The 56,840-nt window shown below is 62.9% G+C and carries 54 protein-coding genes, 1 tRNA gene and 3 pseudogenes (1 of these 58 running past the window's edge); 28 read left to right on the forward strand and 30 right to left on the reverse strand.

What is annotated here, in order from left to right; translation table 11 throughout:
- Positions 1-50: 50 nt before the first annotated feature.
- The 6 genes and pseudogenes from ASG67_RS19890 to ASG67_RS14165 form a co-directional block, all read left to right on the forward strand.
- Positions 51-546 (forward strand): recombinase family protein (locus ASG67_RS19890; protein WP_414887676.1); only part of this gene is annotated, 496 nt, incomplete at its 3' end.
- A 1,113-nt stretch (positions 547-1,659) separates the two neighbouring features.
- Positions 1,660-2,565, forward strand: coding sequence for a tyrosine-type recombinase/integrase (locus ASG67_RS14145; RefSeq protein WP_056531480.1), 906 nt, complete (start codon positions 1,660-1,662; stop codon positions 2,563-2,565).
- A gap of 7 nt (positions 2,566-2,572) precedes the next feature.
- Positions 2,573-3,766, forward strand: a complete 1,194-nt coding sequence (locus ASG67_RS14150) for an IS91 family transposase (protein ID WP_056531482.1) — start codon at positions 2,573-2,575, stop codon at positions 3,764-3,766.
- An 882-nt stretch (positions 3,767-4,648) separates the two neighbouring features.
- On the forward strand, positions 4,649-5,215 hold the full coding sequence (locus tag ASG67_RS19590; RefSeq protein ID WP_235535228.1) for a thermonuclease family protein: 567 nt from the start codon (positions 4,649-4,651) through the stop codon (positions 5,213-5,215).
- 65 nt (positions 5,216-5,280) lie between these two features.
- Positions 5,281-5,973: pseudogene (locus ASG67_RS14160) on the forward strand (IS3 family transposase); the annotation flags it as partial.
- Positions 5,974-6,105: 132 nt separating this feature from the next.
- A pseudogene (locus ASG67_RS14165) lies at positions 6,106-6,495 on the forward strand (IS5 family transposase); the annotation flags it as partial.
- 79 nt (positions 6,496-6,574) lie between these two features.
- Here ASG67_RS14165 and ASG67_RS14170 read toward each other — a convergent pair.
- Positions 6,575-7,522 carry an aromatic alcohol reductase gene (locus ASG67_RS14170; protein WP_056531489.1) on the reverse strand — a complete coding sequence of 316 codons (948 nt, stop codon included), beginning with the start codon at positions 7,520-7,522 and terminating at the stop codon, positions 6,575-6,577.
- A 69-nt stretch (positions 7,523-7,591) separates the two neighbouring features.
- Between ASG67_RS14170 and ASG67_RS14175 the strand changes: the two genes are divergently transcribed.
- Positions 7,592-8,029 (forward strand): winged helix-turn-helix transcriptional regulator, encoded by a 438-nt coding sequence (locus ASG67_RS14175; protein ID WP_056531491.1) that lies wholly within the window; start codon positions 7,592-7,594, stop codon positions 8,027-8,029.
- 468 nt (positions 8,030-8,497) lie between these two features.
- On the opposite strand, the gene pcaF is transcribed toward ASG67_RS14175, so the two are convergent.
- The 11 genes from pcaF to ASG67_RS14230 form a co-directional block, all read right to left on the reverse strand.
- A complete protein-coding gene (gene pcaF / locus ASG67_RS14180; RefSeq protein ID WP_056531493.1) occupies positions 8,498-9,703 on the reverse strand; it encodes a 3-oxoadipyl-CoA thiolase in 1,206 nt (401 codons plus the stop codon).
- The gene (gene pcaD, locus ASG67_RS14185) at positions 9,703-10,896 is read right to left on the reverse strand and encodes a 3-oxoadipate enol-lactonase (protein ID WP_056531495.1); all 1,194 of its coding nucleotides are present in this window, start codon (positions 10,894-10,896) and stop codon (positions 9,703-9,705) included. The genes pcaF and pcaD overlap by 1 nt, the downstream gene beginning before the upstream one ends.
- A 3-nt stretch (positions 10,897-10,899) precedes the next feature.
- Positions 10,900-12,042 carry a lyase family protein gene (locus ASG67_RS14190; RefSeq protein WP_056531497.1) on the reverse strand — a complete coding sequence of 381 codons (1,143 nt, stop codon included), beginning with the start codon at positions 12,040-12,042 and terminating at the stop codon, positions 10,900-10,902.
- Between the two features lie 7 nt (positions 12,043-12,049).
- A complete protein-coding gene (gene pcaG / locus ASG67_RS14195; protein WP_156460840.1) occupies positions 12,050-12,766 on the reverse strand; it encodes a protocatechuate 3,4-dioxygenase subunit alpha in 717 nt (238 codons plus the stop codon).
- The gene (gene pcaH / locus ASG67_RS14200) at positions 12,756-13,472 is read right to left on the reverse strand and encodes a protocatechuate 3,4-dioxygenase subunit beta (RefSeq protein ID WP_200940809.1); all 717 of its coding nucleotides are present in this window, start codon (positions 13,470-13,472) and stop codon (positions 12,756-12,758) included. The genes pcaG and pcaH overlap by 11 nt, the downstream gene beginning before the upstream one ends.
- Positions 13,469-14,128: a 3-oxoacid CoA-transferase subunit B gene (locus tag ASG67_RS14205; protein WP_056531499.1), complete on the reverse strand. Its 660-nt coding sequence runs from the start codon at positions 14,126-14,128 to the stop codon at positions 13,469-13,471. Before ASG67_RS14205 ends, pcaH begins: the two co-directional genes overlap by 4 nt.
- Positions 14,128-14,838 carry a CoA transferase subunit A gene (locus ASG67_RS14210; protein ID WP_056531502.1) on the reverse strand — a complete coding sequence of 237 codons (711 nt, stop codon included), beginning with the start codon at positions 14,836-14,838 and terminating at the stop codon, positions 14,128-14,130. The genes ASG67_RS14205 and ASG67_RS14210 overlap by 1 nt, the downstream gene beginning before the upstream one ends.
- 53 nt (positions 14,839-14,891) lie before the next feature.
- Positions 14,892-15,497, reverse strand: coding sequence for a TetR family transcriptional regulator (locus tag ASG67_RS14215; RefSeq protein WP_200940810.1), 606 nt, complete (start codon positions 15,495-15,497; stop codon positions 14,892-14,894).
- Positions 15,498-15,572: 75 nt separating this feature from the next.
- Positions 15,573-17,054 (reverse strand): carotenoid oxygenase family protein, encoded by a 1,482-nt coding sequence (locus ASG67_RS14220; RefSeq protein WP_056531506.1) that lies wholly within the window; start codon positions 17,052-17,054, stop codon positions 15,573-15,575.
- Between the two features lie 18 nt (positions 17,055-17,072).
- On the reverse strand, positions 17,073-18,038 hold the full coding sequence (locus tag ASG67_RS14225; RefSeq protein ID WP_056531509.1) for an amidohydrolase family protein: 966 nt from the start codon (positions 18,036-18,038) through the stop codon (positions 17,073-17,075).
- A gap of 14 nt (positions 18,039-18,052) precedes the next feature.
- Complete coding sequence (locus ASG67_RS14230) at positions 18,053-19,504, reverse strand: NAD-dependent succinate-semialdehyde dehydrogenase (protein WP_082543555.1); 1,452 nt, start codon at positions 19,502-19,504, stop codon at positions 18,053-18,055.
- Positions 19,505-19,836: 332 nt separating this feature from the next.
- Between ASG67_RS14230 and ASG67_RS14235 the strand changes: the two genes are divergently transcribed.
- The 9 genes from ASG67_RS14235 (at position 19,837) to ASG67_RS14275 (ending at position 34,290) form a co-directional block, all read left to right on the forward strand.
- A complete protein-coding gene (locus ASG67_RS14235; RefSeq protein WP_056531511.1) occupies positions 19,837-22,743 on the forward strand; it encodes a TonB-dependent receptor domain-containing protein in 2,907 nt (968 codons plus the stop codon).
- 258 nt (positions 22,744-23,001) lie between these two features.
- The gene (locus ASG67_RS14240) at positions 23,002-24,267 is read left to right on the forward strand and encodes a spinster family MFS transporter (RefSeq protein ID WP_082543556.1); all 1,266 of its coding nucleotides are present in this window, start codon (positions 23,002-23,004) and stop codon (positions 24,265-24,267) included.
- Positions 24,268-24,294: 27 nt separating this feature from the next.
- Positions 24,295-24,801 (forward strand): DUF3237 domain-containing protein, encoded by a 507-nt coding sequence (locus ASG67_RS14245; RefSeq protein ID WP_056531514.1) that lies wholly within the window; start codon positions 24,295-24,297, stop codon positions 24,799-24,801.
- A gap of 245 nt (positions 24,802-25,046) precedes the next feature.
- Complete coding sequence (locus ASG67_RS14250; protein WP_056531516.1) at positions 25,047-26,372, forward strand: MFS transporter; 1,326 nt, start codon at positions 25,047-25,049, stop codon at positions 26,370-26,372.
- Positions 26,373-26,421: 49 nt separating this feature from the next.
- Positions 26,422-28,128: a CapA family protein gene (locus tag ASG67_RS14255; RefSeq protein WP_056531518.1), complete on the forward strand. Its 1,707-nt coding sequence runs from the start codon at positions 26,422-26,424 to the stop codon at positions 28,126-28,128.
- Between the two features lie 269 nt (positions 28,129-28,397).
- Positions 28,398-29,663, forward strand: coding sequence for an MFS transporter (locus tag ASG67_RS14260; RefSeq protein ID WP_235535229.1), 1,266 nt, complete (start codon positions 28,398-28,400; stop codon positions 29,661-29,663).
- 104 nt (positions 29,664-29,767) lie between these two features.
- Positions 29,768-31,207 (forward strand): aldehyde dehydrogenase, encoded by a 1,440-nt coding sequence (locus tag ASG67_RS14265; RefSeq protein ID WP_056531523.1) that lies wholly within the window; start codon positions 29,768-29,770, stop codon positions 31,205-31,207.
- Between the two features lie 44 nt (positions 31,208-31,251).
- A complete protein-coding gene (locus ASG67_RS14270; RefSeq protein WP_056531525.1) occupies positions 31,252-32,088 on the forward strand; it encodes a p-hydroxycinnamoyl CoA hydratase/lyase in 837 nt (278 codons plus the stop codon).
- Positions 32,089-32,193: 105 nt separating this feature from the next.
- Positions 32,194-34,290, forward strand: coding sequence for an acetate--CoA ligase family protein (locus ASG67_RS14275; protein WP_056531527.1), 2,097 nt, complete (start codon positions 32,194-32,196; stop codon positions 34,288-34,290).
- A 123-nt stretch (positions 34,291-34,413) separates the two neighbouring features.
- Here ASG67_RS14275 and ASG67_RS14280 read toward each other — a convergent pair whose 3' ends face one another.
- The 5 genes and pseudogenes from ASG67_RS14280 to ASG67_RS18520 all read right to left on the reverse strand — a co-directional run.
- Positions 34,414-34,881, reverse strand: coding sequence for a MarR family winged helix-turn-helix transcriptional regulator (locus ASG67_RS14280; protein ID WP_056531530.1), 468 nt, complete (start codon positions 34,879-34,881; stop codon positions 34,414-34,416).
- 459 nt (positions 34,882-35,340) lie between these two features.
- Positions 35,341-35,661: an immunity protein YezG family protein gene (locus ASG67_RS14285; protein ID WP_056531533.1), complete on the reverse strand. Its 321-nt coding sequence runs from the start codon at positions 35,659-35,661 to the stop codon at positions 35,341-35,343.
- Between the two features lie 224 nt (positions 35,662-35,885).
- On the reverse strand, positions 35,886-36,119 hold the full coding sequence (locus ASG67_RS14290; protein WP_056531535.1) for a hypothetical protein: 234 nt from the start codon (positions 36,117-36,119) through the stop codon (positions 35,886-35,888).
- A 543-nt stretch (positions 36,120-36,662) separates the two neighbouring features.
- On the reverse strand, positions 36,663-36,872 hold the full coding sequence (locus ASG67_RS14295; protein ID WP_056531537.1) for a hypothetical protein: 210 nt from the start codon (positions 36,870-36,872) through the stop codon (positions 36,663-36,665).
- 17 nt (positions 36,873-36,889) lie between these two features.
- Positions 36,890-37,057: pseudogene (locus tag ASG67_RS18520) on the reverse strand (IS481 family transposase); the annotation flags it as partial.
- On the opposite strand from ASG67_RS18520, the gene ASG67_RS14300 reads away from it, so the two are divergent.
- The 3 genes from ASG67_RS14300 (at position 37,043) to ASG67_RS19730 (ending at position 39,495) form a co-directional block, all read left to right on the forward strand.
- A complete protein-coding gene (locus ASG67_RS14300; protein ID WP_056531538.1) occupies positions 37,043-38,383 on the forward strand; it encodes a hypothetical protein in 1,341 nt (446 codons plus the stop codon). The pseudogene ASG67_RS18520 and the gene ASG67_RS14300 sit on opposite strands and share 15 nt — an antisense overlap.
- Positions 38,384-38,551: 168 nt before the next feature.
- Entirely contained in the window at positions 38,552-39,127 is a 576-nt protein-coding gene (locus ASG67_RS19725; protein ID WP_162244366.1) for a beta family protein, read from the forward strand.
- Entirely contained in the window at positions 39,121-39,495 is a 375-nt protein-coding gene (locus ASG67_RS19730; protein WP_056531542.1) for a beta family protein, read from the forward strand. Before ASG67_RS19725 ends, ASG67_RS19730 begins: the two co-directional genes overlap by 7 nt.
- Here the strand turns inward: ASG67_RS19730 and ASG67_RS14315 are convergent.
- The 3 genes from ASG67_RS14315 to ASG67_RS14320 form a co-directional block, all read right to left on the reverse strand.
- Positions 39,452-40,045 (reverse strand): sce7726 family protein, encoded by a 594-nt coding sequence (locus tag ASG67_RS14315; protein WP_056531544.1) that lies wholly within the window; start codon positions 40,043-40,045, stop codon positions 39,452-39,454. The two genes, ASG67_RS19730 and ASG67_RS14315, sit on opposite strands and share 44 nt — an antisense overlap.
- A 437-nt stretch (positions 40,046-40,482) precedes the next feature.
- On the reverse strand, positions 40,483-40,632 hold the full coding sequence (locus ASG67_RS19000) for a hypothetical protein (RefSeq protein WP_156460843.1): 150 nt from the start codon (positions 40,630-40,632) through the stop codon (positions 40,483-40,485).
- A gap of 106 nt (positions 40,633-40,738) precedes the next feature.
- On the reverse strand, positions 40,739-40,942 hold the full coding sequence (locus ASG67_RS14320) for a helix-turn-helix domain-containing protein (protein WP_056531545.1): 204 nt from the start codon (positions 40,940-40,942) through the stop codon (positions 40,739-40,741).
- A gap of 118 nt (positions 40,943-41,060) precedes the next feature.
- On the opposite strand from ASG67_RS14320, the gene ASG67_RS14325 reads away from it, so the two are divergent.
- Positions 41,061-41,720 (forward strand): hypothetical protein, encoded by a 660-nt coding sequence (locus ASG67_RS14325; protein WP_056531547.1) that lies wholly within the window; start codon positions 41,061-41,063, stop codon positions 41,718-41,720.
- 374 nt (positions 41,721-42,094) lie between these two features.
- Here the strand turns inward: ASG67_RS14325 and terL are convergent, their stop codons facing one another.
- The 4 genes from terL to ASG67_RS14345 all read right to left on the reverse strand — a co-directional run bounded on the left by terL (position 42,095) and on the right by ASG67_RS14345 (position 45,896).
- Positions 42,095-43,576, reverse strand: coding sequence for a phage terminase large subunit (gene terL / locus ASG67_RS14330; protein WP_156460844.1), 1,482 nt, complete (start codon positions 43,574-43,576; stop codon positions 42,095-42,097).
- A complete protein-coding gene (locus tag ASG67_RS14335) occupies positions 43,545-44,012 on the reverse strand; it encodes a DUF5681 domain-containing protein (RefSeq protein WP_056531550.1) in 468 nt (155 codons plus the stop codon). Before ASG67_RS14335 ends, terL begins: the two co-directional genes overlap by 32 nt.
- Positions 44,005-45,315, reverse strand: a complete 1,311-nt coding sequence (locus ASG67_RS14340) for a site-specific DNA-methyltransferase (protein WP_056531552.1) — start codon at positions 45,313-45,315, stop codon at positions 44,005-44,007. The genes ASG67_RS14335 and ASG67_RS14340 overlap by 8 nt, the downstream gene beginning before the upstream one ends.
- 490 nt (positions 45,316-45,805) lie before the next feature.
- A tRNA-Ser gene (locus tag ASG67_RS14345) sits at positions 45,806-45,896 on the reverse strand.
- Positions 45,897-45,983: 87 nt separating this feature from the next.
- On the opposite strand from ASG67_RS14345, the gene ASG67_RS14350 reads away from it, so the two are divergent.
- Positions 45,984-46,862 carry a peptidylprolyl isomerase gene (locus ASG67_RS14350; protein ID WP_056531554.1) on the forward strand — a complete coding sequence of 293 codons (879 nt, stop codon included), beginning with the start codon at positions 45,984-45,986 and terminating at the stop codon, positions 46,860-46,862.
- Positions 46,863-46,876: 14 nt separating this feature from the next.
- Here ASG67_RS14350 and ASG67_RS14355 read toward each other — a convergent pair whose 3' ends face one another.
- Positions 46,877-47,179, reverse strand: coding sequence for a polyhydroxyalkanoic acid system family protein (locus ASG67_RS14355; RefSeq protein ID WP_056531556.1), 303 nt, complete (start codon positions 47,177-47,179; stop codon positions 46,877-46,879).
- Positions 47,180-47,181: 2 nt separating this feature from the next.
- Complete coding sequence (locus tag ASG67_RS14360) at positions 47,182-47,604, reverse strand: VOC family protein (protein WP_056531558.1); 423 nt, start codon at positions 47,602-47,604, stop codon at positions 47,182-47,184.
- A gap of 314 nt (positions 47,605-47,918) precedes the next feature.
- Between ASG67_RS14360 and ASG67_RS14365 the strand changes: the two genes are divergently transcribed.
- A complete protein-coding gene (locus ASG67_RS14365; RefSeq protein ID WP_056531560.1) occupies positions 47,919-48,323 on the forward strand; it encodes a hypothetical protein in 405 nt (134 codons plus the stop codon).
- Between the two features lie 23 nt (positions 48,324-48,346).
- Here the strand turns inward: ASG67_RS14365 and ASG67_RS14370 are convergent, their stop codons facing one another.
- On the reverse strand, positions 48,347-49,399 hold the full coding sequence (locus ASG67_RS14370) for an NAD(P)-dependent alcohol dehydrogenase (RefSeq protein WP_056531562.1): 1,053 nt from the start codon (positions 49,397-49,399) through the stop codon (positions 48,347-48,349).
- Positions 49,400-49,552: 153 nt separating this feature from the next.
- On the opposite strand from ASG67_RS14370, the gene lnt reads away from it, so the two are divergent.
- The 3 genes from lnt (at position 49,553) to ASG67_RS14385 (ending at position 53,463) form a co-directional block, all read left to right on the forward strand.
- Positions 49,553-51,103, forward strand: coding sequence for an apolipoprotein N-acyltransferase (lnt, locus tag ASG67_RS14375; RefSeq protein ID WP_056531564.1), 1,551 nt, complete (start codon positions 49,553-49,555; stop codon positions 51,101-51,103).
- 40 nt (positions 51,104-51,143) lie between these two features.
- Positions 51,144-52,349, forward strand: coding sequence for a methionine adenosyltransferase (gene metK / locus ASG67_RS14380; RefSeq protein ID WP_056531565.1), 1,206 nt, complete (start codon positions 51,144-51,146; stop codon positions 52,347-52,349).
- A 61-nt stretch (positions 52,350-52,410) separates the two neighbouring features.
- A complete protein-coding gene (locus ASG67_RS14385) occupies positions 52,411-53,463 on the forward strand; it encodes a hypothetical protein (protein WP_056531567.1) in 1,053 nt (350 codons plus the stop codon).
- A 3-nt stretch (positions 53,464-53,466) separates the two neighbouring features.
- On the opposite strand, the gene ASG67_RS14390 is transcribed toward ASG67_RS14385, so the two are convergent.
- Together ASG67_RS14390 and ASG67_RS14395 are read right to left on the reverse strand one after the other, a co-directional pair.
- Complete coding sequence (locus tag ASG67_RS14390; RefSeq protein ID WP_056531570.1) at positions 53,467-54,084, reverse strand: phosphatase PAP2 family protein; 618 nt, start codon at positions 54,082-54,084, stop codon at positions 53,467-53,469.
- Positions 54,077-54,910 carry a formate/nitrite transporter family protein gene (locus ASG67_RS14395; RefSeq protein ID WP_056531572.1) on the reverse strand — a complete coding sequence of 278 codons (834 nt, stop codon included), beginning with the start codon at positions 54,908-54,910 and terminating at the stop codon, positions 54,077-54,079. The genes ASG67_RS14390 and ASG67_RS14395 overlap by 8 nt, the downstream gene beginning before the upstream one ends.
- 64 nt (positions 54,911-54,974) lie before the next feature.
- Here ASG67_RS14395 and trmB point away from each other — a divergent pair, with 64 nt between their 5' ends.
- The 3 genes from trmB (at position 54,975) to ASG67_RS14410 (ending at position 56,672) form a co-directional block, all read left to right on the forward strand.
- Complete coding sequence (trmB, locus tag ASG67_RS14400; protein WP_056531574.1) at positions 54,975-55,655, forward strand: tRNA (guanosine(46)-N7)-methyltransferase TrmB; 681 nt, start codon at positions 54,975-54,977, stop codon at positions 55,653-55,655.
- A 35-nt stretch (positions 55,656-55,690) separates the two neighbouring features.
- Positions 55,691-56,131, forward strand: coding sequence for a DMT family transporter (locus ASG67_RS14405; RefSeq protein ID WP_056531577.1), 441 nt, complete (start codon positions 55,691-55,693; stop codon positions 56,129-56,131).
- An 85-nt stretch (positions 56,132-56,216) separates the two neighbouring features.
- Complete coding sequence (locus tag ASG67_RS14410) at positions 56,217-56,672, forward strand: DUF2721 domain-containing protein (RefSeq protein WP_056531579.1); 456 nt, start codon at positions 56,217-56,219, stop codon at positions 56,670-56,672.
- A gap of 3 nt (positions 56,673-56,675) precedes the next feature.
- On the opposite strand, the gene ASG67_RS14415 is transcribed toward ASG67_RS14410, so the two are convergent.
- Positions 56,676-56,840: the 3' portion of an amidase gene (locus ASG67_RS14415; RefSeq protein ID WP_082543573.1), read on the reverse strand. Its footprint extends 1,422 nt past the window's final position; only the last 165 of its 1,587 coding nucleotides appear in the window; its start codon lies beyond the right edge, outside the window; it ends in the stop codon at positions 56,676-56,678.

Below are 56,840 nucleotides of genomic sequence, written 5' to 3' on the forward strand. Positions count from 1 at the left end.
GGCGCATCGACATCATCGTCGTCTACAAAGTCGACCGCCTCACCCGCTCGCTGCTCGACTTCTCCCGGCTCGTCGAGGCGTTCGATGCCGCGGACACCAGCTTTGTCAGTGTCACCCAGTCGTTCAACACCACCACCAGTATGGGGCGGCTTACCCTCAACATGCTGCTGTCCTTTGCCCAGTTCGAACGCGAGGTCACCGCCGAGCGTATCCGCGACAAGATCGCCGCCTCCAAGGCCCGCGGCATGTGGATGGGCGGGACCCCGCCACTTGGCTACGCCCCTAATGGGCGCAGCCTCGTGATCATCGAGGCCCACGCCGCCATCGTCCGCGATGTCTATGCGCGCTATCTGATCCTCGGCAACGTCCGGCTGGTAGCGCAGGCACTGGAGCGCGACGGGGTGCGTGCGCCGCGGCGCATGACACTGACCGGCAAAGCCTTTGGCGACGTCGTCTTCAGCCGCGGCCAGCTCCACGCCATGCTGAAATGCCCGACCTATGTCGGCGAGATCCATCATCAGGGCAAGGTGCACACCGCCCTGCACGNCGTCGTCTTCAGCCGCGGCCAGCTCCACGCCATGCTGAAATGCCCGACCTATGTCGGCGAGATCCATCATCAGGGCAAGGTGCACACCGCCCTGCACGCGTCGATCATCGACCGTGCCACCTGGAACGCCGTCCAGGCAAAGCTTGCCGACAACACGCAAGGCCGCCAGCGCAGCCGGACCAGCGCTGGTGCCAGCCTGCTGGCCGGGCGCATCGTCGATGCCGCGGGCGAACCGCTCGTCGCCACCCATGCCACCAAGGGCAAGGCCCGCTACCGCTATTATGTCAGCCGGACCCTGCAGACCGGTACCGCCGCTGGTGGCCTGCGCATTCCTGCCGCCGAACTTGAGGCAGCGGTCACTCAGCGGACCGCGCAGTTCTTCGCCGATGGCCTGTCGCTTGCCACTAGCCCGTGGCTGGCGGTGCCGGCGGCGGCCATCGCCTCTGTCGCGGCCCGCGCCGGCGACATCGCCGCAGGGCCGACGGGCAGCCTTCGCGCCACCGTGCGCGACCTGATCCGTGAGGTTCGCCTGCATGAGCAGCGCATCGAGATCGTCTCGGACACCGCCGCCATCGCGACCCTGCTTGGCACCAGCCTGACCGCGGACGCGCCTGCCACCATCCTGACTGTCCTCGATGCCCGCCTGACCCTGTCCGGGCGGGTGATGCGGCTGGTGCAGGACGATGGTGCAGCGCTGACCCGCAGCGCCAATGCCTCGCTCGTCAGGCTCGTGCTGAAGGCGCGACGCTGGTGGCAAACCCTGCGGGAGGGCGAGCTCGACATTGCCGCGCTTGCCGCCCGCGAGGGCGTGAACCCTGCCTATGTCACCCGCGTCGTGCGGCTTGCCTTCCTTGCCCCCGCCGTCACCGACGCTATCCTGGCCGGTACGCTCAGGCACGGCGTCGATGGTGCCGCGCTTACCGCTACCGATGCGATCGCACCGCTTTGGGCGGCGCAGGAGCGGGCGTTTCTGCCAGATGGCCGTTAGACCCACAGCACGAAGCCGCTGCGCGGCAGTGGTGTTGGCGGTGAAGTAGCGCGTCAGCACTGAGGTTTGGCCCTGCGGCAGCGGGGGCAGACGATGGAGATCCTTCAACAAGAGGAAATCCATCATGGCTACTGCACTTGTCGAACCGACAGTTACCCCGCTGCGCCAGCGGATGCTCGACGATATGGCGATGCGTTCAATGCGGGGGCGGACCCAGCACGACTATGTCCGCCACGTCCGCGCCTTCGCGGCCTTTCTCAGACGCTCGCCGGATACCGCGACCGCCGAAGATGTGCGACGCTTCCAGGTTCACCAGCGTGAACATGGCGTCAGCGAGTCCGTCATCGGCGCAACGGTATCGGCGCTGCGCTTCCTGTTCGCCGTGACGCTCGACCGGCCCGACCTGTCGCGCAAGCTGGTGCTGGCGCCGCGTCCCCGCAAGCTGCCCGACGTGCTGAGCGTCGAGGAGGTCGGACGGCTGCTGGAGGCGGCGCCGGGCATCAAGTACCGGGCCGCACTCGGCGTGGCCTATGGCGCCGGTCTACGCGTGTCGGAGGTGGCGCACCTCAGAGCCGACGACATCGACAGCGAGCGCATGCTCATCCGCATCGAGGAGGGGAAAGGCCGCAAGGACCGCAACGCGATGCTGTCGCCGCAACTGCTTGAGTTGCTGCGGCTCTGGTGGCGCGAGGGCAAGCGGCGCAGCGTTCTTTTACCGCACGGCTGGCTGTTTCCGGGTCGCAGCTACACCGACCCGATCTCGACGCGGCAGTTGCACCGTGCGGTTCACGAGGCAGCCGAGGCGGCCGGCATCCGCAAGCGCGTCAGCCCGCACACGCTGCGGCATAGTTTCGCCACCCACCTGCTCGAGCAGGACGTCGACATCCGCGTCATCCAGGTGCTGCTCGGGCACAGCAAACTCGAGACCACCGCGCTTTACACCAAGGTCGCGACGCGCACGATCCGCGCGGTGACCGGCCCGCTCGACCAGTTGATGGCGCTGATGGAGGGCAGGACGCCGGCCGGGTAACACCCACGTGCGCGCCTCCATTGAGGTCGCCGATATCTTCCGCGCAGCCGGTCCTGCATACCGGGTCGCTCGTGCGGGGCATCTGAGCCTCGACCAGCTCAAGGTCATGTCGGCCATCGAACATTGCCGCACCGCCGTCATGGGCGGACATGTCGAGGCCTGCACCGACTGCGGCCACTGGCGGGTCACCTATAACAGCTGCCGCAACCGGCACTGCCCACGCTGCCAGGGCGCGGCGGCCCGCACCTGGCTCGCCGAGCGCGAGGCCGACCTGCTGCCGGTCGGCTACTTCCACGTCGTCTTCACGCTGCCGGCCGAGGTTGCCGACATCGCGTGGCAGAACAAGGCGGCGGTCTATGGGTTGCTGTTCCAGGCCGCGTCCGGGACGATGACGACCATCGCCGCCGACCCGAAGCATCTGGGCGCACGCATCGGTATCACCGCTGTCCTGCACACCTGGGGTTCGGCGATGACCCATCACCCGCACATCCACATGATCGTGCCGGGTGGCGGACTGTCGTTGGACGGGCAACGTTGGATTTCGTCGCGCCCGACCTTCCTGCTGCCGGTGCGCGTGCTCGGCAAGCTGTTCCGTCGCCTGTTCCTGACCCGGCTGATGGCGCTGCACGAGGCCGGGCGGCTCGCCTTCCATGGCAGCCTCACGCATCTTGCCGACCGGCGTACGTTCCTGCGCCACCTGGCCCCGGTCCGGAAGAAGCGCTGGGTCGTCTATGCCAAGCCGCCGTTCGCCGGGCCGGAGACAGTGCTCGCCTATCTGTCGCGCTATACCCACCGCGTCGCGATCTCGAGCAGCCGGCTCCTGCGCTTCGACCAGACCGGCGTCACCTTCCGCTACAAGGATTACCGCCGGGGCGGCGCCGACCGCCAGCAGGTCATGACGCTGGCCGCCACCGAATTCATCCGTCACTTCCTGCTTCACGTCCTGCCAAAAGGCTTCCACCGCATCCGCCACTACGGCCTGCTCGCCGGCGCCACTCGCAAGGCGCATCTCGAACGCGCCCGCGAACTGCTTGGCGCCGTCCCGCCCGTCACCACTGCTGAGCCGGTCGAACCCGATGACGCCCGCCCGCCATGTCCGTGTTGCGGCGGGCGCATGCTCGTCATCGAAACCTTCGAACGCTGGCGCCAGCCCCGCGCTCCGCCACACCACCCTGCATCGACCCGGACCACCACGTCATGACCCGGCATGGCCACAATACATCCCGCCCCGCAGCCCCTGCGCTTCCGGCAATGGTGCCGCTCGCGCCGGCGATGTCACCTGCCGGGCCAATGTCCATCCGGTGCCCCAGCTCCGGGCACAATCAATGCAGAATGCAACTCATGGACGCTGTCCTGCCGGCCAACGTCGGGGACCCGAACGACCGCGACGCCCGCCTCTCACCAAGGCAAAACCCGAAAACCCCATAGGTTACCGCTCGCGGCCCGCGGCTTCTTGCTTTGGAGGAAATCGTACACCTGCCGGTGCCCGATTTCCTTCACAAAGGCGGTCATTCGGAGCCCCTCCGCCCCTTCTCCAAACCCGCCGTTCGTTCATTTTTGGAGATACGTTCGCCCCTGTCGGCATGACGCTCGGGTTTGCGTGGCTGCGGGTCGGACTTGATACCAACTTGAGGAACAACCCTCGGCGGGCCTCCTCCGACGACTAAACTTCGTCCAGTCAATGTCGCCGCAGCCACACCCGGGCGAGAACGACCGGCCCCCCTCCCGGCGCAGCGGACCCTAGGATGACCGCCGCCTTGGTGAAGGAAGGGCGGCGTCTACAATCCAGCTTCTGAATAAATGGTGCATGTACGGGCTTTCAGACTTTGACCGCGCTCGCTCGAGTTTTCCTGCCGGACAGCGTGACCCGGAATCAGACATTCAGCCGTGGGTCGGCTCCCCCCGAAATCAGACGTCCCATTCACGTGGACAATGGCCCGGCCGGGTGCGGCCAAATAGCACGCGGCACCGACGTTTTTCCTGCCGCCCGGGACGAACCATCCAATGCCTCCTGACGCAGTTACCTGGCTTGGCCGGCGGATTGATACGTCTCGTTAAGGCCGACATGCCAAGTTAGGTTCCTATGTTGCTCCTTGCACTCGCCTGCACCCTGATCGCCGTTGACGGCGATACTTTGCGCTGTGGTGAGGAACGCATTCGCCTGATCGGCATCGATGCGCCCGAATTGCCCGGCCACTGCCAAAAAGAGCGGAGTTGCGCTCCCGGAGACCCGATAGCCTCAAAGGAGGCTCTGGCGGCTGCATCCCGTGGAACGGCGGAAATCGACCGCCAAGCTTACGATCGGTACGATCGCACACTGGCGCGGGTGCGGGTCAACGGCGTGGATCTGTCCTGCGCGCAGCTTGCTGGCGGGCATGCAATTTACCGTTCTGACTGGGACCTGCTCGGCGAGATCGGGATTGGATGTGGCGCCACCAAGCAATTGACAAGTATTCCGGCTTCACCCCGTCGGTTGAGTTCTCGCGCTGCTCATCCGGCGCCACCAGCAACCGAGGCAGGCTGGAGCTATCGCAACTGCGGCGAGGCTCGCCGAGCTGGCGCCACTCCATTGCGGCGCGGGCAACCAGGCTATGGCGCTCACATGGACGGTGATGGCGACGGCGTCGCATGCGAGCCGTTCAGGCGGTAGCTGATCAGATCGTTATTGCGCGGGCTAGGCCGCAAGCAGACTCTAATTGGGAAGTTCCAACGGTCAGCAGCTATCGCACCTACGGCGCGCGGCGCGTCTGGCACGACCTTCTGGCCGAAGGCCTTTCATGTGGTCTGCATCGCATCGAACGGCTGATGCGTGTCCATGGCCTGAGGGCCCGTCCGCGACGTCGTGGCTTGCCCAAGGACGACGGCCTGCGGTCGGTCATCGCCGACAACATCCTCGACCGCCAGTTCACCGCCGAGGCGCCCAACCAGAGGTGGATCGCCGACTTCACATACATCTGGACGGCCGAAGGGTGGCTCTACGTCGCTGTCGTCATCGACCTGTTCTCGCGCCGCGTGGTCGGCTGGTCGATGAGCGACACCATGACCGCCCAACTCGTGACCGATGCGCTGATGATGGCGATCTGGCGACGCGGAAAGCCCGATGCGCTGCTGCACCACTCGGATCAGGGCAGCCAATATACGAGCGAGCAGTTCCAGCGGTTGATGGCCGATAATGGCGTCACCTGCTCGATGAGCCGGTCGGGCAACGTCTGGGACAACGCGGCAATGGAGAGCTTCTTCTCATCGATGAAGACCGAACGGATTGGTCGGAAGACATATCGAACGCGCAATCACGCGAAGGCAGACGTGTTCGATTACATCGAGCGCTTCTACAACCCGACGCGCAGGCACTCGACCCTGGGCTATCTCAGCCCCATGGACTTCGAGCGGCAAGCGCATGTAGCCTAACTTCGTGTCCATGGGACCGGCAGCAGCTCAAGCTGTTCTTGCCTAGATCAATTCCCAGAACCGATACGTCCATGACCTTCGCTCCTTCCTCAAACGACCTGCTGTCGTAGGATGACAACGATTCGGATAAGGGGCGAGCATACGAAGCTGCACGCCGTCACCGATGCAGAAGGCAGACCGCTCAGCTTCTTCATGACCGCGGGCCAGGTCAGCGACTACACCGGCGCTGCCGCGCTGCTTGATGATCTACCCAAGGCGCAGTGGATGCTGGGCGACCGCGGCTATGACGCAGACTGGTACAGGGACGCCCTTCAGGCAAAGGGCATAACGCCTTGCATTCCCGGCCGAAAATCCCGGATCATCCCCGTCACATATGACAAGCGCCGCTACCGAAGCCGGAGCCGTATCGAGATTATGTTCGGTCGTCTGAAGGACTGGCGCCGCGTCGCTACCCGCTACGATCGATGCCCGACCGTCTTCTTTTCCGCTATCGCGCTCGCCGCCACCGTCATCTTCTGGCTCGGATCAATGAGTCGTGACCCTAATGCTCCAGCTATCCCGACGGCGATCTTGCACAGCACCGCGGACACCGACGTCTCCATCAAGCTTCACCTCGCAGGTCGGCATCGATCAGGGCCACCACGTCCGTAACCGGAAGGCCCTCCCGATGATTGAACGTGCCTGCCTTCGGCCAAGACACACCGCGACCGATCGCGAAGGCGGCGCGGTATTTGCGCATCATGTTTTTTGGATCGTTCGTTAGCTCTTCCATCAGGAAAGGCACTGTCCAAACCGACCGTTTGAACGGCCGGCCCAGTGCTACCTCCAACTTATCCGCCACCTCGCCATAGGTGACGGTGTCACCGGCTAGGAAAACGATCTCGTTGCGGATCGTCGGTTCGAAGAACACGATCTCGGCGGTCAGCATACCGATGTCATCCGGCGTCGTCAGCGTCACAGCGGTATCAAGGCTGCCGAGCGCATGAACTTCGCTATTCTCCAAATCTACGACACCAAAGTCCGGCTCGAACAGGTAGCTCATGAACATGCCCGTGGAGATGATGACCCACTCGGTCTTGTCCTGCGAGCGCAGCAGCGCGCGCACGTCGAGCTGCGCGTCGAAGATGTCCTGCGGCCCGCCGCGGCCGATCGCCTCGAAGTCGACGCCGAACTGCCAAGGGAAATAGCGCGGGATACCGGATTGCAGCGCCGCCTTGGCGAGCTTCATCGGAGTGTTGATCCCCGCTGCGTAGCCCGCGCAGCCGATCACCGTGTCGTAGTCCGAGAAGAGCGATGCCAGCTCATCGATCGTGTCGTTCACTAGGTCGCCGAGCACGATCTCGATCCCCGCTTCGCGGATTTCGGCGATGTCACGCCGCTTGGAGGGATCGCCCGACTCCACGGCACTCTCGCGGAGAAGGACGCTGATCTTGGCACCGTCGATGCCATTGGCGTGACGCGCGAGATTGCGAAGCACTGGCATGCCAAGCTCGCCGGCACCCAGAACGAGGATATTGCGTGATTTCACGTTGGAGACTGTATCGTTCATCGTTCTAACTCGTTTCACCGTGGATGACGGTGATCTGGCAAGCCAGGGGCAAGCGTGAAAGATGGGTACATGCGTGATACTGCCGTTAAATCTCTAAGCGAGGACGACATCCTCCGATATTCACAAACGGTTTGTGATGGCCTGCGGGACGATGACGACGGGGTTCGCCGTGAGGTGTTGGCCCATGCCGGCAACCGCTGGTCTCTTGGTGTCATCCATACGCTCGGCGTGTACGGCCAGCTTCGCCATGCGGAAATCGGCCGACGGATGCACGGTATCACGCAGCGGATGCTGACGCGCACGCTGCGCCATCTGGAGCGCGATGGATTGGTGGTGCGTCAGGACTTCGCGGAGGTGGTTCCTCATGTAGAATATGCTCTATCCGAAACCGGACTGAATCTACTGGTCAGGATGGTTCCACTTTGGACGTGGATCGTCGAGAACGTTGACAGCTTTCGCGCATCACAGAAGATGTTTGATCGGGAGCACGCGGGAGAAGAGCCCTGAAGGCGATATCGGTTTACAGGCTTAGCTTTCCAGAAATACCATCGTCTTCGGGAAAAGCCCGCGCCCCGCTATGTCTGCTATCGCATTAAACTGCTCCGTAAGCCGCCCGTCCGCTTTCCTTCCCAATAAGGACGGTCCGCATGAAATAAAAACGCAACGTTCCGGCAGCGCAACCCGTACGTCTTTGTACTTGAACGTCTGCTAGAGGGCGGTGCCGTCCCCTTCTGAGCGCCTTCTTTTGCATACGGGTCGGCGAATGTCTTCGGCCATAAGGCCTCACCCAACCGGACGAGAATGCTCCTGCCGACAGAACGGCAGATGTGGTAGTGTTCCGCCTGCTTAAGACAAGAATGAATCGGCTCGCCGATCGGTGATCGGAAAGTGCTGTGCCTTGCCAAGATCGCCAATCTTTTCCCCGTTCCCCGTGTCATTACTACACGAAGCTTTTAATCTAACAGAGCTTTTCCGTCAGATCCGTTCGAGCAGCAGAGCAATCCCTTGCCCGACCCCAATACACATGAACGCCATCGCATAGCGGCCACTTGTGCGGTGGAGTTCCTCGACGGCGCTCATGGTGATCCGTGCGCCCGACATGCCGAGCGGATGACCGAGCGCAATCGCGCCACCGTTGCGATTCACGCGCGGGTCGGTGAAGGGATCTATGGCGAGATCCCGAAGCGTGGCGATCGCCTGACTCGCGAATGCCTCATTCAACTCGATCACGTCGAGCTGATCAATCGTAATGCCGCCCAGCGTCATTAGCCTGCGCGCGGCCTCGATCGGCCCGACGCCCATGATCCGCGGCGCGATGCCTGCCGCAGCCATAGCTACGATCCGTGCACGGGGCGTAAGGCCGTGCTGCGATGCGGCTCTCTCGGACGCAATCAGTGTCGCCGCCGCGCCATCGTTTAGACCTGAAGCATTGCCGGCCGTCACGGTCCCGTCTGCGCGAACGACGGGCTTCAGCCTAGCGAGCACATCCAGGGTAGTCGCACGCGGATGTTCGTCCGCAGAAAAAACGATCGGATCACCTTTCTTCTGCGGGATCGTGACCGGCACGATCTCGGCTGCGAGACGGCCGCTCGCCTGCGCCGCAGCCGCCTTCTCCTGGCTTGCAAGCGCAAACCGGTCCTGATCCTCACGGCTGACCTTCCATTGGTCGGCGACGTTCTCGCCAGTCTGCGGCATGGCGTCGACCCCGTACGCTGCCTTCATCGCCGGATTGACGAAGCGCCAGCCGAGCGTGGTGTCCTCCAGCTTCTGCGCGCGGTCGAACGGTGCTTGCGCCTTGCCCATCACATAGGGTGCACGCGTCATGCTCTCGATGCCGCCAGCGATCATGAATTGCGCATCGCCGCTACGAATCGCGCGTGCCGCAGATCCGATCGCGTCGAGTCCCGATCCGCACAGCCGGTTTATCGTCGATCCCGACACGCCCTCAGGGAGGCCGGCTAGCAGGATCGCCATTCGCGCCACATTGCGATTATCCTCGCCGGATTGGTTCGCGCAGCCGAGGATCGCGTCGTCTACCGCATCCCAGTCAACGCCTGGGTTACGCTCCATCAAAGCCTTGATAGGAATGGCCGCGAGGTCGTCCGCGCGCACGATTGCTAGTGAGCCGTTGAGGCGCCCGATCGGGGTGCGGATCGCATCGCAGAGAAAGGCGTCGGCCATCAGTTCAATCCTTCGCTGGCCGAGTCGAGCTCGGAGATAATCTTGCCCGCTTCGGCAAAGGCAGTGTTGGCGGCAGGAACACCGGCATAGATTGCCGATTGCATCAGCACTTCCTTCAATTCCTCGCGCGTGAATCCGTGGCGCATCAATCCGGTTCGGACGTGCAACGCGAACTCCTCCCAGCGGCCGAGCGCCAGCGTGATGGCCAGCACGATAAATCGCCGGCTCCGATCGTCGAGCCCCGGCCGGCCCCAGATCTCGTTCCAGGCGATCCGCGTGATCATCGCCTGGAAATCGGCGGTAAAGGCAGTACGTTTGGCGAGCGAGGCATCGACCCAGGCGTCACCCAGGACACGCCTCCGATTGACAAGCCCCGCCTCGAACAACGTCTCGGCGGCATCGCGCTTGCCATCGTCCGGCGATAGGAACGCGCGCAGAGTCGCGGCCAGCGCCGCCGGTGTTTCGATCGGTGCCAGATGCGCTGCGTCCAGATGCACCACCTGCGCGTGGGGAATCGCGTCGACGATATGCTCGCCGTGTCCCGCGAACGGCGTGGACGTATCGCGGTCGCCTGCTAGGACCAAAGTCGGCACCGCGATCTGCGGCAGGCGGTCGATCAGCGCCATGTCGCGGATCGCGGCGCCGCATCCGGCATAGCCGGCATCCGGCATCGCGATCAGCCCTTGCCGCACGCTTTCCGCCACGCCAGCATGGGTCGCGACGAATTGCGGTGACAGGAACCGCCCCATGGCCAGGTCGGAAATAGCTGTGGTGCCCCTATCTCGCACGGTAGCGATCCGCGCAGCCCAAGCGCTCGCATCCATCGCCGCCGATGTGCAGATAAGCGCCAGCGCTTTGACCCGTCTCGGGTAGCGGAGGCCCAGTTCCATGGCGATCATGCCCCCCAGCGACACGCCCGCCACTGCCGCCCGCTCCACATCAGCCGCATCCATCACCGCGACGATATCGTCGGCCAGCATGCCGAGGCTGTAATCACCGTCGGGCGCATCCGATGCGCCATGTCCACGCGTATCGATCCTGAGCAGACGATAGGCGGGTAAAAGATGGGGCACTGTCGTATCCCACAACGCCATGTCGGTGCCGATCGAATTGAGCAGGACAAGCACCGGCAGGTCCGGCGCACCGTCGAGTTTCCAATAGAGGCGGACGCCGCCCCTGGCTGCAAAGGGCATAGTCTATCTTTCGTACCGGGTGATTAGTGCACAGGCGATCGCGACACTCTCTCCGATATCAGTGCCGAAGCCGGCGCTATCTAGGTTGCGAGCGATCGCCGCCTCGTTGATTTCAAGGCCTTCCGCGACATCCGCCATTGCTGCCGCGGCACCGCTGGCAAGCAGGAACAGATCGGCGATTACAGGACCTTCCGCCTGCCAGCCGCCCAGACCGCGCTCCTGCTCCTGCGGCAATCCGCCGAGGAGTGCGGCGGCCAAGCCCGGCGCTCGGGTCGCGGCCGACAGCGCGACCTGGCACCCCGTGGGGTTACGTTTATGAGCCATCGCGGACGATCCGCCACGCCCGGCGACGGCGGGCTCGCTAGCTTCACCGACAGCGTTCTGCGATAGCAACGAGATGTCCCGTGCCATCTTGCCGAGCGCACCGATCACTATGCCCAGACTGGAGCCGATCGCCGCAATCCCGATTCGGCGCGCATGCCAAGGCTCGCTTCTAGCCAACCCGAGATCGGCCGCAATCCGCGCCGCGACAGCCGCGCCCTTACCATCCAGGCCTGCGCGCGTCCCCGCCGCCCCGCCGAACTGCACACATGCATTTTCGACGACGTCGGTACGCAGCCGCTCGGCAGCAGCGCCAATTCCCGCCATCCAGTGCGCGAACCGCAGGCCGAACGCGACCGGCATCGCATCCTGCAATAGCGTTCGTCCGATCGCCGGCGTCTCGGCATGGCGCGCGGCCTTGTCACGTAGCGCGGCGGTCGCACGGTCCAGATCGGCGAGCAACAGCGTGGCACCCGCCCGTATCTGCATCATCAATACAGTATCGGCGACGTCCTGACTGGTTGCGCCCTTGTGCACGGCCTCGGCAGCCGAGCCTGTCAGCGCAGTGCGTAATCGTGCAACCAGCGGAATGGCAAGTGTCCCCGCAAGCGCCATCTCGTCGGCGAGTATCACCGGATCGATCGCCAGGGTCGTGCAAGCATCGGCGATGGCCTGCCCGACATCTGCCGCGATCAGCCCCACCGCCACTTCCGCACGTGATAGCGCAGCTTCGAATGCCAGCGCATGGCAAATCGTGGCATTGTCATCGAATACAGCTAACATAGTGGGCGTCGCGACTGGACGGCTACGAAGCAGGTCGGTCATGTCGAGATCATAGCGCGAAAAAGACCGTCTCGGCTTCGCCCTGAAGATGGATATCGAACCACCAGTGTCCGTCGTCTCGCCGCCGAGCGATCAACGTCTGCCGCCGCGTGTCGGGCACCGCGCCCAGTACCGGGTCATCGCCATTGCCATCGCCGTCCTGGAAATACATTCGCGTCGCAAGACGATTGAGCAGGCCTCGCCCAAACACCGACACCGCCAAGTGCGGCGCCTGCAGCGTGTTGCCGGGCCCCGGTACACGACCTGGCATGATCGTGCGAAACCGGTAGATGCCGTCGGGATCGACCGACGCCCGGCCGAAGCCGACGAAGTGCGGATCGAGCGGGGCGTCCTCGCGTGTGTCGTCGACGCTGGCATAGCGGCCGGCGGCATTGGCCTGCCAGATCTCGATCATCGCATCGAGGATGGCCACGCCCTTCGCGTCGAAGATCTGCCCCGCGATCTCGATCACCTCGCCTTCGGGGATGCCGGTCGGCGCCGAAAGGTTGAGCACATAATGCTCTTCCCCGAACAGATCGGGCCGCGCGCCCATATCGGACTTGCCGACCAGATCTGCTCCGCCCTTCCACGGCAACCCATAGTGAAAGAACGGCCCGACTGTCTGCGACGGCGTCTGCCCGAAGATCGTCGGATCCTGATTATCCAGCCGGGGCGCGGACTCGCGGTCTTCCAAGGGTATGTTGGCGACAACCGTCTCAATGGTCATGATCGTGATCCTCGAACGGCGTTTCGTTGCGGCCCTTCAGCACGACGTCGAACAGATAGCCCAAGGCCCAGGCGGGCTTGGTCGTCTTGATGTCGAACCGCCCGACCATTCGCTGTCGCGCGGGCATCGGGACGGCATTGGCGATCGGATCGATCTCGATCAGCGGATCGTCGGGAAAGTACATCTGCGTCACAAGCCGCGTCGCGAACGCCGGTCCCAAGAGTGACAGATGGATATGCCCCGGCCGCCACGCATTCATGTGGTTGCCCCACGGGTATGCGCCAGGCCTGATCGTCACATAGCTGTAGCGCCCCTCGGCATCCGTCACCACACGCCCAGCCCCGGTGAAGTTCGGATCGAGGGGGGCGTCCCAATTGTCCACCGAGTGGACATAGCGGCCCGAGGCGTTGGCCTGCCAGATTTCGATGACCGTATCGGGGACAGCGCGCCCACGATCATCAAGCACCCGTCCAGACACTATGATGCGCTGGCCCTGTGGCACGTCTTTGTGCTGCGCGGTCAAGTCGATTCCGGACGGGCCGACCATCAGCCGGTCCCAGGCACCGGGTCCGGTCGTTTCGGTCAGCGTCGGCGGGATCATGATCAAGGGCTCACGCGGGCTGCGATCCACGGTCGAACGGTAGTCCGTCGACAGCGACGGCGCGAAATCCGCGTCTTCGCGGGTATAGGGCATCACGTCGCTCATGCCGCAACGCTCTCGAACGCCGCCGCATCGAACGCCGCGCCGGTTTTGCTCCGCATTTCCTGTAGCGTCACGCCCGGTGCGAGCTCGACCAATGTCAGCCCGCCAGCCTTCTTGTCGCAAGCTAACACGCACAGATCGGTGACGATCAGATCAACCACGCGCTTGCCGGTGAGCGGCAGCGTACACGCTTCCAGGATCTTGGGCTCGCCCGCCTTGTTTGCGTGATCCATCACGACAACCACTTTCCTCACCCCAGCGACGAGATCCATTGCGCCGCCCATGCCCTTCACCATCTTGCCGGGAATCGTCCAGTTGGCGATGTCGCCATTGGCGGCGACTTCCATCGCCCCCAGCACCGCCATGTCGATATGCCCGCCGCGGATCATTGCGAAGCTCTCTGCGCTGGAGAAAAAGCTCGATGTTGGCAGCGCGGTGATCGTCTGCTTGCCTGCATTGATCAAGTCTGGATCGGCCTCACCCTCGAACGGGAACGGCCCCATGCCAAGCATCCCGTTTTCCGACTGCAGCGTCACGTTCACGCCGTCGGGGATGTAATTCGCAACGAGTGTCGGAATCCCGATGCCAAGATTGACGTAATATCCATCCTGCAGTTCGCGCGCCGCGCGCGCCGCCATCTGTTCTCGTGTCCAGCCCATTACGCCACCTCCCGCTGACGTACGGTCAGCTTCTCGATCCGCTTCTCATTGATCGTCGACAGCACGATGCGGTCGACATAGATGCCGGGCACATGGATGCAGTCGGGATCGAACGTTCCGGCTTCCACGATCTCCTCGACCTCGACGACGGTCACCTTGCCCGCCGTCGCCATGTTCGGGTTGAAGTTGCGTGCGGTCTTGCGGAACATCAGGTTACCCGCCGGGTCGGCGCGCCACGCCTTGATGATGGACAAGTCGCTTCGCAGCCACGTCTCGCGGACATAGTCCTCGCCATCGAACGTCTCGACCGGCTTGCCTTCAGCCACTACCGTGCCGACGCCGGTCTTGGTGTAGAAGGCCGGGATGCCCGCCCCCCCCGCCCTGATCCGCTCAGCTAGAGTCCCCTGCGGCGTCAATTCCAGCTCAAGCTCGCCGCTCAGATATTGCTGCTCGAACAGCTTGTTCTCGCCGACATAGCTCGCGATCATCTTGGCAATCTGCCGGCTTTCCAGTAGTGTCCATAGCCCAAACCCATCGGCGCCGGCATTGTTGGAGATCACCGTCAGCCCAGTGACCCCGCTCGCGCGGATCTCGGGAATCAAGCTTTCGGGATTGCCCGACAGGCCGAAGCCGCCGGACATGATCGTCATGCCGTCGGATAAAAGCCCCTCGAGAGCCGCCGCTGAACTACCGTAGATCTTATCTTTCATTCTGCTCGATCTTTCATTTCGGGGCCAGAATATGTGCTGAATTACAGAATCTCTTAGATTACGCCGGTTTTCAGCCCAGCGATAAGCAAGTCCATTACCGCCTCGACGCCGTCCGGCCGAGCGTCGCCGCGTGTGACGAAATAAGGGTGCTGAAAGCGGCTAGTCCCTTCGTGAATCGCGCGAGCCGCACGTGATATGTCATTCACTTTGAACTCACGGCGCTTTACGCCATCCGCAACAATAGCGGCGATTTGCTCACGCAAATGCGAAACATGTTCTGCAATCACGTCGCGTGATGCTTCTGCCAACGAATTATACGTAGCGAACAACTCCGGATCACTTGCCAATTTGTCGAGCTTGACCGCAATAAGCCCATCTACCCACCCACGGAGCCGAGCTTCGGCCGGAGAATCTTGCGCGACGAAACAGTAAAGAGGCTCGGCAATGCCGCGCAGCCAGCGCGCTGCGACCATATCCTGAATATCGGCTTTGCTGTTAAAGTGTCGGTACACGTTCGCGTGGCTCATCCCCAGATGGCGCGCCACGTCCACGACCTTCGTCTTTGCAGGACCATGCCGACGCAGAAGATCTTCCGCCGCCTGCAAAATGCGCTCGCGCATATCGGGGACGTCGGAAACCGGTGTAGAAGTCTCAGCCAAATTCAATTCCCATCAAGCGGCACAACCGATGTGTAGGAGCCGACACGAAATGCCTCAAGCAAAGCCGCGTGGATATTATTCGCTTGCACGTACTCGGCCAATCCGGATCTGCTCTTCGATGAACGAGCGCTCGTACCATTCGCCGTGCAGACCGGGACGCAGCCGAATCGGCAGCTTTACCTTCGCGATCGGCGGCGCTTCGAAATCCGCCGTATCGACCAGCCACAATTCGGAAAGCTGCTGCCCCGTCATGTGAGTGATGAGAAAGGCAAGATAGCCATCGGCTTCAGGCGCGTCCGGCGACCGCGGGATGAAGATCGGCTCCTGGAAGATCACCTCGTCCGGGCCGGTGTGATAGATGGTCTCACCACTCGTCACGTCGATCTTCGCGATGGTCCGGAACATCATCTTCTTGCCCTGCGCGAAGGCCTGGCCCGGCGTCTGCACCATCATGAAGTGGGTGCGATAGGCCTGCCCCTGCCAGCGGTCGTCGACGATCGGGAACTCGCCAGTAGCTGGCGACAGCACCGTCTCGACGATCTTGCCTTCGTTGTCATCCAGATCGACGGTCCACCGGGTCAACCGGCACAGCGACTTCTCTTCGTCGAATGGCGCGCCGTTGATGTCGGGAAAGAAGGGGAAGGCATTGCCGTGCGCGACCGGCGCATCGAGATGCATGCGCCGGCCTTCCTGAAATCCGTTGGCGAAATGCTGCGCGAAGCGGTTCGGACCGCTGAACCAGCGAACCTCGTCGCCGCGGCCATAACGCGGAAGAACGCCGACATAGCTGTCCTTCGAGGGGTCGAAGCGGAAGTGGACGTCCATCTTCTTCAGCCGCTCGATGTCACTGGTTACCGCGGTCAGCGGAAAGGCGACATAGTCCTCGCCGATGACGAATTCGTGGATCATTCCCGAATACGGTGCCTCCAGCCACGCCTCGTGGATGATCTCACCGTCCGGACTGATGACGTAATAGGCCAGGTCACGCGTCGCTTCGCCCTTGGCGGCATAGCCCATGGCGAACATCTCGCCGGTCTTCGGGTCGACTTTGGGATGCGCGGTAAAGGTCTTCGACGACAGCTTGCCGCCAAAATCGGTGTAGCCGACCGTTTCGAGGGTGATGGGATCCATCTCCAATGGCGGACTGTCCTCCTTCATCGCAAGCAGGCGCCCACCGTGCAGCTGGATGCCGGTGTTGGCGGTACCGCGGATCTGACCCCGGACTGTGGGATCGTCGTCGAAGGGATTGCGGTAGGCGCCGAACAGCGAACGGCGTGCCGCGCGCTCCAGCTTCAGCTTGTCGGTCAATGCATATTTCGATTTGAAGTCGACATGACCGTCGCGAAACGTGAAGGTCGTGACCATGCCGTCGCCGTTGAAGGCGATGTCCTTGCCTGATTTGGCAGGAAACGCAGGATCGGGACCGACGCGATAGAAGGTGCCGTCGAGATGAGCCGGGACCTCGCCCTCGACCTCCAGCTCGAAGATGTCTCCTTCGAACCGGTTCGGCTTCATGAAGCCGGAATAGACGAACTCATTGGGAAACAGCGTGGACATCACGACCTCCTTTTGTGCCTAGAACGCCCAGAGCTTTTGCGCATTGCCGCCCAACACCGCAGCGCGGGTGACGTCATCGATGTTCAACGCTGTGACGTGTTCGGCACCCAGGTCGACAAACGGATAGTCGGTCCCGAACAAGATGCGGTCCCACCCGACGATGCCACCCACCATCTCGATGAACGGCGGGTAGAACGAGCAGGTATCGTACCAAAAGCGTTTAGCGAACATACTCGGCAATTGGGTGATATGCGCACGGCAATCGGCATAGTTCCGATATCCATTGTCGAGCCGTTCGAGCAGGTCGACGAACGCAGCGCCGGTATGCGCTACCACGAACGGGAAGTCCGGGTAACGCTCAAAGACGCCGGCATAGATCAGCCGTGCCATGGCCAGACTGGTGTCGTAGAGAAAGCCCACCCTTACCCCCAACGCGAACTCGTCCATCGCGCCAGCGAAGGTCGGCACCATCGGGTGCTCGACGACCGGAAAACGAAGCTCGTTCAGTCGGGCCCAGAGCGGCTCCAGGCGGGTATCGCTTAGAGGGACGCCATCGAGGTTGGAGCCGAGCGAAAGCCCTACGACGCCAGGCGCCGTCCGCACCCGCTCCAGCTCTGCCAAGGCAGCTTCGACGTCGGGCAGCGGAAGAGTGACGACCGCGCTCAACCGGTCGGGATCGGCGGCGATCCGCGCGATGATCCGGTCGTTTTCCGCCCTACACAGCGCGATGCGTGCCTCCGGCGGAAATTCATAGATACTGGGGGTGGAGAGCGATAGGATGCGCCGGTCGATCTGCTTGGCGTCCATATCGCGCAACAGCTCGTCTGGATCGAACATCCGATCCCAAAACGGCAACCAGTTCGATCCGTTACGCTTCAGGAAATGCACCCCGGCGGCGCGCCTTTCCACCGTCACGCCCGGCAAGGCTTCGAGCGCCTCGTAAAAGGGGCGCGCCGTATAATGTCCGTGAACGTCGATCCGCACCGGCTCCTACTCCCTTAGAACTGGCTGACGAACTTGGTGTCGAGATAAGGCTCGAGACCCTCGATACCTCCCTCGGAACCATAGCCCGAAGCCTTCATGCCCCCAAACGGCGTTTCCGGCGAGGCGATGGAGGTGGGCGCGCCTACCGCAAAGCTGTTGATCCCGATCATGCCCGCCTCGATCTCATCGGCGACGCGGATGGCAGTCGCGTTGTCGCGGGTGAAGCAATAAGCCGAGAGGCCGAACTCCGTGGCGTTGGCCTTGGCGATAGCATCGTCGGTGTCGGTAAAGCTGTTCAACGCAATCAAAGGCCCGAATGGCTCCTCATGCATCACCCTTGCATCGTCCGGCACGTCGGCCAGGACAGCCGGAGTGATAAAGTGGCCAGTGTCACCGACACGCTTTCCACCGCATAGGAGCCGGGCCCCCTTGCTCACCGCGTCGGCGATCAGCGCCTCGATCCACGGCACGCGGCGCTCGTGCGCCAATGGTCCCATCTGCGTATCCGGTGCAAAGCCGTCGCCGACCTTGATCGATCCGACCAGTTCGGCCACCCGGTCGCAGAACCGGTCGTAGCTACGCTCCTGCACATAGAACCGCGACGGCGAAATGCACCCCTGCCCGCTGTTGCGGAACTTGCGCGCGTAGGTCAGTTGCGCGACGTCCTCGATATCCGCATCGTCGAAGATCAGGATCGGCGCATGGCCACCGAGTTCCATAACCGAGCGCTTGACCTGCCGCGCGGCAAGGCTCGCCAGTTCGGCGCCGATCGCGGTCGATCCGGTAAAGGCGAAGCCCTTGATCCCGGCGTGCGTCAACAGATGCTGCGAAACTTGCGCAGGCACGCCGAAGACCACCTGGAGCACGCCCTTCGGCAAACCCGCTTCGTCGAAAGCCTCCGCGATCGCGAGCGCCGAATTCGGCGTCTCCTCGGCAGGCTTGATGATGCACGAACACCCCGCAGCCAGGACCGACGAGATTTTCCGCACAGGGATCATGAAGGGATAATTCCACGGCGTGAAGGTCGCGACCGGGCCGATCGGCGTCTTCATCACCATCTGTCGCTGGCGGGGCACCCGCGACGGGATCAGGCGCCCGTAGATGCGCCGTCCTTCGTCCGCGTCCCAATCCAGGAAGTCGGGCGTGCCGGTGATCTCGCCCCTGGCCTCGTGGAGCGGTTTTCCCTGCTCCAGCGTCATCTGAATCGCGATCTCCTCGCTGCGCTCTCGCAGGAGTTCGGCGGCCCGTCGGAGAACCTTCGCCCGATCATAGGCGGATGTAGCGCGCCAGATTTGAAAACCCCGCTGCGCCGCAGCAACCGCCCGGTCGAGATCCTTCTCATCAGCCAGCGGCAGCTCAGCGAGCACCTCCCCCGTTGAAGGGTTGACTACCGGCATCGTGCCACGGTCATCCGGACCCAGCCGCTCGCCGTCGATCCAGAGAAAGGGCGTTTTGTAACTGTGCATGGTCCTCCACCGGCGTTGCAAGCCGTTCAGCTATTGGGAATGAACATAGTTCGTAGGCAACTTGCCGGGTGCGCCCGACAGTGTTCAGAAGGCGCGGAACGGCCTGCGACGATGATCGAGCAACACGGCAACACCCTCCAAACCCAAACGTAACGCCCCTCCAATTTTCACCATTGGATTGATGACAGAGCTTGAGTGTCAACACCAGTAACCTGTCACTTTGATGAACGCAACCGGTTGAATGACATAAACTGAAGGTTGACACCTGTCACTCAAAAGGCAAAGTCATGCCAACGGGCCGGCAGAGCCATCGACCGTGAGGAGAGGATAGCATGAAGCACGCAACTATAATTTTCGGCGCGGCAGGTCTTCAACGCACTGCCAGCGCACTGGTGATTGCCACCGCCATGATCGCACAGGCGCAAGCGCAAAATGCGCCGGCACAGCCTGTCCGTCAGAGCCCGGCCGTTGCGCCTGGAACCTTGCCTTCCGAGCAAGCGTCCCCGACGAGCACGGCCGATGCAGCAACCACGGCCGACGCCGCAACCGGTAATTCCTCGACCAGTACGGGCGATATCGTCGTCACCGGGTCGCGCCTGTCAACGACAGGCTTCACCGCGCCGTCGCCGACCACCGTCCTCGGCTCCGCCTTGCTGGAGCGGCAGGGACAATCCAACGTCGCCGACTTCATCAATCAGATCCCGGCGGTCCGTTCGTCGGCGACGTCCTCGACGTCAACCGCCACCTCCTTCCGCGGGGGGGCCGGCGGCAACTTCGTCAACCTTCGCGGTCTCGGCGTCACGCGCACGCTGGTGCTCATCGATAGCGAGCGGGTCGTGCCCACCACGACGACCGGCACCCTCGATCTCAACATCATCCCGTCGATCATGCTCGATCGCGTCGAAGTCGTCACCGGCGGCGCATCGGCTGCGTACGGTTCCGATGCGGTGGCGGGCGTGGTCAATCTCATCCTCAAGAAGAAGTTCGTGGGCCTTCAGGCCGAAGGACAGGCAGGCGTCACCCAATATGGTGATAACCAGACTTATCGCGCCGGTATCATAGGCGGCTTCGACTTCGGCGCGGGCGGGCACGTGCTGCTCGGCGGCGATTATGCGGAGAGTGCGGGTATAGGCACGCTGCAGGCCCGCGACTGGTCGCGTCGCGCTGGCGGAATCGTGGCGGGTGCCAATGGCGTTCAGTATTTGGTGAGCGACCTCCAGCTCAGCAATCAGACGTACGGCGGCATCATCAACAGCGGCCCACTTCGCGGCACGGCCTTTGGCGCGGGCGGCGCACCGTACAGCTTCGCGTACGGCAACAATTTCGGCAATGCCACGTCCACTACCCAGCAAGGTGGCGGAAATCCGCGCAGCTTCAACTACGATGCAGCGCAAATTTCCATGCCTTACAAACGGTACACCGCCCTCGCCCGTGTCGACTATGAGTTCAGTCCCGCGTTTAACGTGCATGCAACTGTCAACTACGCCGGCTCTGGCGCTCCTCACACGCTCCTCTATGCTCGCGATGCGGCGCTCTCGATCCGGAACGACAACGCATTTCTGCCGCAGTCGGTGCGAACGGGGATGGCGGCGGCAGGCGTCAGCACCATTACGGTCGGTCGGATTTCCCGCGACCTGGGTGCCTATGTCTACTCCGATGACAACACGTTGTGGCGCGGCAGTGTTGGCGTAGACGGGGCGTTGGGGGGCGGTTGGAAGTACGACGCCTATGTCGGCTACGGTCGCAATAAGATCGACTACGACTTGACCACGCGGATCGATGGCGCCCTGCCCGGCGATCCCGTGGGAACACGCCGGTTCCAGAACGCCATCGATGCGGTGACCAATTCGGCGGGCCAGATCGTCTGTCGCGTCAACCGAGTCACGGTAACATCGCCCGGATGCACCCCGTTTAACATTTTCGGCGAGAATTCGTCCCTGACGGCTGCCCAACAAGCTTGGCTAGTCGGCACCCAGCACGTCAGTCAAATCACGGAGCGGACCTCGGCGGCCGCCAATATCGCCGGTAGTCCGTTCTCGACCTGGGCCGGTGCGGTGTCGGTAGCGGTCGGAGCCGAGTATCGGCGCGACAGCCAGGATGTCACTGTGGACGCGGGCTCATTGGCACGCGCGTTCAATCTCGGGAACACCCAGCCGATCGCCGGATCCACCACCGTCTATGAAGGCTATGGCGAAGTCGGTGTTCCGCTTTTGCGGGACGTCCCATTCTTTCAAAGCCTCGAGGCGAACGGAGCCGTGCGGCAGACGCATTACTCGCAGGCGGGGAACGTCACCACATGGAAGGGCGGCTTGACGTGGGAAGTAAACGACAGCTTGCGCTTCCGTGGCACCCGCTCGCGCGATATCCGGGCGCCGAACCTGTCCGAGCTTTTCCAGCCGCTGACGACGTCCCAGAACGCCGTCATCTACAATGGCGTCTCGACGTTGGCGAATACCAGGACGACCGGCAATCCGAACCTGAAGCCCGAGCGGGCCGATACGCTGAGCTTCGGGCTTGTCCTCTCGCCCACTTTCTTGCGCGGCTTTCGGTTCAGCGTGGATTATTACGACATTCGTCTGAAGGGAGCGATCGCGACGGTGGCTTCGCAGGCGCTCATCAACGGCTGCCAACAGCAAGGTCTGACAGACTATTGTTCGCGGATCAGCGTCGTAAGCGGCGTACCGCTCATCGACAGTTCGCCAGCCAATTTGAACAGCATCCGCACCAGCGGGCTGGACTTTGAATTGGCTTACGGGTTTCAGGCCCTGGGCGGTCGGTTCGACCTTAGCACCTATGCCACCTACGTCGACAAGTTCACGACGAGCGACGCCCTCGGTACCTTCAATCGTGCCGGCGAGATCAGCGGAGGATTCTTTTTCCCCGGAGATGATACGCCGCACTGGACCGGATCTGCCAACGTCAACTACAACGTGAACAATCTGAATATCCTGGCGAACGTCCGGTACACCGGCAGTTCCGTACTCGATAAATTCGCCCCTGCAGGGAAGCTGGTGGGTCCCAACAAGGTTCCGGCCATTGCCTATCTGAACCTTTCGGCCGAGTGGACTGTACCGACATCGACCCGAGGGAAGTTCCAATTCTTCGGTGGCATCGACAACGTCTTCAACACCGATCCGCCGAGCGAAATTCCGTATCAGTACTTCAACCGCGGAACCGCTGCGAGCTATTACGATGTTCCCGGCCGGCGGTTTCGGTTCGGCGCCCGAGTCCGGTACTAAGGGTGCAGTCCCGCGATGTCCGCATACCATTGAGAGCCAAAATACGGCGGTGCGATCCCATGCCTGACTCTGCAAATGGAGTGCGACTTTCCCCGTCCAGCCAATGCAGATGTCAGGCTCCGGCCTGACAACCGATGAACCGTTCGTGTTCGACGTTCTCAAATAGCATATAAGGAGAAGGCAGATGACAGCCGTGGCGGATAGGAGAGACCAGTTTTGCCTCCTGCAAGCACGACCCGTCCATCTGGGGACGCGAGCATGAGCGTTGCTCCACGGGATGCTCGCTACACGCTTGCGTTGCTCACCGCCGTCTATGCCCTGGGCTACGCCGATCGAAACATCATTAACTTGCTGCTTGATCCGATAAAGCAGGAGTATCAGCTCTCCGATACGATCATGGGCTTGATCACCGGGTTCGGTTTCACCGCATTCCAGACGCTGCTGGGTATCCCGCTTGCGCGCCTGGCCGACACCTCCCGCCGCGTGACCGTCCTGATCGTCGGACTTTTGATGTGGAGCGTGATGACGGGTCTCAGCGGGCTTGCGACAAGCGCTATCCTGCTAGCGATCGCGCGCATGGGCGTCGGCGTCGGTGAGGCGTGCCTGACCGGTCCCGCTCACGCCCTGCTGTCCAGCAACTTCGAAAAGGCCGAACGTCCGCGCGCATTTTCCATCATGGGTGCGGGGGGTGAGATCGGGGTGATCCTGGCCTTTCTCGTCGGTGGCTGGGTCAGCCACATCTGGGGCTGGCGGGCCGCGTTTTTCGTCGCAGGCCTGCCCGGCATCGTCCTCGCCGTGATCATGCACCTGACGCTCAAGGAGCCTCCGCGAGGGGAGACCATCGACCGCCTGCCGGCTCTGCCGTTCGGTGCGGCCCTGGCCGAACTGGCGCAGCGACCCAGTTTTGTTATCGCCGTACTGGCCAGCATGGCGATGGGTCTCAACATCTTCGGGATCCAGGTTTGGAGCCCGAGCTATCTTCGCCGCATCTATGCGTTGGATACCGCATCCGTCGGGACGACCATCGCCCTCCTGCGCGCGGGCCTGAGCGTCACAGGCGCGGTTGCCGGTGGGTCGATCGCTACCTGGTGCGTCCGTCGCTACGGGCAGCGGTGGTTCATGCTGTTTCCCGCCTGCATCTGCGGTGTATCGGGGCTGGCGCTCCTCGCCTTCCTCTTCGCACCAAGTCTTGCCGTCGCCATCGTCTGCCTGGGATTGGTCAACATGACCATCGGAGCGCAACTCGGGCCGGTCTTCTCGCTGATCCAGACCGTCTCGCCGATCCGGAGCCGAGCGCTTGCGGCCGCATTGTTCGTATCCCTCACGCAGCTGTTCGGCATGGGCCTGGGCGCACTGGCGATCGGTGCGACCAGCGATGCGCTGCATGCCAGCCATGGCGAAGCTGCGTTGCGCTACGCCCTCCTGATCCCGGCGGCGGGCGCGCTGCTGGCCTGCCTGCTCTATGCCTTCGGCGCGCGGTATGTCGCGCACGATATCGAACGCGCCGAAAGCGCCGTCTCCTAAACTGTTCTTGGTCTTGAAGGGTCTGTCATGCCTATCGAACTTACGCCCGATATCCAACCCACTCGCGTCAGTGAGCCCGAGCTCGACTTCGTCATGCAGACCCGTGTGCTGGTGAACCCCAAACTCCGGGTGCTGGGTAACGTCGGCGGATCAGGTGACCGCAAGATGCTGGAAATTCTGGGCGGTGACTTCGAGGGGCCCAAATTGCGCGGAAAGATCCTTCCCGGCGGCGGTGACTGGCCTCTGCTGCGCCCAGACGGTGTAGGTATCGTAGACGCGCGCTATACGTTCGAGACGGACGACGGCGTCTATATCAACATCATCAACACCGGATATCGCCACGCGCCGCCGGAAACGTTGGCGGTGCTCGACGCCAAGCGCGCAGTGGCCGATCCGAACGGCTACTATCTTCGAACCTATACCCGCTTCGAAGCGCCGCTAGGCAAGTATGAATGGTTGTCCAAGCACGTGTTCGTCGGCATTGGTGAGCGGCACCCTGAGGTGCTGTTCCTGCGCTACTTCATGCTGCTGTAATGGCGGTTTTTCTCCGGACCGAGCAGGCGTTCGCACAGGAGCGCGGGCGCGTGTCCGCCCCGCGCCGATAGATTTCCTTAGATGAAACCTGTCTTCGCCCCGATCACTAGCGCCCTGCCCCCTCTGCCGACGGCCCTGAAACCGTGCGATCAGGCCGACCATATGGTCCAGTCGCGGTCAGAGGACGGTTCTGATCGACATGCAGGTCGCCGGAACCCCATTTTCCCTTGCCAAGAGTAAAGCGGATGACCCGACCGAGCAGCGCCAAGGCTAGCCCACTGAAGTCGATCTTCATCGTCTCCAGCGGCAACTTCCTGGAAATGTATGATTTCATGGTCTTTGGCTATTACGCCAAGGCGATCGGCGCCACGTTCTTTCCGACACAGAACGAATCCGCATCGATCCTTCTTTCGCTGATGACCTTCGGGGCGGGCTTCCTGATGCGGCCGGTCGGCGCATTGGTTCTCGGAGCGTATATGGATCGGCACGGGCGTCGGCGCGGTCTTCTGCTGACGCTGGCCCTGATGGGTGTCGGCACCTTGTCGATCGCCTGCATGCCGTCCTACGCGCAAATTGGCATATTCGCGCCGCTGCTCATCCTGGCGGGACGTCTCATCCAGGGGTTGTCTGCGGGCGTAGAGGTCGGCGGGGTATCGGTGTATCTGGCGGAACTGGCATCGCCGAACAACCGTGGCTTCTACGTGGCATGGCAGTCCGCGTCTCAACAGGTCGCGGTGGTATTCGCCGCGCTGATCGGATTGGCAGTGAGCTATACGCTGCCGCCGACGGAGATCGCGTCCTGGGGTTGGCGGATACCCTTCTTCATTGGATCCGCGCTGCTTCCCTTCCTGTTTGTCATACGCAGCATGCTGCAGGAAGATGTGAGCGCGTTGGAGGAAAGCCGCCCCGACATGAAGGCGATCTTCGCGACGGTCGCGGACCATGCAGGCGTCATCACGCTCGGCGCCTTGATGGCGGTCATGACGACCGTTTTCTTCTACATGATCACCGCCTACACGCCGACCTACGGGAACAGCGTGCTGAAATTGTCGGCGCCAAGCGCGATGACCGTTACCTTGTGCGTCGGGCTTCTCAACTTTGCGATGCTGCCGACGATGGGGGCATTATCGGACCGTATCGGACGTACGCCGCTGCTGATTGGATCGGCGCTGCTGGCCATAATGACCGGCTATCCAGCGCTTGCCTGGTTGACTAGCGCACCCAGCTTCGGTCGACTGCTTGGTGTCGAACTATGGCTCGCTCTGGTCTACGCTGCATATAATGGCGCGATGGTCGTCCACCTCGCCGAAGTAATGCCGGCGCGCGCACGCACGGCTGGATTTTCGCTTGCCTATAGCTTGGCGACGGCGATTTTCGGTGGATTCACGCCGGCCTTGTCGACCTACCTGATCGCCCGCTCCGGCAATCCCGCGATGCCGGGTGTCTGGCTGTCGTTCGCAGCGGTCATCAGTCTGGCGGCAACGCTATTGCTCGCCAGATCGAACCAGAAAACCTTCCGGGATCGGCCGTTGCCGTTCGGCTCGGAAAAGCGCGACGGCGAGCTGAAATAATGCTGCCACCTTTCGCTGCCAACGCCCCAACCCTGTTTGGAGAAATGCCATGAAGACGACCCGGTATTTGCAGTCCCGCCGCTGTGCGCTGATGCTCACAGCCAGCGCTTTGCTGGGGGCAGGCAATGCGCAGGCGCAGCGCGTTGCGACGAATGTCGGCTACGGTGCGAAGGTCGCCGATCCCGGCCGTGGCGTCCCGAATCATCCGGATCAAAAGCAGGAGCTGGCGCTCAAGATCGAAGCGCCATTCACAGTCGCCGCCGTTGGCGATCTGTTGCAGTTCCAGCCGTTCGCGAATACCGCCGATCTTCGAACCCAGTCGCTGCTGGATGTCTTGCGGAAGGCCGACGTTGCCGTCGGCGATTTCGAGAACGAGATCATGGATTTCGATAATTTCGGGCATGCCGGCGGCAATCTCGCGACCAAGGAGGTGGCCGACGATTGGGCGCTCATGGGCATCGACATGGTGAGCCGCGCCAACAACAAGTCGAACCGCGCTCCCGGTATCTGGGAGAACTTTCATCAGGTCGAGCGCGTCGGCATCATCCATACGGGGGTCGCCCGTAGCCTCCCCGAGGCCCGCATGGCCCGCTACTTCGCGACTCCCAAGGGACTGGTGGGCGAGATCGGTGTATCGGCCGATGGCGGGTTGGACATGTGCTGCGGCGGTGGCCAGATCGTCCGCGTCACCCCGGCCCAGCTCACGGCCGTTCGTGGAATTCGCGACTCAATTCTGGCGCGGCGTAACGAGGTCGACGTACCTGCCCGCAACCCGCCCGCCGAGCCGGAGGGCAGCGTGTCGGTGTTCGGTGTGACCTTCCGTCTACCCGGCGTAGAAGGTGAAACGGCTCCTCCCTCCGCGGCAGAGGACGCGTATCGCGAGGTCGCCCCCGGCCCGCAGGACGCTTACAAGAACTCGCTCCATCTGACCCTGTTCCACGGCGTAACCGCCGCGCAGATGGCGATGCTGCGCGGCATCGCCGGTGTCGTCGGAAGCGGCGACCTCGAAGCATTCGGTACGCGATTCCGCCTGATGGACCGGCCTGGCGAACACAGCTTCGACATGGATCCCAAGGACCTCAAGGACATCCTCGTTCAGGTCCGCACCGCAAAGCAGGCTTCAGACCTTCTGATCCTGAACGCGCACTGGCATCAGAACCGATACGATTTCCAGGCCTATTCTCACGACCATTTTCCGGCCGACTTCGAAATTGCGTTTGCCCATGACGCGATCGACCAAGGCGTCGATGTCTTTGCCGCGCAAGGCGTACACACGATCAAGGGGATCGAAATCTACAAGGGCAAGCCAATCTTCTATGGCTTGTCCAACTTCATTTTCCAGTCGGCGATCATGCCCGAAAGCAAAGGAAAACTGCCGAGTGTGCCTGGCGTCGAGCATCTGGTCGAGCGACGGCGGCGCGGCGGCGGATTGTCTGTGGGCGACGAACGCGGCAAACCAGCCACGGCTGACGAAAACGCTATCGTCGGTGAGCATGAAGTACAGGGCTTTTGGCAGCTGAAGGCCAATCTGGAAGCGATCCTCGCCGAAACACGGTTCGATCATGGGCGACTGGTCGAAGTGCGGCTCCATCCGGTCGATCTCGGGCAGACGCCGCGTCCCGGAACGCAGATCGGTATACCCCGCGTTCCGACGCCCACGGTGGCGGCAAAAATCCTGGCTGAGATCATCGAGTATTCAAAGCCGTTCGGTACGAAGATTACTATCGAAAACGGGGTCGGCGTGATCAAGCTTTGATCGATATTGAGACGTGAACTGAAAGGCCATGAAGTACGTTGACCGACAAGGGCATGTCAGGCGCACGCCGGTGGCAACAATTTCTATTGCATCTTCGTTGAGCTGAGAAAATTCGCAATACTATTTGCCAGCCATTCTACCGCGACCGCATCCGTCTCTTATCGATAATTACCGAATTATTTTAATAGAACAGATCAGCTTGGACTAAAATTCTTATCAAGAGTGGAACAATGGCCAAGGATCCGCGGGCAATAATCGATGCACAACCGATGTCGCGCTTTCAATGGGGCATCGTTGCGACGATGGTTGGATTGAACGCGCTCGACGGGTTCGACGTTCTGTCGATCAGCTTTGCATCGCCTGGGATTGCCGCCGCCTGGGGGATCGATCGCGCCGCCTTGGGCTTCGTCCTGTCGATGGAACTGGTTGGAATGGCGATCGGGTCGCTGATACTGGGCGGCGTCGCCGACAGGATCGGTCGGCGTGCGACGATCCTTGGCTGTCTCGCAATTATGGCCTGCGGTATGTTCGGCGCGTCCACCGCTCGCGACGTGTTCACCTTGTCAGGCTGGCGCGTGCTGACAGGCGTCGGCATTGGCGGAATGCTGGCCGCGACGAATGCAGCGGTGGCGGAAGCCGCCAATGCGCGACGGCGCGCGCTATGCGTCGTCCTGATGGCGAGCGGCTATCCCGTCGGGAGCATCATCGGCGGATCGATCTCGGCCGTCCTGCTGACGCGCTACGACTGGTCAGCGGTGTTCGTATTCGGATCGATCGTGACGCTGTGCTTCATCCCGCTCGTCTGGTGGCGCGCCCCGGAATCAATCGCATTCCTGATGCACAGGCGTCCGGCAAACGCATTGGCGCGCATCGACGCCGCGTTGACCCGCATGGGGCATCCGACGATCGACGCGCTGCCCGATCCGGAACCGAAGGCTGCGTCGGTGCCGCTGGCCGAACTGTTCGCCCCGGCGTTGTCCCGCGCCACGATTATGCTGACGCTCGCATATCTGACGCACATCATGACCTTCTATTTCATTCTGAAATGGATTCCGAAGATCGTCGTCGACATGGGCTTCCCGCCAGCGGATGCCGCGGGCGTGCTGGTCTGGGCGAGTGTCGGCGGCGCGACGGGGTCTCTGGTGCTCGGCCTGCTCACGGCGCGCGTGCGGCTGTTCACGCTGACGGTCGGGGCGATGATCCTGTCGACCTTGCTAGTCATCGTTTTTGGACAGGGGCAGAGCGACCTCGCGAACTTGTCCGCGATTGCAGCAGCGACCGGGTTCGTGACCAATGCGGGCGTCGTTGGGCTCTACGCACTGATTGCTCAGACGTTTCCAACGAGCGTCAGGGCGACCGCCACGGGGTTCATCATCGGGGTCGGCCGAGGTGGGTCGGCGCTTGCCCCCACCCTGGCGGGGATATTGTTCGCGGCGGGGTACGGACTGTCCGGCGTGGCGTTTCTGATGGCGTTGGGATCGACGATCGCTGCGTTCGCTCTGTTGGCGATGCGGAGGCAATCCGTCGCGGGTTAACTCTCGGCATTCTAGTCGAGCCAAATATTGTTTTATTGAATAACAATCGAGTTGCAGGATCAAATTATTAGCTATACAAGATAACAATAATAAGGAGAGGAACTATGGTCGCCTTGGCAGAACCGTGTAGCAATGTCGGCAGCAGTACGACATTCGACCGCCTGAACCCCGTCACGGGACTGGTCGCCACCACCGCCGGCGCCGCAACGGTCGCCGACGCCAACGCCGCAGTCGATGCCGCCGCCGCAGCATTCCCCATTTGGTCCGCGCTGGGCCCCAACGCGCGTCGGGCTGTGCTCAACAAGGCTGCGGATGCGTTGGCAGCGAAGGCGGACCAGTTCGTCGATGCGATGATGGGCGAAATCGGCGCGACGGAGGGTTGGGTGCGGTTCAACCTGATGCTCGCGGTCGGCATGGTACGCGAGGCGGCGTCGCTGACGACGCAGATCGCGGGCGAGGTGATCCCGTCCGACAAGCCCGGCTGCATCGCTATGGCACTGCGCGAACCGGTCGGCGTCCTGCTGGGTATCGCGCCGTGGAATGCGCCGATCATTCTTGGCGTGCGCGCGATCGCCGTACCGCTTGCCTGCGGCAACACCGTCGTGCTGAAGGCGAGCGAGCAATGCCCCCGTACCCACTCGCTGATCGCCGAAGCGTTCGCTGAGGGCGGATTGCCCGAAGGTGCCGTGAGCATCGTCACCAACGCTCCCGCCGATGCGGGCGAGATCGTCGGCGCATTGATCGACCACCCCGAAATCAAGCGGATCAACTTTACCGGATCTACGCATGTCGGTCGTATCATCGCCCAGCGTGCTGCCGGGCACCTGAAGCCGGTGCTGCTCGAACTGGGTGGCAAGGCGCCCCTGATCGTGCTGGACGATGCCGATCTGGACGAGGCGGTGAAGGCCGCGGCGTTCGGCGCGTTCATGAATTCCGGCCAGATCTGCATGTCGACCGAACGGATCATCGTCGTCGACAGCATCGCCGATGCCTTTGTCGAGAAGTTCGCGGCCAAGGTCGGCACCATGCCGGTCGGCGATCCACGGCAGGGATCGACGCCGCTGGGCGCGGTGGTGGACCAGAAGACGGTGGATCACGTATCGTCGCTGGTCGCCGATGCGCTATCTTCCGGCGCGGTACTGATAAATGGCGGTGAGAGCGACGGCGTGCTGATGCCGGCGCACGTGATCGACAAGGTGATGCCAGAAATGAAGCTGTTCCGCGACGAAAGCTTCGGCCCGGTCGTCGGCATCATCCGCGCGCGCGACGAAACCCACGCGATCGAATTGGCCAACGACACGGAATACGGCCTGTCCGCCGCGGTCTTCACCCGCGACACAGCGCGTGGCCTGCGCGTCGCGCGCCAGATCAAATCCGGCATCTGTCACATCAACGGCCCAACCGTGCACGACGAGGCGCAAATGCCCTTCGGCGGCGTCAAGTCGTCCGGCTACGGCCGGTTCGGCGGGAAGGCAGGCATCGAGTCCTTCACCGAGTTGCGCTGGATCACGATCGAGACCCAGCCCGGCCATTATCCGATCTGATCTCCGTACAATCATTGCCTTGCACAGACAGGATCCACGTTCCTATGACCGAATACAGCAGCAACCAGACCGTGAGCTACGATGTCGTCGACGGCATCGCCTGGGTGAACTTCAACCGCCCGGACAAGCGCAACTGCATGTCGCCGACGCTGAACCGCGACATGATGGAAGTGCTCCACCTGCTCGAATTTCGCGACGATGTAGGCGTGCTGGTCCTGTCGGGCGAAGGCACGGCCTGGTCCGCGGGCATGGATTTGAAAGAGTATTTCCGCGAGACCGAGTCGAAGGGCCTCGGTGCGACACGTCAGGCGCAGCGCGAAAGCTATGGCTGGTGGCGTCGCCTGCGCTGGTATCAGAAGCCGACGATCGCGATGGTCAACGGCTGGTGCTTCGGTGGCGGATACGGCCCGCTGTTCGGATGCGACCTGGCCTTCGCGGCAGAGGAAGCGCAGTTCGGCCTGTCCGAGATCAACTGGGGTATCCTGCCCGGTGGAGGCGCGACAAAGGTCGCGGTCGAACTGCTGCCATTCCGCAAGGCGATGTACCACGCCATGATGGGCGAGAATGTCGACGGCAGGACCGCTGCCGAATGGGGCCTGGTCAACGAGGCACTGCCGCTCGCGCAATTGAAGGATCGCGTGACCGCGGTCGCCAAGGTCTTGCAGGCGAAGAACCCCGTCGCATTGAAGGCGACCAAGGACGCTGTCCGCCGGGTCTCGGTGATGAGCTATGACGATGCCGAGGATTACCTCATCCGCGCGCAGGAAGCGGCCAACAGCTACGACAATCATGGTCGCAAGGAAGGCATCCGCCAGTTCATCGACGAGAAAAGCTACAAGCCTGGTCTCGGCGCGTACGACAAGGACAAGGCTTCGGGTTGATCGACCGCTTCCCCTTTCCGGACCGGTTCCGGGAAGGAGGGAGCCCTGCCCTGTCATGCGGTTGCCCCCCGGCCCTTTTCAGGCGCGGGAATTCGAGGATGAACGATGCCCAAGGATCTTTCCCGCTTGCTGTCTCCACGTTCGGTGGTGATCGTCGGCGCTTCCCCGACCCCCGGCGCTCTGGGCAAATCGGTGTTCGACAATCTGGAACGGCACGGCTTTTCAGGCGACATCCACCTGATAAACCCGAAGCGGGAGACGATCGACGGCCGCATTTGCCTGAAATCGATCGACGACCTGCCATACGGCGTCGATGCCGCGGTGCTGGCGATCCCCGGTCCCGCGGTGCTGGAAACGGTGCGTGCGCTAGCCACCAAGGGCGTTGGGGCCGCGGTCATCTTCGCCGCCGGGTTTGCCGAAGGCGGCGAGGAAGGGCTTGCCGCACAGGCCGAGATAGCGCGCATTGCAGCAGACAGCGGCATGGTGATCGAAGGCCCGAACTGTCTCGGCATGACCAATTATGTCGCGGGCGTGCCGCTGACCTTCGTAGGGACGCCGGCGTTGCGGCTGGAGGGCAATGCCGGCATCAGCGTCGTCAGTCAGTCCGGCGCGATGGCGGTTGTGCTGGGCACGACTTTGATGGCCAAGGATCTTGGTATCGCGATTTCGGTATCGACCGGCAACGAGGCTGCGTCGGGCGTCGAGGACTATGTCGAACATCTGATCGATGCACCGCACACGCGTGTGATCGGGATGATCGTAGAGCAATTCCGCCAGCCTGCCCGCTTCCTGAAGCTGGCGGCGAAGGCGCGGGCGGCGGGCAAGCAGATCATCCTGCTGCACCCCGGAACATCAAGCGCGGCACGCGAATCCGCTGCGACACATACCGGTGCGATGGCCGGTGACTGGCAGTTGATGAAGACCAAGGTCGAACGCGCGGGCGTCGTCCTGGTCAAAAGCCTGGAGGAACTGGGCGATGTGCTGGACATTGCCTTCCGCGCGAAGCCGGTACGAAACGGCGGGACTGCGGTGCTGACCGAGTCCGGCGCGTTCAAGGCGTTGACGCTCGATCTGGCCGAACGGATCGGACTGTCGCTACCGCCGATTACCGGCGACACCGCTGCCGCGATGCGCGCGGCGATCCCCGATTTCATCCCCGTTTCCAATCCGATGGACCTGACCGCGCAGGCCTTGGTCGATCCGGATCTGTATCGCCGCACGCTGGCGCCGCTGCTGGCTGACGAAAATTATGCTGCGGTTGTGCTGGGGATCATCCAGACCGATCCGGCAACCGCGTCGCGCAAGTTCCCGCCGATCATCGATGCGGTCAACGGGCTCGCGCCGGACACGCCGGTGATCTTCGCCGGGCTGGACGACGGCGCGCCCGTGCCCGCGGATTATATCGCAGGACTGCGCGCGGCGGGCGTGCCCTATTTCGCATCGCCAGACCGCGCATTCCGCGCGTTGGCCCGCCTGATGGCAGCGGCAGCACGCAATACCGCAACGTCAGACGAAGCATCGACGACGATCGACATGCCGACCGGCGTCATCCCCGAATATCGCGCCAAGGAATTGCTCGCACCGCTGGGAGTCCCTTTTCCGCGCGGCTGCTTCGCGTCTTCGAAGGCCGAGGCTAAAGCGGCAGCGGCGCAGGTTGGCTATCCCATCGTGCTGAAGGCACAGGCTGCCACGTTGAGCCACAAAAGCGAGGCCGGCGGCGTGCTGTTGAACATCGCCGACGATACGGCGCTCGACACCGCGTGGGACACGCTATTCGCGAACGTCGCCGCCTATGACGCGACGATCGCGCTGGACGGCGCATTGATCGAGGCAATGGGCGCGCGCGGTACGGAATTGATCGTCGGCGCGCGCAGCGATCCCGAATGGGGGCCGATTATACTGGTCGGCTTCGGCGGCGTGCAGGCCGAACTCCTCCAGGACGTCAGGCTGCTCGCGCCCGACTTGACGCACGATGCGATCGTCGCCGAATTGAGGTTGCTGAAGAGCGGGGCGCTACTCGACGGGTTTCGCGGGTCCGCGCCGCTCGACGTAGACGCGGTAGCAGCGATCATCACCGCGGTGGGACGCGTATTGCTTGGCACGCCGGCGATCCGCGAGATCGATCTGAACCCAGTGGTGGTTTATCCGCGCGGACAGGGTGCGGTGGCATTGGATGCGCTGATCCTGGCGGCGTGGCGCTAAATTGTGGCGCGGTGCTTTAGCGTCGAACGGTCACTAAACAACTATCGTTGCGTGCAATATAGCGATATTAGAAATGAATGATTTTCAGTATGCAAGAACGATACTAGTATAAATCGCCTTACCTCAGGACTGCTCCCTCGTCTCAATCCGCATCAGGAGGTGGATTAACATATCTATTTCGTCATCGGCAAGATCGGACAGCAACCTTTCCTCGTGCAGACAAATTAGCCCAATGCATTTGTTAAGCATCTCGGTGCCCGTGTTACTAAGACGTAGTGCGAAGGCGCGCCGGTCCTCCCTCGACACTTCGCGTTCGACAAGATTCAGCCCGACGAGTTCGTTGATGATCGCGACCATGTTAGCCCGCTGGATGCCGAGGGTTCGACCGACCAAGCCCTGATTAATGTCTGGGTTAGCGGCAACGACGGACAGCACGGCGAACGGCACTTGGCGCATCCCTGTCCCTACAAGCGCGCGCGCAAAGTCGGCAGCGAACGCAGCCGAAGTGCGACGTAAATGGTAGCCGGCGAAATCTTTAAGTACGCCGAGTTCCACGCCGCTATCCGGTCCCTCTTGGGACAGCCTTGCCATGATCGTCGTCTCCTTGTCGCAAACTATATTGCGCCGTCAGCCGGGTTGCCAAAGGCGTCACGGGGAATCAAGTCGCTGGGCGTCAAGCTTGATCTTCCCTCGGTTTGACGGACACCGATGATAGGCTCTGCGGAGCCAGATGGTGGATGATGGCAAGTGCGACAAAACGTCGGTTCACGGATGAGTTCAAGCAGGATCTGGACCGCATTTGTCGACGACGACGCCGTCTCAGACGAGATCGGATGGGCGTCGCTGATGCTGTATGGCGGGCGGCGAGAACCCGAAGCTCGCCGGGTCACCTGGTTCGAACGCTACGCATAGCGTCGAATGCCTTCGGTCCGTCGGCATCTCCAGGCCCTCCTCCCACCCCTCGCGACGCCCCGCTCTCCAAGAAGACCGACGGGCGACGCAGGCTCCGCTTCTGCATGGTGAGATGACCACGTCTCCACTGGGGCGGATTCAGACGCTAGGCGGCTTGCTACGATCGAAATCGATCTTGAATGTTCCGTCAGCCTTTAAGACGTACGAACAATGATGCCAGTCCTCCTGGCCCTCTTTGAGCATGTCACGCCGCAATGCCGATAGAGCATCGTTGACGGATCGGTTCACGGATCGCTCACCTTCGACGCCTTCCACGAGCTTTCCGTTCTGCACCAAATCATACCGCCTCTCCAGCCAATCGTCATGAACTTCTGTGATGACTCTGATTTCAGATACTGTTTCACTAAGCATCGTTGCGATTGCGACGCCGATCTTCTCTAATTGACGACTACTTTCCATTGCAAATCACCTTCCATTCGCAACTTCACAAAGTTTTACCTTTCAGTCTATCGGGTACGTCACTTTGATAAACGATGGACGGTTCGATCCATTGGGTCACCCACGCCGATGCCGAGCGCTTCGGGGCGGAGCCCCGCAGGCAGACCGTCGCCGCTGTCCGGGATGTCAACAGTCCAATCCGCGGAAGTCATCGCAATTCGGTCAAAAGATCCCGACCCGTCCGCCTAGAGAATGATCGGTTTGTATGACGCGATTTTCTCCACGACACCCTCTACGTCAAGATCCTCGGCTTCGTCATAGAATTCCGAAGAGTGAAATATGTAGTTCGACCAATCTGGATCGGGTGATAGCCGCCCTATCTTTTCGTATGTTTCGTCCTGCTCTTCTTCTGGCTGTGGCAAGAGCATCTGACGGATCAAACGTGCAATCTCTGACTTGGTCTTGTCGTCCACGGTCATTTACCTCCCGAGTGATTGAACGGAGTCCAAACAAAAACATTGTCTAGCGGATCCTTTCGCGCTGTGTCGCCTAGTCCGGCTCAGGCGGGCCCCTTGGTCCATACAACCAACGGCGCTCCACAAGGCGATGAGTTCTCTCAACTCAGTTTTCCAACGGGCCCTACCGGACATTGGGGAGGTGAAGCAGGTTGAGGCCGAGGCGGCGGTGCTCAAGTCTGGAGAGCATATGGCAGGGGATCGGCAAAGGATTTCCCGCTGAGCGAGCGCGGGACTCTACCGAACGCTGTCGATCCTGCTGCTCGGTTCTGTCGCATCTGACGGGAATGATCCGGAGTTTTCGGCCAGGAATGCTGGGCGGCATGGCATATGCCTGAACGTCGTCCCTGTACCAGGCTGCGCCGTAGCCGCGGGATTGCCGTGCAAGATTGCTTTCTTTCTGGACAATCTGCCCTCTGGCGTCCGTCGTTGCCCGAAGAAAACATACGGGAACCGACCTAACCCGGTTGGAATTACCAAATTGTATCGTATCGAACGTTCTTCGTCTTACGAAGTCTGGGTCTTGGACGCGTCAATTCTCTGCTGCAGACCTGAAATCGTCTGCTCGAGATAGTTCAATCGTGCCTGCTCCCCGACGACTTGCGCCGCTTCGGCTTGCACTTTTCTGGACTTCATCACTTCGCTGGCGATGTGGATCCAGTCCGCGGGAGGGACACCGTAATCACGAAACGCTTCGGCTTGGTCGAGATCGCTCACTCCGCGCAAGTGCAGTCTTAGGTGTTTAGTCCCGGCATCTGGTGGATCGGATCGATGATGAACCTATCGGGCTCTGACGTCCAGATTTTGGCGATGTATTCGTAAGGCGTGAGGCCACTTAGCGTCTTGAGCCGGCGGGCGAAATTGTAGGCTGCCATGAAGTCGGCGAGGTGCACCCGCAACTGCTGATCGCGCGTTTCCTGTTCGAGGCGGGGCTTTACACGCTTACGATCGACAATCTGGACTATGTCGTTCAGACCGTCCTGGGCGAGAGCGACATGCAGTCTCTGCATACGCGTCATTATACCACCATCTCCCAGATTGCGAACACGCCGCTGACTGCAAGAATCGAGCGTGAATTCGCGGGGCATCTGAAGCTCGTCCTGATAGGTCTTCCCGATAATCGGCAAGAGAGCACCGCCACTATCCTCGCCATCCTCGCGCGAAACGACGCAGATTTCGACGATCTGGTCGCCTTTCTCCGGACGCAGTCGGCAGTCATCCCCATTCTGGCAGCGGTGCCGGCGCGCTTCCATAGCCAGGCGTTTCAACTGGGCCGGATCGCACCGTCTTGGGAGAACGTTCGAGCCTTCCTTTCCAGCGAGGTATTCGATTCCGAGAGTTTCACCACCTTTCTCAATATGGACGCGCCGCAAGCGGCGCTTTCGGCCGAACCCATGCCCGACGACGAAGGCGCGGCGCCCCTCCATCGTTTCCTGATCGAGAATGATGGACTGACCGAGGCGGCCTATCGGACCTACGTTAGGGCCTTGCCGAGAGGCCATTCGCAATTCCCGGATGGCGTGGGCGTACCCAAGCTGAAGATCTTGATCGAAGAGGGAAGAGTCGCTTTTTCGGGCGAGGCGCTGGATTTCCTCAGCGCCCACGATGACCTTCGCCTTGCGTTTGCGATCAAAAACATCGAACCGTTCCTGAACGAGCAGGCCAGGCTTTCGATCGACGACGATTTCCGGGAGGCCCTGCTTGGCAGCCCGATTGGTGACGGGCACAAAGTGGCGATCATACGATCGATGGATCTCGCTCAGCTCTCCGGGCTAGCGACACGGGCGCGCGTCGTGGGTGCCATACTGGAAAGAACCGGAGCCGACCTGCCCGGGCTCAGCGCGGGCGCCGCGCGCGCTATCATCTTGGCCACGCGGCCGATCGAGGTTCAGGTTAGATTGTTCAATCGCTATCAGTCGCTTCTAAGCGACGACGACGTCCGCGAGATTCTGGCCGAGCTCCCCAGGCCCTTTTCCGAGATCAAGCGAGGCTATGGAATTCCGCTGCTCGAAAACACGCAGACCAACGCTGCGCTCGCAGCCTGGCTCGTTTCGCGTAAAATCATCTCGTCTGTAGGCAAAGGCTGGTTCGGCGAAATTCGCATCAACTTTTCCGGCGCGACGCCGAAGAATAACCTCTTCCCAAGCTTCAAGAGAGTAGCCGACCTACGTCCGACATGGGGAGGGTCGCCTTCGCAAAAGCGCTGCAGAACCAGACTAGCGCCCTAAGGTCGAAGGACGGCTTTTCGGGACGATCGTTTGAATGCGAACGACCGATCGTGGGCGCCTAGCTGCGGATTCGGTTTCCCCGCGGCAACCGGCAGGTTTCAGTATGAGCGGTCATTCACGTCCCGGCCGCGGAACGTCGTAGGTTGGTCGACACCCGCCGAAAGCGTGTTGGGGCGCGGCGACCCACGTGCAGACATTCGCGGCGCCCTTACCCTTGCCGAACAGCTGCACAAGCATTGGGACTGGCGCCCTGCCCTGCTCGACGGCGCGCAGCTCAAATCCGCGACGCGGATGCGCGACGGCACCCATCCGATGGTCTATCTGTTCGGCGCGGCACGCGCGCATCATGGCCGGCTGATCCCGGTCACTGGTTTTGCCCGCGACCTCGACTATCAGGCCGCGGTCGCCGCGATCGTCGCCACCGACCGGCGTGGTCTGGCGCTGCGCTGTGCGCTCGACGATACGCTCGACGCCGATCTCGACACGCGCGTGGCCGAGCTGCTGGCGCCGATGGGACTTGCCGCCGATGGCATCGACCTACTGCTCGACCTGGGATCGCCGGCGTTCGAGCCGCAGGACATGCTGATCGACATATTAGTGGCGGCGCTAACCGCCTCGGCGACGGTCCGCGCGGCGCGCAGCGTCACCCTGATCGCGACCTCCTTTCCCGAAACGCTGTCGACGCTCGACGGACCGATCCATGTCGTCCAGCGCAGCGAGTGGCTGCTCTATAAGGGTTGCTGACAAAGCTCGGCACCGCACGCCGGCCCGGCTTTGGCGATTATGCCATCTCGGCGATCGAATTTCCTAAGGGCGATATGCGCTTCATGCGCGGGTCCCCCAATGTCCGCTTCACGATCGCGGATGCCTGGGTGATCGTCAAAGGCAAGCGCGAGAATGGCGGAACCAAGAAGACCTATGTCCAGCTGTGCGAACGGCTGTTCGCCGCCGACAAGCTGACCGCGGCGGGCTTCTCAAAAGGGAGCGCCTATATTCATGGCTGCCGCAAGGGGACCGAAAATGGCGGCAATAGCACGACTTGGAAATGGGTCGGCACCAACCATCATATCACGCGGGTCGTGCATGACCTCGCCAGCTTGCACGCGCTTTGAGGGTCTTGCGGACCATGGCGCCAAGCGTCGCCCGCGATACCGAGGCGATGAGACGTTCGTAAAGCTCCTCGCGGGGTCCGCGCAGCGCGCGCTCTGGCTCGCCAAGGCCGCGCAGCAGGCCGGCCACTTCGGGCCGCCACAACAGCCGAGCCACCACCAAGGGCTGCGTGTCGCGGTTGCTGCGCTCGGGGCGCAGACGACGAAAAGCAACGGACCCGCCCGCAGTCCGCTGCGCAAGAATCACGCCCCACCAGTCCGGCAGTTGCGTGCGTGCTGCATCGTAATGCTTCTCGGCGACGATCAGGCTGGCCTTGTCCATCGCCGCGCCATAGGCCGCGACTTGGCGGGGGAGCCGGGCGAGCGTATCCGCTTCGGCCTTGATCTCGATCCCGCGCAAATGCCCGTTGATGACGGCGATATCGACGCGGCAGGCGCCATGGTCGAGGCCGAGCTCGTCGATGACAAGGGTGTGGGGGCAGCGGCAGGCATGCGTCAGCAAGCGGTTATAGGCCGCTCTTCGCACATCCAGATCGTTGAGCAACACCCCCATGACGCGATCCTTAGCGCGCGGGATTCGTGGTGAGCAAGCCGCTTGATGCTGCTCGCGCCTCGCCTCAGTGCTTCGGTCCCTTCTTGGCCTCGGCTTTGGCCTTGGCAGCGGCCTCGGCCTTCTTGGCCTTGAAAATTCTCGAGCCGCTGATCGTAGGGCCGGGTCGCGTCCCATGGGCGAAGCAGCGCGTCATGGCCGTTGACCAAAAGGCCCGTTACCTAGGATGCGGTCTGCAACGACGAAGCGAACGGCAGTTTCGTGCAAATATGAACCTGAACGCAACGACCATCATTGGGCGCGTAGCTGTCACTGCAGGCTTTATGAACAGAGGTCCGCTTACGCCATCGGAGTGCCCCAAAGCGGACAGGCGGCTTTCCACCAAAAATCACGGTAAAACCAGCCAATCGGCACTGCCAATCCTGCTACGAGATATGTCATCAGGATGCTTCTCCGTCGTGATCAACGAGGGTTGCGGCTGCCGTGATCAACGCCGTGAGGCGCTCCAGTACCTTCGAAAGATATTCGAGACGTTGGGGTAGGGATTGCTCCCGTTGCAGCAACGCAAGTGCCCTGGCATCTTCGAGCATGGCACCCGCCTCGGTTAGAAGTAGCTCGACGAGCTAGCTTTCAGCGTTGTCTTTCATGACCACCAAGTGTGGTTGTATCGCAGAAGTCGACCCGCAGCTTTCGTTGTCATCCGATGAGCTCGCTGGGCGTCACCCCCAATGGCGACGCTAGCCGTTCCACGATGGTGATGGTCGGGTTGCGTCGGCCTCGTTCGATATCGCTGACGTAGGTACGGTGAATGCCGGCGCGGTCGGCATAGTCCTCCTGACTCCAGCCGTTTCCCTCGCGCAATCGACGTACATTCCGGGCCAGGCGCGTGCGAATATCCACGGCCGCCCAGAGACGCGCCTGTCGTCGATCGATCTACAGACGATGAGTGACATTTGGCTTGACTGTCGGTTGGACGAGAGCATGCCGGTTGTCACTCATCGTGTTCAGGAAGGGTTGTATGAAGACGATCAAGGGCGTTACATTGCTCGGGCTTGCTGGCATCCTCTCAACCGCCGCGTCAGCGCAGAATGTCGTTTCACCGTCGAAGGAAGAGCGCATCGAGCTTTCGGAAAAGCAGATGAAGCTGCTTCTGTCGTTAACGCCGGAACATTTTACGCAAACGACGACCACGAACGACGGCGACCTTGATACGATTGCCGTTCTCGACACGTCGGAGGGCTACAAGAACAAGGGTCGCTTCACGGACCCAGTTAAATCCGACAATTTTCTGCGCGCATTGATCATCAAGGCTACCGGTGCGGTTCGCTACCAAGTCTACCAGACAGTGACGTACAACTCCGTGTTCCGCGACTTCCGCTCGGTCAATTTCGGGACCCTCGCTGGTCCGCGATCAGCTGAACTCGGCACCTTAAAACATGAGGTCATCAATTGTGCGTATGGTGTGTGCACCTATCGCGATGATGTTGGCTTTGACGTCCCTGATGCACTCATGCGGGATATTGCCAACACCTACGTGTCGGGCGCCTCACCGCTCTGGGGGTTCAAATTCAACGCGCAGAGCGGCGTTAATTGGGAAGATTGCATGACGCCGGCTGAAGCAGCTGGCCTGCTTGCGGCCGTGGCTAAATACCGGTCCGCTCATCCCATAAAGAACTAGGCCGCAGCAAATCTCCATTATGAATTGATTGTCCCAGTACACTCGAAACTGCCAAGATCGAAATACGTGTCGATCTCTGTCGAGCGTGGACCGGTAAAAAAATCGGCGACGATTGAAATTTGCTTTCCGCCCGGTAACCAGCCGACAGTGCCCCGCAGGTTGAAGAAATTTAATTGTCATGTGACATACGGCTGAGGCACCGATGGGTTGGACATTGTCATAATGACTGAACCAGACTGGCGAATTTGCTGACAATCTGGACATCGAGCCTTGAGTTCACGCAGACGTAGTCGCGCTCGAAGCTATGGATAAAATTGCCGACGACATAAGTGTGTTGAAGAACGCTGAGATCGACGAAGGTGGCGAGTCAGTGGTCAATACGCTCCCCAAGGATCAATTGCTTCGTCGCACTCAATCCTTTCCTCGGCGAAAGGATCAACCAGCTCCGGTCCTGCGAGCACCGTAGTGATCTGAATCGGCGGGTTGGCCAGCATCTGGGTTAGCGCATCCGCCTGATCATCATGGCGGCCGTTGGGAAATTTGGTCACCTCGGTGATAAACGTGCCAAGCCACGGTACCACGCGTGGCAGCACCACAGTCCCCGCCTCGATGCGGCTTGCGCTTGCTTCGAAGCGGGCGATCTTGTCGGTTGTCGGACGGATCGCCAGGGGCAACGTCACATCCGGCTGCGGCTCTTCGCGTAGCTGCTGGATGAGCTGCGCGCCGCTCGCGGCGTCTTCGATCAAAAGCCGGCTGACACGATGCTGCTGGCAGAGCGCGCGCACGCTTCGCTTCAGCTCGCCAAATTCCACCCGCTTGCGGAATACATCGATGATGTAGAATCGGCCCATGTAATAGATCGCGGTAATCCCCACCGACCAGTCGCTGCGGACAGTAGTCTTGACCGCAGTGTCCCAGCTTTGAACCACGACCCCGGCCCGCGGCGGCTCGTCATAGACGCTAAACCATTCCGGCATCACGAAGGCGCCGATACGCCCGACTGGGTCCTGCTGGTGCTGCGCGGCAAATACATAGGGGTCCTGCGCGCTGATCTCGTTCAATGTCGCGAGCGGGGTGCGCGCTGAATGAAGGACATACCCTTCGCGGCGCTGATGGACACGGCCTTGGGTCAGCGGGATCAACTCGTCATGCGTTGCTATAGCCGGGAGACGCAGCTCCTCCCAGCCGCCCCGGCGCAACAGCTCACCGGCAAGGTCACTCTCGTGGAGCCGCTGCATGACGAGAATGATGCTGCTCTTTGTCTGATCATCGAGCCGCGACTGGATCGAGGTGAAGAACCACTCGCGCACTTCGTCGCGCCGAGCCTCGGACAACGCCTCATCCGCCTTCATCGGGTCATCGATGATGATGATGTCGCCACCACGGCCGGTCACGACCCCGCCGACCGACGTCGAGAAGCGACCGCCGCCGGCCGAGGTTTCGAAGTCGAGCACGCTGCGACGTGTCAGCCGCAGCTTGGGAAACGCACGACAATACCAGTCCGTGGTCATGATCCGCAGGCAGTCACGGGCATGTTTCTCCGACAGCTCATAGCCATAGCTGGCGCAGATGAAGCGCTTGGCCGGATCGCGCCCCAGCATCCAGGCCACCCAGGCAGATGAAATCGTCACCGACTTCAAATGCCGCGGCGGCATGGTGACGATGAGGCGCCGGTTGGTGCCATCGCGGACGCGGTCGAGTTGATGCTCGATCGCATCGATGTGCCAATTGTGCTGGTACGCGCGACCGCCGCCTACCTCGCCAAAGGCAAAGCGGAGGAACAGCGAAAAGTTCTGCCGCAGCAGGGCGTCTGCCGCGGCCTCGTCACTGATCCGCATTGGACGTTTCTGCGTCATCGCTCACCACGCCATCGGATGACGAGTTCAGCCGCTGTGCCATCCAGCGCTCGATGATGTCCTGGTCGCTGATCCGCAGCTTGCCTGCCTCGACGTCGCGCTCGCCTGCGTGGCGGAATGCAATCTCGGCCGCGCGTTCGCTGCCCTTCAGGCCTCGATTGACCGTCGCCGTCACCACCGCACGCTGCTTGGTGATCTTCATGCTTTTCCCGTTTTCCGAAATCGTGATCTTCTCGGCCAGCTCCTCCTTCCAGTCAGTCGCCAGATTGCGTGTGCCCTTGGCGCGGCGACCGCGGGCGCGGCCATCATCCCTGGCAAAGCGCGTGGCTTCGGGCGGGCGGCTCTTGCCAACGTCGTAGCTGCCGTCCTCCCGGGTGTTGCCGTCCTTGTAGGGCTTGCCGTCGATCCGCCGACCGGGCTCGTGATGGTCATCCACGGCTCGCCTCCCTCTCTTCGCCGCGGATGCGGGCGACGTCGTCGAAGGCAGTGCCATCAAGCGTCGGCGTCTTACCCGTCGCTTCAGCGGCACGGCGTAGGATGACGTCGGCATATTTGGGATCAAGCTCGATGCCGTAGCCGATGCGGCCGGTCATCTCGGCCGCCACCAGGAGGGTGCCTGATCCACAGAACGGATCAAGGACGATGGCGCCGCGCTTGGAACAGTCGAGTAGGGCGTCCGCAACAAGCTGCTTGGGCTTAACCGTGCTGTGGTCCGCCAGGTCTTGCATTCGGCCGGCACGGAATGTATTAGCGCCAGGATAGACCCAGACGTTGCTGCGGTGGCGTCCGCCTTCGCCTAGTCCGAAGTTGTTGATGTGCTTACCCGGCAGTACTTTATAAGCATAGATCAGCTCGTGACCCGATCTATAAAAGGTGCCCATCCCGGCGTTTGTCTTTGACCAGACAATAAGGTTCTTCAATTCGTGAAAAACACCTTGCGCGGCATCGACCAAATAAGGCGCGGCGCGCCAGTCGGTGCACACGAAGGCAATGGCGCCTGACACGACATGGCGGGCAATTTGCTTGAACGCCGGCCGCAGCAACGTCTGGCCAAACTCGCCCAGCGAAGTCTCGCCTGCACCCATAACGAAGTTCTCGTGTTTGACCTGGCCCAAGCCTGACACGTTGCCGGCGATGGCACAGCCATACGGCGGATCGGTAAAGACCAGCTGCGCACGCTCGCCGGCCATCAGCACCTCGTATGCGGCACCGTCGCGGGCATCGCCAACATATAGCCGATGCTTGCCGATCTGCCACAGGTCCCCGACCCGGCACACCGGCGGCTCCGCACCAGGCAGATGAACATCGTCATCGACTGACTGGTCGCCAGCTTCAAACGACAACAGCGTGTCGATTTCCAGCGTGTCGAAGCCAGTGAGCTCAACGTCAAACCCGATTTCGATAAGCCCCTGCAGTTCGGTACGCAGCAGCGCCTTGCTCCAGGTCGCTTCTTCGGCAAGGCGATTGTCCATCAGAACATAAGCTGCCTTCTGGGCGTCGCTCATGTGGGACAGCATCACGGTGGGAACCTCGTCCACGCCGAGTGCAATGGCTGCCGCCAGGCGGCCGCTCCCGCACAGGACCATGCCGTGCTGGTCGACGATGAGCGGGTTCACCCAGCCGAACTCGACGATGCTCTTTTTGAGCTTCTCGATCTGCTTTTTGGAATGCTGGCGTGCGCCGCTCTTGTACGGCTGCAGCGACAACGTCGCTGCGTAGGTGATTCTGATACCTGACATCTTACAAATCCTAATCACGATAACTCAGCGCACGCGGAATGCGTGCGCCACTCGGTCCGTGGTGGGGATTTGCGCCTCGATGTCCGAGGTCACAGCAGACGCTGCCTGGTGACAGTCGCCGTGGAACCTGTTTAGCCGCATCGGCTGCTGCGAGCAAGATTGTTCGCGCAAACGTCACGGGCGCGCTGCAATCAGACGACACGATTCCCAGCAACCTTGGATATGGAAAAAGCCGGTCGACGTGGCGGTCGCCGGGCATCCGAAGCACGGGGTCAGCCCGCGAGAAGCGGCAGAATGCTCGATATTCCCACTACTTTCCCATCAACGTGGGAACGGTACTGCCGCCGAAGCCGACGGAGAAAAGCGGCGGAAATGGGCACCACGAAAGGCTGGCAGGGTTCTCTGCGGTACCAAGGGGAAGCGAGAATGGCGCAGAAAAGCGCGGTTTTCAGGGGAACCGTGGTGCTTCTCTCGTAAATGTCAGACTAAGTGGCGGAGCGGGAGGGATTCGAACCCTCGATACGCTTTTGGCGTATACTCACTTTCCAGGCGAGCGCCTTCGACCACTCGGCCACCGCTCCGCATGCTCTGGAAGGGGCGGCACTAGGCGGGAGTGGACGGCGGCGCAAGACATTGCGTGCGGATGATCGCTCGGGCACGTTAAAGCGATGATGATCACGCTTGTTCTTGCCGGCTTGATTCAGGCCGCTTCCGCCCCTGCCGCACCTGCGCCCGCCGCTTCGGTGTCCGATCCGCTGCCCGAGGACTGGGTGGCAATTCCCGATGACGAGGTGATGGTGGTCACACTGGCGGGCGGTGGCACCGTGGCGGTTCGGCTCGCGCCGGCCTCTGCGCCGGTGCATGTCGACAATATTCGCCGGCTGGCGGCGGCGCGGTGGTGGGATGCGGGGGCCAGCGTGTACCGGGTGCAGGACAATTACGTGGCGCAATGGGGTGATGCGACCGAGAAGAAGCCGTTGCCGCCCGGCATCGTCGCCAATCCACCCGCCGAATATGACCATGCCGGCACGACCGCGGTGGCGAAGCTGACGAAGCCGGACCCCTATGCACCATGGGCCGGATACAGCCGCGACGGGTGGCCGCTGGCGGGCAATGCGACCACCGAATGGGTGCCGCATTGTTATGGCATGGTCGGCGTCGCCCGCGATCTGGCGCCGAGCACCGGCAGCGGCGGCGACCTGTATGCGGCGATCGGCCATGGTCCCCGCGCGCTCGACCGCAACGTGGCGATCGTCGGCCGGGTGGTCGAGGGGATCGAGCGGCTGTCGGCCCTGCCGCGCGGGACGGGCGATCTAGGCTTCTACAAGACGCCGGGCGAGCAGGTGGCGATCACGTCGGTTCGGCTGGCGAGCGAAATACCGGCGGCCGAGCGGCCCCGGTTTCAGTATCGCCGCACCGACAATCCGCGCTTCACCACCTGGATCACCACACGGGAGAACCGGGCGCCGCCGTTCTTCGTCGTGCCGGCGGGCGGGGCGGACATCTGCAACGCCTTGCCCCCGGTACGCCGCGCGCCGGCTGGCTGAGCGCCGCGCGCTGGTCACTTCAACAGCTTTGGCGCCTCGCGCGCGATCACGTCGCGGACCTTGCCCGCGAACAGGCCGAGGAAGCCGGGCAGATCGACGACCGCGTGCACCTTGTCCTCGAACACCGTGGCGCTCGACGCGATCGTCTGGCCCATCGCCGAGACGGTGAAGTGCATCGTGTCACCCTCCCAGCGATGATCGACATGGCCGCCGCCGGGGATCTTTTCGGTGATCCGGGTGATGCCGCCGTCCAGCCGCTGGCGGACGCCGGCCTTTCCGAGACTATGCGGGATATCGAGTTCGATAGGCTGGCCCATGGTCAATCCTTGGCGAAGAGGGAGGCGTCGTCGGCGAACGCCTTGAACTCCAGCGCGTTGCCGCTGGGGTCGTAAAAGAACATCGTCGCCTGCTCGCCGGTCTGCCCCTTGAAGCGGACATGGGGTTCGATGCCGAACGAGATGCCAGCCGTGCGAACGCGGTCGGCCATCGCCTCCCAGTCGGGCATCGTCAGCACGACGCCGAAATGCGGCACCGGCACATGATGGCCATCGACCCCGTTCTCGACCGCGACGGGCTTGGCCGCCGGATCGAGGTGCGCGACGATCTGGTGCCCGCCCAGATCGAAATCGATCCACTGGTCGCTCGACCGCCCCTCCGCGCAGCCCAGCACATCGCCGTAGAAGGCACGCGCGGCAGCGAGATCGTGGACGGGAAAGGCGAGATGGAAGGGGCGCAGGGTCATGTTGCGGGTTCTATCCTGAGTGCCGCGATCGTGGAAGCGGCGCCGTGGCGATCGGAAAGTTAGGCTAAAGTTAGGCCTAAACCGTCCCTATTTTCCTCCCCGGCAGGAGGACGATGGAAGCGGCAATGGAAAAGAGCGGCGTCGGTGGCGGGTATAGCCGCATCGCTAGCTGTAGGACAGCATTCGCGGCGAACAGGCGGTAGGATCGGCCGGACGACGCCTTCCTCATACCGTCACGAACGCCGTCGTTTCCGGTCAGCGATCGTTCATTGGGCGGGCGAGAGGATGCGTGTCGAAACGCAGGGGAGCAGGCGATGCGGTGGCTGGCGATAGGGTTCACGTTGTTGTCGCTGTCGGTCGAGGCGCAGGCCCAGTTCAAGCAGCATAGCCTGCCGGGCGATCGCCCGCCGCCGAACAGTTGGTCGTCGCCACGATTACCGGTGGAGCGCGCGGCTGGTCCGACGATCAACGACGAGGTCGCTGACGTCCGCCAGCGGGTGGACACGGCGCGTGACAACGGCGCGCTATCCAAACGGGAGGCGCGCGGCCTTCGCCGGGAAACCGCGTCGGTCGGCCTGCTGGCCAGCATGTATGGCGAAAACGGTCTGTCCGATGCCGAACGTCGCGAACTGGACGGCCGGATGCAGGTGGTGCGCGACAATGTGGTTATCACCCGCACCCGCGCCTTTGATAAAAATAACGGCAGCCGGGGCCGGTAAGCCACCGGCCCCGTCCGTCTGGATCACGCCGCCAGCGACGCCGTGTCGATGACGAAGCGGTACTTCACGTCGCTCTTCTGCATGCGATTATACGCCTCGTCGATCTTCTGGATCGGGATCATCTCGATCGTCGAGACGATGTCGTTGGCCGCGCAAAAATCGAGCATCTCTTGCGTTTCGGCGATGCCGCCGATCAGCGAACCGGCAATCTGGCGACGCTGGAAGATCAGCGCGCCGACGTTGGGCGAGGGATGCGGCTGATCCGGCACGCCGACCAGCACCAGCGTGCCATCACGCTTCAACAGGGCGGTAAACGCGTCGAGCAGGTGGCTGGCCGCCACCGTATCCAGGATCATGTCGAAGCTGTTGGCGTGCGCCGCCATCTCGTCCTCGTTGCGCGATACCACGACCTCGTCCGCGCCGAGATCGAGCGCGTCCTGGCGCTTCGATTCCGACGTGGTGAAGGCGACGACGTGCGCGCCCAGCGCATGGGCGATCTTCACGCCCATATGGCCGAGGCCGCCGATCCCGACGATGCCGACCTTCTTGCCCGGCCCCGCGCCCCAGTGCTTCAGCGGCGAATAGGTGGTGATCCCCGCGCAGAGCAGCGGCGCGACGGCGGCGAGCTGTTCGGCGGGGTGGCTGATCCGCAACACGAACTTTTCGTCGACGACGATCTGCTGCGAATAGCCGCCGAGCGTGTGGCCGGGCGTGTCCTCGGTCGGTGAGTTGTACGTCAGCGTGAAGCCGTTCTCGCAATATTGCTCCAGCCCCTCGTCGCACGATCCGCAATGCTGGCAGCTATCGACCAGACAGCCGACGCCGACGGTATCGCCCACCTTGAAGCCCGATACACCGTCACCGACCGCGGTGACGTGGCCGACGATCTCGTGACCCGGTACGCAGGGATACAGCGTGCCTTCCCATTCGGCGCGGACCTGATGCAGGTCAGAGTGGCAGACGCCGCAATAGGCGATGTCGATCTGCACGTCGGTGGCACCGGGCGCACGCCGTTCGATCTCGATCGACTCTAGCGGACGGTCGGCGGCGTGCGCGCCATAGGCTTTGATCGCCATGGAGGTTTCCTTGGATATGATAGGGGGACCGCGGACGACGCGGCATGACGGCAGAATGATCGGCGGCGCAAAGATATCCCTGTGCCCTTTCGGCAATCGGGCGATGCGGCGGCAAGGATTGCGGCAAAGGGCGCGCCGACCCATAGCACGAGGATGAATCGTTACCCTGCTCTTGGTCCTGCCCTGGGTCCCGCGCTGTCCTGCATCCTGCTCGGCGCGGTGGCCGCCTGTGGCTTCGCGCCGCTGGACCTGTGGCCGCTGACCCTGATCTGCGTGGCCGCGTGGATGGCGCTGATCCATGCCGCGCCGACGTTCCGCACCGCCCTGTCGCGCGGCTGGCTGTTCGGGCTGGGTCATTTCACCGTCAACAACAACTGGTTCCAGCACGCGTTCGACTTTCAGGACGCGATGCCGCCGGTGCTGGGCTATTTCGCGGCGGTCGCGCTGGCGCTGTATCTGGCGGTGTATCCGATGATGGCGGCGGGGATCGCGTGGCGTCTGCGCGGGCGGGCGCCGGATGCGGCGTATGTCCTGTTCTTCGCCGCCGCGTGGATCGCGACCGAATATCTGCGGGCGGTGATCTTTACCGGTTATGCGTGGGACCCGATCAGCGTCGTCTGGTTGCCCGTCATCGGCGTCGCGCGGCTGTCGGCGTGGGTCGGCACCTATGCGCTGTCGGGGTTGACGATCGTCGCGGCGGGCGCGCTGCTGCACCTCGCGCGGCGGCGCTGGACGTTGCCGGCGCTGGCGGGCGGTGTAACCGGCCTAGCCGCGCTGTCGGCATTGTGGACGAACGCGCCCGATGCGGCGCCCGGCACACCGCTGGTCCGCGTTGTGCAGCCCAATATCGGCAACGAGGAACGCGGCGAGGCCGGCGGCGAACTGGCGCTTGCCAGGCTGATCCGGCTGTCCGGCGCCCCCGGCGCCATCCCCCGGCTGGTCGTGTGGCCGGAGGGGCTGGTGCAGGATCTGCTGGAGGATAACTATCCGTCTTACGTCTATGCCGGCCACTGGCCCGAGGAGACGCGGGCGCGGATTGCCCGCACCCTCGGCCCCCGCGACTTGTTGATGACGAACGCGATCACGCTGGCCTTCAACCCCAATGACGGGATTGCCGGTGCGGGCAATTCGGTGCTGGCGATCACCGCCGACCGCCGCATCGTCGCGCGGTATGACAAGGCGCATCTGGTTCCGTTCGGGGAGTATCTGCCGCTGCCGGCGCTGCTCAGGCCGTTGGGCATGGCCCGGCTGGTTCCCGGCGATATCGATTTCACGCCCGGCCCCGGCCCGCGCGCGATCGACTGGCGCGGCTTTGGCCCGATCGGCATCCAGGTCTGCTACGAGATCGTCTTTTCGGGCGAGGTCGTCGATCGCGCGCATCGGCCACGCGTGCTGTTCAACCCGTCGAACGACGCGTGGTTCGGTCGCTGGGGACCGCCACAGCATCTGGCGCAGGCGCGGATGCGCGCGATCGAGGAGGGGTTGCCGATCATCCGATCGACCCCCACCGGCATCTCCGCGATCATCGCCGCCGATGGCCGCCTGATCGCCACCGTGCCGCACGAAACCGCCGGCGCGATCGAACGGCCGATCCCGCCCGCCCTGCCCGCTACCCTGTTCGCGCGCATCGGCAATGCGATGGCGGCGGTCGTCGCGATCGGTCTGTTCGCGGTCGGCGTTGCCATCCGACGTCGCGGACGATAAAGGACATATAAAGCTATCTTTATATCGTTATGAGGCACTGATGCGCTCTTCCTTCATCTTCACCTCCGAATCCGTTTCCGAGGGCCATCCCGACAAGGTCGCCGACCAGATCAGCGATTCGATCGTCGACCTGTTCCTGTCCAAGGACCCCGAGGCACGCGTCGCGTGCGAAACGCTGACGACGACGCAGTTCGTCGTCCTCGCCGGTGAAATCCGGGGCAAGGGCATCATGGACGCCGACGGCAACTGGGCCGAGGGCGTGCAGGACGAGATCGAGGCGGCCGTCCGTGCAACCGTGAAGCGGATCGGCTACGAACAGTCCGGCTTCCACTGGCAGACGTTCCGATTCGAGAACAACCTGCACCCGCAGTCCGCGCACATCGCGATGGGTGTGGACGAGAGCGGCAACAAGGACGAGGGTGCCGGCGATCAGGGCATCATGTTCGGTTACGCCACCGACGAGACGCCCGGTCTGATGCCCGCCACGCTGTACTACAGCCACAAGATCCTGGAGCGGATGGCCGCCGATCGCCATTCCGGCGCCGCGCCGTTCCTGGAGCCCGACGCCAAGAGCCAGGTGACGCTGCAGTACGAGAACGAGGTGCCCGTCCGCGCCACCGCGCTCGTCGTGTCGACCCAGCATTCCGCCGACCTGTCGAACGACGCCGGTCAGGCGAAACTGCGCGAGTATGTGAAGGGCGTGTTCGCCGACATCCTGCCCGACGGCTGGTTGCCGGCCGAGGACAAGATCTACGTCAACCCGACCGGCCTGTTCGAGATCGGCGGCCCTGACGGCGACGCCGGCGTCACCGGCCGCAAGATCATCGTCGACACCTATGGCGGCGCCGCCCCGCACGGTGGCGGCGCGTTCAGCGGCAAGGACCCGACCAAGGTCGATCGCTCGGCCGCCTATGTCGCGCGCTATCTGGCCAAGAACGTCGTCGCCGCCGGCCTTGCCCGTCGCGTCACGATCCAGCTGTCCTATGCCATCGGCATCGCCGAGCCGCTGAGCGTGTATGTCGACACCCACGGCACCGGCACGGTGGACGAGGCGAAGCTGGAGGCGATCCTGCCGCAGCTGGTCCGCCTGACGCCCAAGGGTATTCGCGAACACCTGAAGCTGAACGCGCCGATTTATTCCAAGACCGCCGCCTATGGTCACTTCGGCCGCGATCCTGAGGGCGATCTGTTCACCTGGGAAAAGACCGATCTGGTCGACCGGCTGAAGGCCGCCGTCGCCGCATAAGCGCTTGAACAGACGGACCGAATGATCTTAGCCTCCCCCGATCACCGGGGGAGGCTTTTTCATGCGCGCTGTAACGCTCGCGACGATGGCGTTGGCCGTGGCGCTGGCGACATCGACCGCCGCCTCGGCGCGCGACCTTGCGGTACCCGCCGGCAAGGGGTGGCAGCACGCGGCATCGGGTCTGGTCCTGCTGCCGACGCTGGCTGGCCTGACCCGCACCGGCTTGAGCGACAACGGCACCGCCGAACGCGACGTGATCGCCCAGTTCGCCGATGCCGACGAGGCGGTACAGGCGACCATCTTCCTGTTCAGCCCGGCCGAGGCGAGCGTGCCGCTCTGGTTCGATCGCGCCGAAACCGCGATGCTGGGCCGCACCGCGTTCAAGGGTGCGACGCCGCTGACCCCGGCCGCGATCGCCTTCGCTCCGCCCGGCAGTACGATCCAGTCGGCGTTGCGGCGCGGCTATGTCGTGCCGGTCGGCCCCTTCCCCACGACCGCGATCGCCGCGATCCCCAGCGGCGACTGGCTGGTCGTCATTCGGATCAGCGGCAAGACCACCGATGCTGCGGCGCTGGACGCGGTGCTGAGCCGTTTGATCGCGGACATCCGCTGGCCGGCCGCCACGCCCGCTGTCGCCGCCGTGTCGATCGCCGCCTGTCCGGCGACGACGACGTTTCACATGGCGAAGTTGCGCAAGGCCGATTTGCAGGCATCGTTGCTCGGATCGCTGATCGCCGGGGCAGCGATGCTGAACAGGAAGCCATCGGTCGATGCCGCTGCCGCGGCGCCATGGTGCCGCAATGGCGAAGGCCAACCATTATGGGCGGTTTATCGCAAGCCCGATGTGACGGCGGGCTATATGCTGGCGCTGGGCGATTCCGGCCGTGTCGTCGATGTCTTTCCCGGCCTGTCTCTCGATGCCGCCAAGCCGGATGCCGGCTTTGCCATTACCCTGCGCGATATCGATGGCAGTGCCGCGACCTATCCGATGTTCGATCGGCTGCCGGCCCCCGAACAGGTACTGACGATGGTCATGAAGACGGCGCCGACGACACGGACCCGGCAAACGGACGGCAAGCTGAACGTCACGGTCGATTCCAGCATCGCCCAATAACGCTCAAGCCTTCCACCGCGCGATGCCGGCCTTTAGCCCCGCTTCGCCGGCCCGCAGCCCGGCATGGGCGATCCGTTCGGCCACCCAGCCGATCGCCGCGCCGGCCAGCACGTCGCTCATGTAATGTTTGCCGCGTACCGGTTGCATCGCCGCCACGCCCAGCGCCGCGACCTGCAGCGGCAATCCCGCCGCGGTCGATTCGGTCGCGACGGCCTGCGCCACCGCCACCGCGCCCGCGGTGTGGCCGGAGGGGAACGAGTTCAGCGAGCTGTCCTTCGCGCCGGTGCCCTTCTCGATCCGATGCCCTTCCTTCACCGCCCGCGCCGGCCGGGTGCGGTCGATGCTGGCCTTCAGGACGGATTTCGCAGCCGTCGCCAGCAAATGGCTCGCCAGCATCCGCACGCCGCTGCGCAGCACCGCCGGCCGCCGCATCGTCGCGCCCAGCAGGATGGTCGCGGCGCAGATCGCGATCAACGGCGGCTGGTCGGCCAGTTCGCTGGCCTTGCCCGCCACTTGCGCAACGGGGCCATCCGGGTGGGTCGTCGCGCGGTGGGTCTGTTCGATATCGGCCCGCTTCGCCGCCTTTGCTGCCCGCTTCGCGGCCTTTTTCGGCTTAGCCATGTCCATCTTCCTTGTCGCTGCGCACCTGCGCGTGGGCCAGCAGTGCGAACAGGCCCGCACCGCCGACCAGATTGCCCAGCACCGCCGGTGCGATCAGCGCGAACAGCGCCTTTGCCACGCCGACCTGGCCGGCGAACATCAGCAGGAACGCCTCGTCCGATCCCACCACCGAATGGCTGAACCCGGCGATCGCGACCGCATAGGTGATCGCCAGAATGATCCAGAACGCCTGATCGCGCGCATTGGGCAACGTCCACGCCAACACCGCGATCAGAAAGCCAGCCGGGATCGCGTTCAGGAACGTCGCCCATGGCCCCAGTTCGGTGATGCGCAGCGAGATCTCGATCGCCGCCACCCGCAGGCTGTCGTCGCCCAGCAGGCCCGCCGCGATCAGGCCGGCGGCGATGCCGGTGCCGACCAGATTGGCGCCCAGCACGATTCCCCATAATCGCACCGTTCGGCGCAGCGCCCACCAGGATGGCCGCGTCACCAGCGGCAACATCGCCGTCACCGTGCTTTCGGTGAACAACTGCATCCGCCCCAGGATCACGATCAGGAAGCCGATCGGATAGCCCAGCGACACGACCAGCCCACGCCATGGCACATCGGGCAGGTCGCGGTGCAGGGCCGCCTCGACGATCAGCGAAGTGTTGATCGCCAGCCCGGCCGCCAGCGCCGACCAGAACAGTGCCGCGAAGGGGCGGTCCAGTTCCTCCTCGCCCGCCTCACGCACCGCACGGTGCAGTTCGACCGCGTCCGCCGACTTCAGATCCTCGACATCATCGTTACCGGCATCCGGTGCGCTATCGGGGTGGGGATCGGTCATTCATATCGGGTAACGAGCCGGTCCCGGCTTTGCTCCCGGCGCCGGCCCGGCTAGGAGCCGCGCCATGAACGATCCCGCCGTCATCCGTCGCCTCTATGGCCGTCGCCAGGGCCACAAGCTGCGCACCGGTCAGGCCGCGCTGGTCGAAGAACTGCTGCCGTCGATCAGCGTCCCCGACACCGGTCCGCTTGACGCCACTACGCTGTTTGGCGACGACCGCCCGTTGCAACTGGAGATTGGCTTCGGCGCCGGCGAGCATCTCGCGGGGCAGGCCGCCGCCCATCCGCACACCGGCTTCATCGGGTGCGAGCCGTTCCTGAACGGCGTCGTGGGCGCGCTCAACCATATCCGCGACGGCGATCTGGGCAATATCCGCCTGCACATGGGCGACGCGCTGGAGGTGGTCGAGCGGCTGCCCGACGCCGCGCTTCAGCGGGTCTATCTGCTCCATCCCGATCCCTGGCCAAAGGCGCGACATGCCAAGCGGCGGATGATGAACCACGGCCCGCTCGACGCGATCGCCGCCAAGCTGGCGCCCGGCGGCGAATTCCGCCTCGGCACCGACGATCCCATCTATTGTCGCTGGGCGATGATGGTGATGGATCAGCGTCGCGATTTCGAATGGCTCGCGACCGGCCCGCAGGATTTCCTGACCCGTCCGGACGATTGGCCGGAAACGCGCTATGAACGCAAGGCGCGGCGGCAGGGGCACGAGGTGTGGTATTTCCGCTATCGCCGCGTCTGACGGTCCCCGATCGGTTCCGGCGCGTTAACCGCCCCATGGCCCCGTTCTTTCCCCTGATCGCCGTGCTGCTGGCCGGCATCGGTTTTTCGGTTCAGGCGCCGACCAACGCGGCGCTGGCAAAGGCGTCCGGATCGGTGATCCTCGCCGCGCTCGTGTCGTTCGTCGTCGGCACCGCGATCCTGCTCGCGTTATGGCTGACATTCGACCGCACCTCGCCGGCCACGTTGAAGGGCGTGCCCGGTTGGGCATGGCTCGGTGGCCTGTACGGCGCGGGCTTCATTGCCGCCGTCGCGTTCGCCGCGCCGCGACTGGGGCTGGCGACCACGCTGACCGTGGCGATCGCGACACAGGTCGCCACCGCGCTGGCGCTCGATCATTTCGGCTGGTTCGGGCTGAAGAGCGATCCCGTCAGCATCACCAAGCTGGCCGGTGCCGCGCTGATGCTGATCGGTGTCGTCGTGATCCGGCGCGGCTGATCGCGCCGACCGCCACTACCCGCCTCTGGCAAGTCCGCGGTCATCGTGGCAGCCTGTCATTCCCGCTTTCCTTATCAGGTATCGCATGATCCCGACGCTTCCCGGCATCACCACCGTCGCGCAGACCATCACGCTGGCGCTGTCGCCGATCTTCATGCTGACGGCGATCGGCCAGTTGCTGAACGTGCTGACCGGCCGCCTGAGCCGGGTCATCGACCGGGTCCGATCGCTGGAGCAATTGCACCCGCGATCGACGGGGCCGGAACATGACCGGCATATCTGGGAACTGCGCCTGCTGGATCGCCGCATCTCGATCATTAACGCGTCGCTGTTCCTGGCGGTGTCGAGCGCGGTGATGACCAGCCTGGTCGTGGCGGCGCTGTTCGTCGCGACGCTGGCCAATCTGCATTTCGCCAGCGCGGTCGCGATCTGTTTCATTCTGGCGATGGTGATGCTGATCGCCTCGCTGATCTCGTTCATGTTCGAGGTGCGACTGTCGCTGCGCGCGATCCACGTCCGCAAGGAATATCTGGGCGACTGACGCCTAGCGCGTGCCCTCCAGCCCCGGCCCCGCATCGGCGCTGGCGCGATAGGCGGGCGCCACCCGCGCCCTTGCCCGCTGTTCATACGCATATCCGGCACCCAGCACCGCCGCCTCGCCGAACTTGCCGGCGATGAACGACAGGCCGACCGGCAACCCGCGCACCAT

Origin of the sequence: Sphingomonas sp. Leaf339, assembly GCF_001426195.1 — a bacterium.
GTDB lineage: Bacteria > Pseudomonadota > Alphaproteobacteria > Sphingomonadales > Sphingomonadaceae > Sphingomonas.

What these genes read in the sequence shown, in the direction of transcription:
- ASG67_RS14355 (WP_056531556.1), bottom strand. Translation starts at nt 47,179, where the DNA reads ATGGGCCAGCCTATCGAACTCGATATCCCGCATAGTCTCGGAAAGGCC.
- ASG67_RS14340 (WP_056531552.1), bottom strand. Translation starts at nt 45,315, where the DNA reads ATGTCAGGTATCAGAATCACCTACGCAGCGACGTTGTCGCTGCAGCCG.
- ASG67_RS14290 (WP_056531535.1), bottom strand. Translation starts at nt 36,119, where the DNA reads ATGACCGTGGACGACAAGACCAAGTCAGAGATTGCACGTTTGATCCGT.
- ASG67_RS14235 (WP_056531511.1), top strand. Translation starts at nt 19,837, where the DNA reads ATGAAGCACGCAACTATAATTTTCGGCGCGGCAGGTCTTCAACGCACT.
- ASG67_RS14280 (WP_056531530.1), bottom strand. Translation starts at nt 34,881, where the DNA reads ATGGCAAGGCTGTCCCAAGAGGGACCGGATAGCGGCGTGGAACTCGGC.
- ASG67_RS14395 (WP_056531572.1), bottom strand. Translation starts at nt 54,910, where the DNA reads ATGACCGATCCCCACCCCGATAGCGCACCGGATGCCGGTAACGATGAT.
- ASG67_RS14190 (WP_056531497.1), bottom strand. Translation starts at nt 12,042, where the DNA reads ATGACCGACCTGCTTCGTAGCCGTCCAGTCGCGACGCCCACTATGTTA.
- ASG67_RS14315 (WP_056531544.1), bottom strand. Translation starts at nt 40,045, where the DNA reads ATGGGGGTGTTGCTCAACGATCTGGATGTGCGAAGAGCGGCCTATAAC.
- ASG67_RS14210 (WP_056531502.1), bottom strand. Translation starts at nt 14,838, where the DNA reads ATGAAAGATAAGATCTACGGTAGTTCAGCGGCGGCTCTCGAGGGGCTT.
- ASG67_RS14205 (WP_056531499.1), bottom strand. Translation starts at nt 14,128, where the DNA reads ATGGGCTGGACACGAGAACAGATGGCGGCGCGCGCGGCGCGCGAACTG.
- pcaG (WP_156460840.1), bottom strand. Translation starts at nt 12,766, where the DNA reads ATGACCATTGAGACGGTTGTCGCCAACATACCCTTGGAAGACCGCGAG.
- trmB (WP_056531574.1), top strand. Translation starts at nt 54,975, where the DNA reads ATGAACGATCCCGCCGTCATCCGTCGCCTCTATGGCCGTCGCCAGGGC.
- ASG67_RS14175 (WP_056531491.1), top strand. Translation starts at nt 7,592, where the DNA reads ATGCGTGATACTGCCGTTAAATCTCTAAGCGAGGACGACATCCTCCGA.
- ASG67_RS19590 (WP_235535228.1), top strand. Translation starts at nt 4,649, where the DNA reads ATGTTGCTCCTTGCACTCGCCTGCACCCTGATCGCCGTTGACGGCGAT.
- ASG67_RS14285 (WP_056531533.1), bottom strand. Translation starts at nt 35,661, where the DNA reads ATGGAAAGTAGTCGTCAATTAGAGAAGATCGGCGTCGCAATCGCAACG.
- ASG67_RS14410 (WP_056531579.1), top strand. Translation starts at nt 56,217, where the DNA reads ATGATCCCGACGCTTCCCGGCATCACCACCGTCGCGCAGACCATCACG.
- ASG67_RS14325 (WP_056531547.1), top strand. Translation starts at nt 41,061, where the DNA reads ATGAAGACGATCAAGGGCGTTACATTGCTCGGGCTTGCTGGCATCCTC.
- ASG67_RS14220 (WP_056531506.1), bottom strand. Translation starts at nt 17,054, where the DNA reads ATGTCCACGCTGTTTCCCAATGAGTTCGTCTATTCCGGCTTCATGAAG.
- ASG67_RS14170 (WP_056531489.1), bottom strand. Translation starts at nt 7,522, where the DNA reads ATGAACGATACAGTCTCCAACGTGAAATCACGCAATATCCTCGTTCTG.
- ASG67_RS14390 (WP_056531570.1), bottom strand. Translation starts at nt 54,084, where the DNA reads ATGGCTAAGCCGAAAAAGGCCGCGAAGCGGGCAGCAAAGGCGGCGAAG.
- ASG67_RS14250 (WP_056531516.1), top strand. Translation starts at nt 25,047, where the DNA reads ATGACCCGACCGAGCAGCGCCAAGGCTAGCCCACTGAAGTCGATCTTC.
- lnt (WP_056531564.1), top strand. Translation starts at nt 49,553, where the DNA reads ATGAATCGTTACCCTGCTCTTGGTCCTGCCCTGGGTCCCGCGCTGTCC.
- ASG67_RS14145 (WP_056531480.1), top strand. Translation starts at nt 1,660, where the DNA reads ATGGCTACTGCACTTGTCGAACCGACAGTTACCCCGCTGCGCCAGCGG.
- ASG67_RS14255 (WP_056531518.1), top strand. Translation starts at nt 26,422, where the DNA reads ATGAAGACGACCCGGTATTTGCAGTCCCGCCGCTGTGCGCTGATGCTC.
- ASG67_RS19000 (WP_156460843.1), bottom strand. Translation starts at nt 40,632, where the DNA reads ATGCTCGAAGATGCCAGGGCACTTGCGTTGCTGCAACGGGAGCAATCC.
- ASG67_RS14385 (WP_056531567.1), top strand. Translation starts at nt 52,411, where the DNA reads ATGCGCGCTGTAACGCTCGCGACGATGGCGTTGGCCGTGGCGCTGGCG.
- metK (WP_056531565.1), top strand. Translation starts at nt 51,144, where the DNA reads ATGCGCTCTTCCTTCATCTTCACCTCCGAATCCGTTTCCGAGGGCCAT.
- ASG67_RS14405 (WP_056531577.1), top strand. Translation starts at nt 55,691, where the DNA reads ATGGCCCCGTTCTTTCCCCTGATCGCCGTGCTGCTGGCCGGCATCGGT.
- ASG67_RS14275 (WP_056531527.1), top strand. Translation starts at nt 32,194, where the DNA reads ATGCCCAAGGATCTTTCCCGCTTGCTGTCTCCACGTTCGGTGGTGATC.
- ASG67_RS14260 (WP_235535229.1), top strand. Translation starts at nt 28,398, where the DNA reads ATGTCGCGCTTTCAATGGGGCATCGTTGCGACGATGGTTGGATTGAAC.
- ASG67_RS14370 (WP_056531562.1), bottom strand. Translation starts at nt 49,399, where the DNA reads ATGGCGATCAAAGCCTATGGCGCGCACGCCGCCGACCGTCCGCTAGAG.
- pcaF (WP_056531493.1), bottom strand. Translation starts at nt 9,703, where the DNA reads ATGGCCGACGCCTTTCTCTGCGATGCGATCCGCACCCCGATCGGGCGC.
- pcaH (WP_200940809.1), bottom strand. Translation starts at nt 13,472, where the DNA reads ATGAGCGACGTGATGCCCTATACCCGCGAAGACGCGGATTTCGCGCCG.
- ASG67_RS14230 (WP_082543555.1), bottom strand. Translation starts at nt 19,504, where the DNA reads ATGCACAGTTACAAAACGCCCTTTCTCTGGATCGACGGCGAGCGGCTG.
- ASG67_RS14365 (WP_056531560.1), top strand. Translation starts at nt 47,919, where the DNA reads ATGCGGTGGCTGGCGATAGGGTTCACGTTGTTGTCGCTGTCGGTCGAG.
- ASG67_RS14240 (WP_082543556.1), top strand. Translation starts at nt 23,002, where the DNA reads ATGAGCGTTGCTCCACGGGATGCTCGCTACACGCTTGCGTTGCTCACC.
- ASG67_RS14265 (WP_056531523.1), top strand. Translation starts at nt 29,768, where the DNA reads ATGGTCGCCTTGGCAGAACCGTGTAGCAATGTCGGCAGCAGTACGACA.
- pcaD (WP_056531495.1), bottom strand. Translation starts at nt 10,896, where the DNA reads ATGCCCTTTGCAGCCAGGGGCGGCGTCCGCCTCTATTGGAAACTCGAC.
- terL (WP_156460844.1), bottom strand. Translation starts at nt 43,576, where the DNA reads ATGACGCAGAAACGTCCAATGCGGATCAGTGACGAGGCCGCGGCAGAC.
- ASG67_RS14245 (WP_056531514.1), top strand. Translation starts at nt 24,295, where the DNA reads ATGCCTATCGAACTTACGCCCGATATCCAACCCACTCGCGTCAGTGAG.
- ASG67_RS14270 (WP_056531525.1), top strand. Translation starts at nt 31,252, where the DNA reads ATGACCGAATACAGCAGCAACCAGACCGTGAGCTACGATGTCGTCGAC.
- ASG67_RS14360 (WP_056531558.1), bottom strand. Translation starts at nt 47,604, where the DNA reads ATGACCCTGCGCCCCTTCCATCTCGCCTTTCCCGTCCACGATCTCGCT.
- ASG67_RS14350 (WP_056531554.1), top strand. Translation starts at nt 45,984, where the DNA reads ATGATGATCACGCTTGTTCTTGCCGGCTTGATTCAGGCCGCTTCCGCC.